This is a genomic window from Microbulbifer halophilus (assembly GCF_026183675.1).
Classification (GTDB): domain Bacteria; phylum Pseudomonadota; class Gammaproteobacteria; order Pseudomonadales; family Cellvibrionaceae; genus Microbulbifer; species Microbulbifer halophilus.
Genome location: NZ_JAPIVK010000029.1, coordinates 1 through 57,671, shown reverse-complemented (window position 1 = coordinate 57,671; position 57,671 = coordinate 1). Strand labels below are relative to the sequence as shown.

At 61.2% G+C, this 57,671-nt stretch carries 40 protein-coding genes and 3 pseudogenes (1 of these 43 running past the window's edge); 30 read left to right on the top strand and 13 right to left on the bottom strand.

Features of this window, described 5'->3' with window-relative positions:
- From OQE62_RS14730 to OQE62_RS14680, 11 genes and pseudogenes are all read left to right on the top strand, one after another.
- Nucleotides 1–360 carry the 3' portion of a DUF2846 domain-containing protein gene (locus tag OQE62_RS14730; RefSeq protein ID WP_265722807.1) on the top strand. 105 nt of this gene lie to the left of the window's left edge, so the window shows 360 of its 465 coding nt (coding positions 106–465); its start codon lies beyond the left edge, outside the window; it ends in the stop codon at nt 358–360.
- A 313-nt stretch (nt 361–673) separates the two neighbouring features.
- On the top strand, nt 674–1,114 hold the full coding sequence (locus tag OQE62_RS14725; RefSeq protein ID WP_265722806.1) for a hypothetical protein: 441 nt from the start codon (nt 674–676) through the stop codon (nt 1,112–1,114).
- A 165-nt stretch (nt 1,115–1,279) separates the two neighbouring features.
- Nucleotides 1,280–1,576, top strand: coding sequence for a hypothetical protein (locus OQE62_RS14720; protein WP_265722805.1), 297 nt, complete (start codon nt 1,280–1,282; stop codon nt 1,574–1,576).
- Nucleotides 1,577–1,870: 294 nt separating this feature from the next.
- Complete coding sequence (locus OQE62_RS14715; RefSeq protein WP_265722804.1) at nt 1,871–2,194, top strand: hypothetical protein; 324 nt, start codon at nt 1,871–1,873, stop codon at nt 2,192–2,194.
- Nucleotides 2,195–2,346: 152 nt separating this feature from the next.
- A pseudogene (locus OQE62_RS19565) lies at nt 2,347–2,823 on the top strand (transposase); the annotation flags it as partial.
- A gap of 235 nt (nt 2,824–3,058) precedes the next feature.
- Nucleotides 3,059–5,368, top strand: a complete 2,310-nt coding sequence (locus OQE62_RS14700) for an HAD family hydrolase (protein WP_265722802.1) — start codon at nt 3,059–3,061, stop codon at nt 5,366–5,368.
- Between the two features lie 19 nt (nt 5,369–5,387).
- Nucleotides 5,388–5,770: pseudogene (locus tag OQE62_RS14695) on the top strand (DDE-type integrase/transposase/recombinase); the annotation flags it as partial.
- Nucleotides 5,771–6,418: 648 nt separating this feature from the next.
- A complete protein-coding gene (locus OQE62_RS14690) occupies nt 6,419–6,778 on the top strand; it encodes a hypothetical protein (protein ID WP_265722801.1) in 360 nt (119 codons plus the stop codon).
- Nucleotides 6,779–7,212: 434 nt separating this feature from the next.
- Nucleotides 7,213–7,407 (top strand): annotated as a pseudogene (locus OQE62_RS19560) (transposase); the annotation flags it as partial.
- Between the two features lie 493 nt (nt 7,408–7,900).
- Nucleotides 7,901–8,602: a DUF899 family protein gene (locus tag OQE62_RS14685; protein WP_265722800.1), complete on the top strand. Its 702-nt coding sequence runs from the start codon at nt 7,901–7,903 to the stop codon at nt 8,600–8,602.
- A 933-nt stretch (nt 8,603–9,535) separates the two neighbouring features.
- Nucleotides 9,536–10,009 (top strand): LabA-like NYN domain-containing protein, encoded by a 474-nt coding sequence (locus OQE62_RS14680; RefSeq protein ID WP_265722799.1) that lies wholly within the window; start codon nt 9,536–9,538, stop codon nt 10,007–10,009.
- Nucleotides 10,010–10,374: 365 nt separating this feature from the next.
- Here OQE62_RS14680 and OQE62_RS14675 read toward each other — a convergent pair whose 3' ends face one another.
- The 3 genes from OQE62_RS14675 to OQE62_RS14665 form a co-directional block, all read right to left on the bottom strand.
- Complete coding sequence (locus OQE62_RS14675; protein ID WP_265722798.1) at nt 10,375–11,163, bottom strand: CLCA_X family protein; 789 nt, start codon at nt 11,161–11,163, stop codon at nt 10,375–10,377.
- 153 nt (nt 11,164–11,316) lie between these two features.
- On the bottom strand, nt 11,317–13,776 hold the full coding sequence (locus OQE62_RS14670; protein ID WP_265722797.1) for an ATP-dependent DNA helicase: 2,460 nt from the start codon (nt 13,774–13,776) through the stop codon (nt 11,317–11,319).
- A 94-nt stretch (nt 13,777–13,870) separates the two neighbouring features.
- Nucleotides 13,871–15,577, bottom strand: coding sequence for a VRR-NUC domain-containing protein (locus OQE62_RS14665; protein WP_265722796.1), 1,707 nt, complete (start codon nt 15,575–15,577; stop codon nt 13,871–13,873).
- 199 nt (nt 15,578–15,776) lie between these two features.
- Here OQE62_RS14665 and OQE62_RS14660 point away from each other — a divergent pair, with 199 nt between their 5' ends.
- Entirely contained in the window at nt 15,777–16,229 is a 453-nt protein-coding gene (locus tag OQE62_RS14660; RefSeq protein ID WP_265722795.1) for a DUF6194 family protein, read from the top strand.
- A 115-nt stretch (nt 16,230–16,344) separates the two neighbouring features.
- Here the strand turns inward: OQE62_RS14660 and OQE62_RS14655 are convergent, their stop codons facing one another.
- Nucleotides 16,345–17,346 (bottom strand): cyclase family protein, encoded by a 1,002-nt coding sequence (locus OQE62_RS14655; RefSeq protein WP_265722794.1) that lies wholly within the window; start codon nt 17,344–17,346, stop codon nt 16,345–16,347.
- Between the two features lie 154 nt (nt 17,347–17,500).
- On the opposite strand from OQE62_RS14655, the gene OQE62_RS14650 reads away from it, so the two are divergent.
- Entirely contained in the window at nt 17,501–18,418 is a 918-nt protein-coding gene (locus tag OQE62_RS14650) for a LysR family transcriptional regulator (protein WP_265722793.1), read from the top strand.
- A gap of 31 nt (nt 18,419–18,449) precedes the next feature.
- On the opposite strand, the gene OQE62_RS14645 is transcribed toward OQE62_RS14650, so the two are convergent.
- The gene (locus OQE62_RS14645) at nt 18,450–21,029 is read right to left on the bottom strand and encodes a glycoside hydrolase family 3 protein (protein WP_265722792.1); all 2,580 of its coding nucleotides are present in this window, start codon (nt 21,027–21,029) and stop codon (nt 18,450–18,452) included.
- A gap of 319 nt (nt 21,030–21,348) precedes the next feature.
- On the opposite strand from OQE62_RS14645, the gene OQE62_RS14640 reads away from it, so the two are divergent.
- The gene (locus OQE62_RS14640) at nt 21,349–22,551 is read left to right on the top strand and encodes a helix-turn-helix domain-containing protein (protein ID WP_265722791.1); all 1,203 of its coding nucleotides are present in this window, start codon (nt 21,349–21,351) and stop codon (nt 22,549–22,551) included.
- Between the two features lie 40 nt (nt 22,552–22,591).
- On the opposite strand, the gene OQE62_RS14635 is transcribed toward OQE62_RS14640, so the two are convergent.
- Both OQE62_RS14635 and OQE62_RS14630 read right to left on the bottom strand, forming a co-directional pair.
- Complete coding sequence (locus OQE62_RS14635) at nt 22,592–24,043, bottom strand: sugar porter family MFS transporter (protein ID WP_265722790.1); 1,452 nt, start codon at nt 24,041–24,043, stop codon at nt 22,592–22,594.
- Between the two features lie 169 nt (nt 24,044–24,212).
- Entirely contained in the window at nt 24,213–25,112 is a 900-nt protein-coding gene (locus OQE62_RS14630) for a DegV family protein (protein ID WP_265722789.1), read from the bottom strand.
- 274 nt (nt 25,113–25,386) lie between these two features.
- On the opposite strand from OQE62_RS14630, the gene OQE62_RS14625 reads away from it, so the two are divergent.
- The 14 genes from OQE62_RS14625 to rpoS all read left to right on the top strand — a co-directional run bounded on the left by OQE62_RS14625 (nt 25,387) and on the right by rpoS (nt 42,863).
- Nucleotides 25,387–26,958, top strand: coding sequence for a cellulase family glycosylhydrolase (locus tag OQE62_RS14625; RefSeq protein WP_265722788.1), 1,572 nt, complete (start codon nt 25,387–25,389; stop codon nt 26,956–26,958).
- A gap of 327 nt (nt 26,959–27,285) precedes the next feature.
- Nucleotides 27,286–30,315, top strand: coding sequence for a TonB-dependent receptor (locus OQE62_RS14620; RefSeq protein ID WP_265722787.1), 3,030 nt, complete (start codon nt 27,286–27,288; stop codon nt 30,313–30,315).
- 353 nt (nt 30,316–30,668) lie between these two features.
- Nucleotides 30,669–31,976, top strand: a complete 1,308-nt coding sequence (gene tilS, locus OQE62_RS14615; protein ID WP_265722786.1) for a tRNA lysidine(34) synthetase TilS — start codon at nt 30,669–30,671, stop codon at nt 31,974–31,976.
- Between the two features lie 135 nt (nt 31,977–32,111).
- The gene (locus tag OQE62_RS14610) at nt 32,112–33,767 is read left to right on the top strand and encodes a CTP synthase (RefSeq protein ID WP_265722785.1); all 1,656 of its coding nucleotides are present in this window, start codon (nt 32,112–32,114) and stop codon (nt 33,765–33,767) included.
- Nucleotides 33,768–33,879: 112 nt separating this feature from the next.
- Nucleotides 33,880–34,725 (top strand): 3-deoxy-8-phosphooctulonate synthase, encoded by an 846-nt coding sequence (kdsA, locus tag OQE62_RS14605; RefSeq protein ID WP_265722784.1) that lies wholly within the window; start codon nt 33,880–33,882, stop codon nt 34,723–34,725.
- A gap of 245 nt (nt 34,726–34,970) precedes the next feature.
- Nucleotides 34,971–36,257: a phosphopyruvate hydratase gene (eno, locus tag OQE62_RS14600; RefSeq protein ID WP_265722783.1), complete on the top strand. Its 1,287-nt coding sequence runs from the start codon at nt 34,971–34,973 to the stop codon at nt 36,255–36,257.
- Between the two features lie 124 nt (nt 36,258–36,381).
- A complete protein-coding gene (locus OQE62_RS14595) occupies nt 36,382–36,672 on the top strand; it encodes a septum formation initiator family protein (protein WP_265722782.1) in 291 nt (96 codons plus the stop codon).
- On the top strand, nt 36,665–37,384 hold the full coding sequence (gene ispD, locus OQE62_RS14590) for a 2-C-methyl-D-erythritol 4-phosphate cytidylyltransferase (protein WP_265722781.1): 720 nt from the start codon (nt 36,665–36,667) through the stop codon (nt 37,382–37,384). The genes OQE62_RS14595 and ispD overlap by 8 nt, the downstream gene beginning before the upstream one ends.
- Nucleotides 37,384–37,884 (top strand): 2-C-methyl-D-erythritol 2,4-cyclodiphosphate synthase, encoded by a 501-nt coding sequence (ispF, locus tag OQE62_RS14585; protein ID WP_265722780.1) that lies wholly within the window; start codon nt 37,384–37,386, stop codon nt 37,882–37,884. Before ispD ends, ispF begins: the two co-directional genes overlap by 1 nt.
- Nucleotides 37,877–38,854, top strand: coding sequence for a tRNA pseudouridine(13) synthase TruD (truD, locus tag OQE62_RS14580; RefSeq protein ID WP_265722779.1), 978 nt, complete (start codon nt 37,877–37,879; stop codon nt 38,852–38,854). The genes ispF and truD overlap by 8 nt, the downstream gene beginning before the upstream one ends.
- A gap of 179 nt (nt 38,855–39,033) precedes the next feature.
- Nucleotides 39,034–39,705, top strand: coding sequence for a protein-L-isoaspartate(D-aspartate) O-methyltransferase (locus tag OQE62_RS14575; RefSeq protein WP_377535465.1), 672 nt, complete (start codon nt 39,034–39,036; stop codon nt 39,703–39,705).
- A gap of 14 nt (nt 39,706–39,719) precedes the next feature.
- On the top strand, nt 39,720–40,652 hold the full coding sequence (locus tag OQE62_RS14570; RefSeq protein ID WP_265722777.1) for a DUF368 domain-containing protein: 933 nt from the start codon (nt 39,720–39,722) through the stop codon (nt 40,650–40,652).
- A 246-nt stretch (nt 40,653–40,898) separates the two neighbouring features.
- Nucleotides 40,899–41,630 carry a peptidoglycan DD-metalloendopeptidase family protein gene (locus OQE62_RS14565; RefSeq protein WP_265722776.1) on the top strand — a complete coding sequence of 244 codons (732 nt, stop codon included), beginning with the start codon at nt 40,899–40,901 and terminating at the stop codon, nt 41,628–41,630.
- A 192-nt stretch (nt 41,631–41,822) separates the two neighbouring features.
- Complete coding sequence (gene rpoS / locus OQE62_RS14560; RefSeq protein ID WP_265722775.1) at nt 41,823–42,863, top strand: RNA polymerase sigma factor RpoS; 1,041 nt, start codon at nt 41,823–41,825, stop codon at nt 42,861–42,863.
- A 127-nt stretch (nt 42,864–42,990) separates the two neighbouring features.
- Here the strand turns inward: rpoS and OQE62_RS14555 are convergent, their stop codons facing one another.
- The 5 genes from OQE62_RS14555 to OQE62_RS14535 all read right to left on the bottom strand — a co-directional run bounded on the left by OQE62_RS14555 (nt 42,991) and on the right by OQE62_RS14535 (nt 51,744).
- Nucleotides 42,991–43,317: a YdbL family protein gene (locus OQE62_RS14555; protein ID WP_265722774.1), complete on the bottom strand. Its 327-nt coding sequence runs from the start codon at nt 43,315–43,317 to the stop codon at nt 42,991–42,993.
- A gap of 11 nt (nt 43,318–43,328) precedes the next feature.
- Nucleotides 43,329–43,523, bottom strand: coding sequence for a YnbE family lipoprotein (locus OQE62_RS14550; RefSeq protein WP_250463782.1), 195 nt, complete (start codon nt 43,521–43,523; stop codon nt 43,329–43,331).
- A gap of 198 nt (nt 43,524–43,721) precedes the next feature.
- Entirely contained in the window at nt 43,722–46,736 is a 3,015-nt protein-coding gene (locus tag OQE62_RS14545; protein WP_265722773.1) for an intermembrane phospholipid transport protein YdbH family protein, read from the bottom strand.
- Nucleotides 46,737–47,088: 352 nt separating this feature from the next.
- Nucleotides 47,089–50,253: an efflux RND transporter permease subunit gene (locus OQE62_RS14540; protein ID WP_265722772.1), complete on the bottom strand. Its 3,165-nt coding sequence runs from the start codon at nt 50,251–50,253 to the stop codon at nt 47,089–47,091.
- Nucleotides 50,254–50,550: 297 nt separating this feature from the next.
- The gene (locus OQE62_RS14535) at nt 50,551–51,744 is read right to left on the bottom strand and encodes an efflux RND transporter periplasmic adaptor subunit (protein WP_265722771.1); all 1,194 of its coding nucleotides are present in this window, start codon (nt 51,742–51,744) and stop codon (nt 50,551–50,553) included.
- A gap of 582 nt (nt 51,745–52,326) precedes the next feature.
- On the opposite strand from OQE62_RS14535, the gene ggt reads away from it, so the two are divergent.
- Together ggt and pepN are read left to right on the top strand one after the other, a co-directional pair.
- Nucleotides 52,327–54,036, top strand: a complete 1,710-nt coding sequence (gene ggt / locus OQE62_RS14530; protein ID WP_265722770.1) for a gamma-glutamyltransferase — start codon at nt 52,327–52,329, stop codon at nt 54,034–54,036.
- 315 nt (nt 54,037–54,351) lie between these two features.
- Entirely contained in the window at nt 54,352–56,982 is a 2,631-nt protein-coding gene (pepN, locus tag OQE62_RS14525) for an aminopeptidase N (protein WP_265722769.1), read from the top strand.
- A 69-nt stretch (nt 56,983–57,051) separates the two neighbouring features.
- On the opposite strand, the gene OQE62_RS14520 is transcribed toward pepN, so the two are convergent.
- Complete coding sequence (locus OQE62_RS14520) at nt 57,052–57,600, bottom strand: histidine phosphatase family protein (protein ID WP_265722768.1); 549 nt, start codon at nt 57,598–57,600, stop codon at nt 57,052–57,054.
- Between the last annotated feature and the right edge of the window lie 71 nt (nt 57,601–57,671).

Here is a 57,671-nt window from a genome sequence, read left to right as displayed (position 1 = left end):
AGTGAAAAAGGGGTTGTTGTTCTATATAGGAAGATGGTGCCGCCTGTAATGTATTCTGTTACTGCAACATTGAACGGTAAAGCATTTTCAAAACTACCCAACAAGTCTTTTGTTTGGGCATACGTTGAGCCTGGAAAACATGAAATAAAGATAAAGTGGCCTTTTATAGCCACAACTCCAGGCGAAACGATCAATCTAAATGTTGAACCTGGGAAGTACTACTTTGTAGAATTTGGGGGTAGCACAAACGTCTCTGGTGTGGGTGTTGCCTACAACACGCATGACCTCAATTTGGATTCACCTGAGTATGGTCTTCAAGACGTCAAAGAATGCTGCAGGCAAATGCCAAGTCAGCTCTAACAAGCCAAGCCAGGGGACACATTTTTCTTCGCTGCGCTCAAAACGCAAAATGTGCCCCTGCTCGGGTCGTTAAACCCACGGGAGGCTCATGACAGAGTCCATATCAATTGCCATCTCGGTGTTGGCCTTGGCTATTTCCGGGACGACAGCTTGGCTGACACTATTCCGGCGTGGCACGGTCCGAATGACGCAGCCTACCGTCATATTTTTCGGGCTAGACGCTCCACGGGCGTCTGCGGAAGAAGGTTTGCCGAAGATTTACCTCCGTACCTTGCTCTTCGCTACATCGAAGCGGGGCCGAGTAATAGAGAGTATGCATGTCACGCTGTCTCGCAACGAGGCAAAGCAGAACTTCAATATTTGGGTTTACGGCGAACAAAAGCTGGTTCGTGGTAGCGGGCTCTATGTCGGGGAAAACGGAGTTTCAGCAAACCATCATTTCCTCGCTCCAGATGACGATTCTGCATCGTTTCGCTTTCGCCAGGGAAAATATCGTTTGGAAGTTTTTGCCCATATTCTCGGCGACAAGAAGCCGAAGCGGCTTCACTTTCAGGATTTAAAAATCACCGCCGACTTAGCGTCGCAACTAGAAGCAAAGGGGGCTGGCTTATACTTCGATTGGGGGCCAGATTCAGAAGAATACATTCCTCATGTTGAAAGTCGGCCGCCGTCACCTGATCTGGCGGAGGTTTCGGCCCTGCTGGGTTTAACCAGTCGCTCAACCGGACGCGCGGACAAGCCGCGCTCCGGTTAGCTTGGCGTTAGAGCATATGAAAAAATACGTTTATCTCCTAATTTTTTAATCCTTTCATTTAAAGTAGGTGCTACTGCGTTGCGGGGAGTATCTATCGGGGATAGCTGTGAATCTGTCTTCGAGCTTGAGAGAGCTCAGGGTTCTAGGCTAAAAATCGACGGAAGATTGAAAATATTCGAAGTTGTGCATGAAGGTTTTCCTGCTTTGGTTTCATACACTTGTAAAGATGGGAAAATTTCAATTCAGACTGTAAATATTTCTTATTCCAAAGACTCGGAAGCAAAGCAAAAGATAAAAGATTTGGAAAGAGAATACACTAATAAGTATGAATCAAGTCCAGATCGTGATGTGGATAATGATTCAGCATGGCTGGTTTGGAGGTCGGATAAAGCGTTGGTTACGGTTTCTGCCCTCTATAGTGGGGAAGGTTCGGAGGTATACATAAACCATGGGGCTCCGTAGCAGCTCTAACCATGCGCTGCACCGGACGGCCAACGCTATGCACCTTTGTGCTGGTCGCTTCGCTCCCATTATCGCACAAAGGTGCATAGCATTGCTCGCCGGTGAGCGCGGCGTTCAGGCTGTAGAAAAACTCGAGTAATCCTGAAGCAGGTAAATTTTCCGTGCGGAGAGTGCCCTGAAATGCTTTTCGCAATGGAGAACTGGCCCAGAATTCACATAGAATCGCGATTTTTGGGTGAAATATGAACAGCAGGAAGAGACCGGAGTTTTTCTACAGCCTCGTTAGGAGTTTTTATGGCACATGTTATTACATCGTCGGTAATAGCTTTTCTCGCTGGCCTTTTAGCTTTCTATTTTGGTGGCAGAGCTGTTCATAGTAAGGCAAGAAAGAGGAACTGCAGGGAATCTCAACTACAAAAATTTTTACGAGAGTCCAAAGAGTCAGGCTTTGCATTAATAGCAGGGTTCTCTTTATGTCTCCCCACTTTATATGCTATTACTGAGGAACCGAAAAGGGTAGCTTTAATCGTCGGTGGCTTGGTTTGGGCAACCATAGTTTCTGCCGCAGCATGGTACTGGTACAAAGAATTTCCTGATGTGTTCCATGAGCAACAGTGACTATCGCCCTAACCAATACAGTCACGGCGACGGCTGCTCCATTGCGGCTTCGCCTCCACTTCGCAGCCGCGCGTGCTGTTGGCGTTCAGGCTGTAGAAAAACTCTTAAAAACCAGTGGTTTTTGGTAGAATTTGGCCATCAAAGGGGGGGATATGCCAAATTTCAGAAAGTACAGCTACAGCCAGGACGCCATGGTCGTCATCAACTTCGATGACCAACTCCAGCCCGACACTTTCGAGTTCACATTCCACCGCCTGGTCGATGGCCATATCGACCTCTCCCCCTTCTGAGACCAATACACCAATGATCAGGGCGGCAGATCCGCATACGATCCAGCCATTCTTCTGAAAATCATCCTGTTTGCCTATGCCAAAGGCATCACCTCCAGCCGTGAGATCTATGGCAGTGTGAAAACAACATCATCTGCAAGGCTCTCTCCTGTGACTCAGTTCCGCATTTCACCAGTATCGCTAACTTCGTAAGCAGCTGTCCGGATGCTATCGAATCTATATTCGAGCAGGTTCTGCTGGTTTGCAATCATGGGTAATGAGCTCTTTGCCATCGACGGCTGCAAGATGCTCTCGGACGTCTCAAAGGCGCATTCCGACACTTTCAAAGAGCTGGAACAGAATGAAAGAAATAGAGACACCCACCAGCTAAAAAATATCCCCTCATACCTCCTTCTTAGCCCTGGTCTCCGTCGGCAGTTGTGCTCCCAGCAGCCGATTGTGGCCGGGATACCCGTGGCGAGGCTCTGACAGCAGGCCCCCGGGTGGCCTTGGGCGTGGCGCGAACGCGTTTCCTGCACTTTCACCGCCGAGCAGGTAGAATCTGATGCCGCCGAAACCTTCGCCAAGGAGCCCCATGATTCGCCTCATCGTCCCCCTGGCCCCGTTATGCGTCTCCCTCGTCCTGGCCGGTTGCGGGCTTTCCCAGGACACCGTGACCTTCCAGCCCGATCCCGGCGACCAGCGCGCTTACCGGCTGTACGCCCGCGCGGAATTCCAGATGCCGAGCGGCACCACTCCCAGGGATGTGGTGGTCGACACCAAGGGCCTGGTTCGTTACCGCATGAGCGACGAAGGCGATCTGCGCCTGACGCCGCGCAATTTGTGCGTCAGCGGGCAACGCAAGAGCGATAGTTACTGCAGTTCCTGGACCGGCGAGCGGGCGCCTGCCCTGCGCGCTGTATTGCGCGGCGGCTTTCGTCTCGGTGACGGCGCCGAAGAGGGGGGCACCGAAGCCCCGGCCTGGGCGCAGCCCCTGGATGGTGACGTCCTGGCTGCCCTGGCCGAGGACGATGACGATCTGGGCCGCCTGCTGCCGCGCCAGTTTCCGGCGCCGGGCCTGACCGTTGGCTTGCCGACAGTGCGCGGCGCCGAGCGCCGCCTGGACCGGGTGGTGGGCCTGCCGCCGATGCGCGCCCGGGTGGTGGCGGTCACCGCCGAGCGGGTGTTCGCCACCCTGCGTGAGGGCCGGGAGGGGGAGCACCTGTCCGGCGTCCTGGTGGTGGAGCGCGACAGCGGCTGGGTGGAGCGCCTGGGCGTGGTCTATGAAAGCCGGGATTCCATGGGCGGCCGCGACGAACCGGTGCGCCAGTTGCTGGCCCTGGTGCCGGCCAGCTGGCCGGCCGGCGAGTTGGAATGGCAATACGGTGAAACCCGCGGCAACGCCCCCTGGGATCGGTTGCCGCCAACGCTGTACCTGGCCAGTGCCACGGTGCCCGGTCAGGTGGACGATCTGGTCGCCCGCGCCGAGACCCGCGGCGCCGCACCGCTCACCGGGGACCAGGTGTTCGCCACGCCGATCGGCGCATTCAAGGCTAAAACCTCCTGGGGCCTGGAGCTGTTCTACGACCACCGGGTATGGCGGGACGATCTCGCCCGGTTTGGCCGGCTCGATTTCCGGAACCCGACGGCCATGGACGCGCAGGGCGAGCCCCTGGATCTGACCTTCGGTGGTAGCCGGCCGGGCACCGCCGCGCAGACCTTCAAGGGTAGCCTGGAAACCGGCGACCGGCTGTTGCCGCTGGGTCTTAACGGCGTCGACGAACGCCTGGAGCGGGTCCGCGTCGTGCGCGCCAAGGGGTTGTACTACCCGCCCGGGCCGGTGGTGGATCTGACGCTGCCGGTGCCGGCGCCGGGGGAGGTCAGTCAGGCGGAGACCGACAACGGCATCCGCACCCGCCTGCGCACCACCGGGGAAAACCGGGCCGAACTGCTGATCAGCGGCCCCGGCCGTTATCTCAGCCAGTTAACGGTCCCGGAGGATGCTAAGGCCGTACCGGCGAAGCCGGATACTCCCTGGCCGGAGTGGCAGCGCCCCGGGGAAACCGATCTGTTCCGCGCCCTGCTCGGCAACGGCGGGGCCCGTTTCTATCCGCTGCGCCTGGCGGATGGGCTCGATGCGTTGCGCGTCCAGGTGATGGCCTTCGCCACCGAGCCGGCTTTTGAAAAGGACCTGCGGTTCGTCACCAAGGAAGAACGCTACAACGCCCTGGATGTGCCCCAGGGCGTGCGCATCCCCGTGGTCGCCGACGATGACTTCGCTCGCAAGAAGGAGGCCCCGCTGATCAAGGGCGACGCGGACCTGGCGCCCCGTGCCATGAACACCGGCGCACCGGTACTGCGCTTGAGCCGTGAGCAAAGCGGCCGCTGCGAATTCTCTACCCGCACGGAAGGGGAAGGGGCGGCCCCCCGCTGGCGGGTGACCGAACACGATCGCCCCACTCTCGCCGGCGCCGACCGGCAACTGCCGGCGCTGCTGGTCTGGCGGCTGCTGTCCGCGGAGGGCGGTCCGGCCAACGAAAATGGCGCGGTGACCTTCAGCCTGCGCTGCCGCGAAGGGGAATGGCAGGACACGGACTACCGGCCCGGTGAACGCCCCTGGCTGGTGGACGTGCAGGCACTCACCGGCGAAGTGCCGGACCCGGCCACACCCATGCCCGTCTTCCTGGGCCGCTACCGGTTTCTCAATCGCGACGGCCTGGCGCTCAGCGTGCTGCCGCCCCGCTACGACCATTACTGGGATCGCCTGCTGAGCACCGCCCGACTGGGCGACTTCCTGGTGGATGGCCGTTACTTGCGCGTCGCCGGTGCCCCGGTCTCGGTCCAGAAGAGACGCCTCGGCCCAGTCACTTTGGATGAAACGTGGCGCCTCTCCGCCCCGCCTTAACGCCTCTGCAGGCAATCTACAGCCCGATGCCGTACTCACGGTGAAGGCACTGGCAATAGCCTGGGAGCAGCGAGGTAAGCCGAATGGCATCATGTTCCACTCGGATCAAGGCAGTTGGTATGGGAGTCGTCTATTCCGGCAGCGACTGTGGCGCTACCGAATGACTCAGAGCATGAGTCGTCGTGGAAACTGCTGGGACAGTGCCCCGATGGTAAGGTTGTTCCGCAGCCTGAAAAGCGAATGGATACCACCTCTCGGCACGACTCCATCGCAGATGCAAACCGTGACATCAGCCACTATCTGATGACTTGCTACAACTGGGAATGCCCCCATCAGCACAACGATGGCGTAGCACCCGCAAAGGCGGAAGAAAGTCTTAACTTACAGTCCGGAAACAGCTGAGCACTACACAAGGATAACAAAGTGAAAATCGCTAAGAGCCTGATTTCCCTCATCTTGATTTTATACAGTACCTATAGGCTTGTCTGGAAAATAGAGCACGTTCCTGTTATCTATAACGAGACAAAACCTTATATGGATCAAGATACACTCATGAGTGTTGCCTTGGCAGCGTTGACTCTCGATGTAATAACCTTGTTATCTGGGTTTCTCCTGGGAATCATCTTACTTTCCGATAGAAATCTGAACAGGTGGTTGATTTACACTCTGTGCCTGTTTGTTGCCTTGTCGGATGTAATAGGTTTCGTTCTTGCGATTTCAGTACTTCTGATATGTCACCGCTTGAAACCGACAGTAGCTAAGCATACTTAACAGATAGTTCTAGTGTGTTCTGGACTGTAGGCTCTGCATCGGACCCTATTTCACTGCGTTCAATGGTCGCTTCTGAACAGAAGTGTAGTGGTCAAGTATTGTTGGCGGCAAATTGCGAGCCTCACCTTACCGGGATTAGGGGAGTTGGACCATACAGGGGACTGTGTTTAAATCGACTCCAACGATCAACCAATATTATGGCTGTGGAAACCTGATTCCTGAGGTGGTTTCTCTATAGCCTCGTTGGGCACAAAATATAGGCGAGTTAGGGAGCCGCAAATGCATAAGGAATCAGATGTGTCTCAGCAGGCGATAGTGGGAACTGCCCTCGGTGCAATTATCGCAATGGTCTTTGGTGGTAGTGCGCCGTCAATCTGGTACTTGCCGATTACCGCGATTCTGGTGGCACTTTTGTTACCCTACTGGCGGGCACGGTCGCGAAACCGCCTTCCGCGTATAACCTATTCCCTCGTGTTTGCATTTTGCTGTCTGCCAGCAATCATTTTTGTTCTGGCTCCAGCCTTGCCGATCATGCTCGATGAGCATCCAAGTTTAACGTGGTGGGGAGTACCTGCGGCGGAGATAGAGCTATTTACCTTTTGGCTCCTGACATCTGGAGGAATATATGTCTCCCGATAAGAGAGCACAGGTCGTATGTAAGTATGTTTTGCTATTTGCGTTCGTGGGCGTATTAAGCGCTTGTGCGACAAGAAGCAATAGGATCGGCGGTCAGCCGTATATTGTGGATGAGATTGAAAAGAGATTCGGGGAACGCGTCGCGATTAAGCCCGATAGGCCGGGTTGTTCAGTATGTATTTCCAGCGCGCAGGAGGGGCACTGGAAGGTGTGTGAAGTTGGTGGTGATTATGTCCGGCTCTGCCGTATAGAGAGCTCGGAATACGTTATTTATCCAACTGCAGGCGTATGCATTTCGGGCCAATAGCGAGGTCCAAGACCTTGATCCAATCGGGTAAGGACGGGTGTTTGTAGTGGCTGTAGTAGTCAAGTGATTTAGGACACTGTCTTTTGAATTTTCCAGTGGGCCTGCTCTGACAAATTGGGCAGTAGTCCGTCGTTGTGCTTATGAGCCAGCCATTCTCCTGTAGATCATCCTGTTTGCTTATGCCAAAGGCATCACTTCCAGCTGCGAAATCCAGTGGCAATGTGAGAACCACATTATCTTCAAAGCCCTCTCCTGTGATACCGTCTCCTGTTTCACCAGTATCGCGAACTCTGTCAGTGGCTATCCCGACGCCGTTGAGTCAGTGTCGGCTAGAAGCAGCATACGCGGAAGGCGGTTCTGGATAGTATCAGGAAGCGCCACCCGCGATACCGGTATCCACGACGATGTCCTGAAAAGCCAGGTTATCGCTACGGCAGATACCGGCTTCTCCAGAGAGGAGAATAACGACTACTTCGCAAAGGATATATCAACGATTACATTTCAGATAGAAAATTCCGGTCCCGGGACAAGGCTTTCTCCAAGTATAAAAAGAAGTACGAGAAGAGGAATCAATAAAACGCCAGGAACCAGAAGAAGATCATTCCCACCCGCGAACCCCAAATAAGCGATTCAATGAGATAATGAGCTAGCGGTATGCCAATTGAGCGGCTGGCCGAAAAGATGACTATGTAGACGGACTGTGCTTAAATCGAGAGGAATAATCGAGTAGGAATATGGCTGGAAGGGCTGTTTTCTCGAGATAGTTTTTCTACAGCCTCGTTAGTCTCGGGAATGTAAAAGAGTTATGGAGAGCGGCTATGACAGAATCGCAATCCCCCCAGGTAGTTACCCGTGATCAATGGGAGCGGGCTCGTGCCGAGCTGCTGGTTCACGAGAAGGCACACACACGCGCTGGCGACGAGCTGGCTGCGGCTCGGCGGCGTCTACCGATAACGCGAATGGAGCCGCTCACGGTTGTGGGTGCGGACGGCCCTGTCCCTCTGCACGATGTGTTCGAAGGCCGGCGCATGTTGATCGTGTATCACTTCATGTGGAAGAGGAAGGGCGCGCCTCACCACCAGCAGTGCGAGGGTTGCACGCACACCCAGGCGGCGATGAACGCCGCCGTCTGTGCCTATCTGGCCGAGCGTGATGTAACCTACGCCGTCTTCAGCAGTGGCCCGTGGGACGAGATCGCTGCCTACCGGGACTTCATGGGGTGGACGACGCCGTGGTACTCCACCGCCGGCTCGGCAGATGTGCTGGCGACCCGAGACGGTGGCGACGTGCGCTGCTACCTGCGGGAAGGCGATCAGGTGTTCCAGACGTATGAAACGTCGTTGCGAGGGATCGAAGCCATGATGCCTACGTTGCAGTTGCTCGATCTCACACTCTACGGTCGGCAGGAGACGTGGGAGGACTCCCCCGATGGCTGGCCGCAGGACGAAGCCGGATCGTGGTGGCGGCGCGACGGCCGCCCGGTTGCTCAGTGGACACGTACCAACGAAGCAGTCGAGTAGAAGCTATTTTCTGTGTTCAAGAGAGTGAGCCTCAATAGCTCTGTGCTGATGAAGCTCGGTTCCTTTATGCGGGAATTGGAGTTTAAATTTTCCTATAAAGAAGGGAGGCGTTTATCTGATGCATTATTTTTTCAAAGCTGTACAGGATGGTCACATTCGAGGGATCTCGCTTTTTCGATCACTCGACGCTGAGACTGGAATCATGCATGTAGGACTCGATCCAGCGCGCAGGAATTCCGGTGGCGGTGCCACGATTGTAGCCGCCGCGCAATCCGGGCGACAACTTTCGAGTGCTGATAGAACAGGATTTGGTCAGTGCCTGACAGGACGTCGCTCATATGCGGAAGACTATTGCGATAGTGATCAGCATGTCCTGCTTAGGGTCACCTTGACACCACATTGGCTTCCCGCTCTTGTTGTGAATTCTGCGACAATGGACGATTTCGCTTCGATCGATGCCGCGAGAAGTGCTAAAGAATGTACCTCGATTGAAATAATACCGCCGGATAATATTGAGTACCTAACCGTGGGTAATTCCTGGGCGAGTATAAAACAATACAGGAAATCTGATGCGAGGCGCGACTGGGATGGCAGCGGATCAGATTCTTCAGATTCCGACTGGTAATGCAGGTTTTAAAGAAGGAGTACACGCGTAGAGTCGGGCTGGAACTACGGTAGAATGAGTTATTAGTCGTCTCAAAGTTGCTCCGACCAAAGATCGCTCCCCGTGGCCGTCATCCCGGTACCGTATCAAGCTCGGCATAACAAAACGATCCGGGATCCAACGAAGGTGCCCCGGCGGCCTGGATTCCGGATCGAGCCCGGGATGACCATTGTATGGAGTGAATACAGGACTCGCCCGTGTTGTTATACGGAAATCGGTAGCGGCGTAGCTTGATCGTTGAGTCGACGATATTGGAAGTTGAGAAAAACATGAAGAAGGTCAGCTTATTTGTAGATGTACAGAATATCTACTACACAACGAAGAGCGTGTACAACGCGAACTTTGATTACAATAAATTCTGGGCGAATGCTACAGAGGGAAGAAGGGTTGTCAACGCTTTTGCGTATGCCATAGACAGGGGGGATGAGAAGCAAAGGCAATTCCAGAATATTCTCAGGGCCATAGGTTTTCAGGTCAGGCTGAAGCCCTATATACAGAGGTCAGACGGTTCTGCCAAGGGTGATTGGGATGTGGGAATAGCAGTTGATGTACTGGATTGTGCCGGTGAATCGGATGTCATCGTTCTGGTATCAGGGGATGGCGACTTTGATGTTCTGGTTGATAAAGTTCGATCAAAATACAATATTCCTGTTGAGGTGTATGGAGTGCGGGATCTTACAGCATCCAGCCTTGTTGAGGCTGCTTCAGTCTACTATCCAATCGGCAAGGAACTGCTTCTTTAGAATAGAGAAGTCAATTATGGGGGTTGCCACAGATGTGATCCGGGATGAGTTATGAAAGCCGGGCGTATCGTGTCCACTATCAAGACATCTGTTGGATTACGCCTGGTGTCAGGCGCATGGTCCGGATACGAAGATGATTGTTCAGGTCAGTTTGGGTGCCGAGGGAGATCGGGTTCTCCGTGCTCTATCTTTCCATTTAGATGAATGATATCGCGGCTGCATTGGGCCGTTTCCGCGAAGCGGAAGTGCCGGTTGGGTAGGAGTCGATTAATGAGCCATGGGGCGTGCGGCGGTTTCATGTTCGGGATCCTTTCGGCAGCCGCCTTAATATCCTGCAGCACGAATAAGCCGGTTGTGTTGGGGAATCATCGTCCCGGGCGGGCAGGATTTGCCCGCAGGGCGCTGCCGAGGCAGGAGAAGTACTCCCTGAATACTGCGTTTATTCTCCGCCGGTGGCTGCCGGTTGGGTAGAGTCCGATGCGGGCCTCTTCGGTGGCTTTGGTCCCGGATACCAGGAAGTTGTTGGTGACGGCGGAATCCTGCACGAAGGCTTCGAAGGCCCGGGCGCATAGCTCCACGGGTTCGCTGTAGTAGAAGCAGCCATTTTCTTTGTCGAATTCGGTGGATATTCGCACCAGGTCACTGGGGTTATCGCTTGCCTCGTCCAGCATAATGGATCTGAAGCAGGCGAACAGGCGGTCGTTGAGCGGGTGGGGTACCGGGGTGGCGTCGCGCAGCCAGGCTTCCGAGGCGTACATGCCCCGGTGAGTATCGCTGAACGCCTTGTCGGCGAGGTAGTGGTCCAGTGCGTGAAACCACTCGTGGGCAATGGAGCCGGGGCCGGCGTTTTTTGCCAGGGAGAAGCTCCTGGCCGAAGGATCGTAGAAGGCCGATATGCCGGGGCGGCCGCCGATACCGTACTGGAAAGACAGGGTCTGCCGCAGGGAGATCAGGCGTTCGGGACCCCGGAGTATCCACATTAAATCGGCGAGGGCGTCGTGGAAAAGACCGGCGGCGCGGTCTCGCTCTTCCTGTGTGACCCAGCGGCCGATGCTGATGGAGCGGAAGCCGAACTGTCTCCTGATATCGACGAACGTGACTGGCTGTTGGGATTGTCGACTGGGGCCGCGGCGGTAGAATTTTCGGGATAACACGGTGACCTGGGCGGTGCGGAGGAGTTAAATTTTCTCTGTGCTGTATGTTAATACAGTTTTCTGCGGGGCGGCAAGGTTCGCGGTCTGATAGGCAGGCTTCGCTTTGTCCATCCTGCGGGGGGAGGCGAAACCGAGTGGTGCGCGCGGTGCACCCTACGGGTCTTGTGCCCAGAAATGGCTGAGTCCGGCCGATAGGGCTTCGCCGCTGTTGCAGGTTTGTGTCTGCCAGTGATCGGGGTAGAGGGCCCGGTAGAAGGGGCCGTCGAAGCGGTAGTCGGCCAGGATCAGGACGCCGCGGTCGGACTCGGTGCGGATCACGCGGCCGGCGGTCTGCAGTACCCGGGTCATGCCCGGGTAGCGATAGGCGAAGTCGAAGCCGTCGCTGCCCGGATTCTCGCTGTCGGTATCGTACGCCCGGCGCAGCAGTTCCTGTTCCTCGCTGATCTGTGGCAGGCCCACGCCGACGACGATGGTGCCCACCAGCCGTTCGCCCACATAGTCCACCCCCTCGCCAAAGACACCGCCCATGATGGCAAAGCCCAGGGTCCGCTGGCCCTCCCGAAAATGCTGTAGAAACGCTGCGCGCTCCTGCTCGCCCGCGCCGGGTTGCTGCTGTATCGGGGCGATCTCGGGAAACCGTTCGGCGAAGCGCTCCGCCACCTGCCGCAGAAAGCGATAGGAGGGAAAAAACACCAGGTAGTTGCCCGGGCGGCTTCGGTACACGCGGGCCACCATGTCCACCAGGGCGTCGGTGGCCCGGTGGCGGGCCCGGTAGCGGGTATCCACGTAGGGGCAGAGGAAGACGCCGAGCTGCTCGGGTGGGAACGGCGAGGGCAGCATCAGGTAGGGCGATTGCGGCTGCAGACCCAGTTGTCTATAGATGTAGCCGGCGGGACGCAGCGTGGCGGAAAAGGCAATGACCGCATGAAAGGACCGGTAGCACTGTTGCAGGTAGTCGGCGGCGTTCAGGCACAGCAATTTCAACTGCTGTTCCTGCCAGCGGCTGGGGTGATTTTCGGTTCGGGTCAGGCAGCGGTGCTCTTCTGCCATCAACTGTTCAATACACAGGTAGCGGTAGAGTACCTTCAACCAGTCGGCGATGGCGTCCGGCGGCGACTGGGAGGATTCCCATAGCTGGTTGACCTGCGTTGCCACTTTGTCGGCCGCGCGGGTGACGGCTTCCGGTCGCTGCTCGGTTCCGGATGCGGGCGTCACCCAGAGTTCGGTATCGCCGTGCGTCGCGTCTGTTTCTCGCCGGCGCTGCACCACCCATTTATCCAGCGCCCGCACCAGGGATTGAATGCGCCGGCGCAGTGTCGGCTGCGCTTTACTGGCGGCCGCGGCGCGGCGGCTGTCGCTGCGGGTGAGACTGGCGCTGTACATCGAGCGCGCCCGATCGCCCAGGTTATGGGCTTCGTCCACCAGCAGCGCGCGTCGCTGGCCCCCATCCTGCAGGGCGGTGAGCCGCACCAGGGGATCGAAGATGTAATTGAAGTCGCACACCACCAGGTCGACCCAGGGCAGCATCTGCAGGGACAGTTCGAAGGGGCACAGTTGCCAGCGATCTGCCACCCGGGCCACTACCGGCGGGGTCAACAGCGGCTCGCCCAGCAGTTGCCGCCGCGCTTCCGGCAGGCGGTCGAAGAAACCGCGGGTGCGCGGGCAGATGCCGTCGGCATCGCGGCTGCACAGGCCCAGGCGGCAGGCACAGGTTTTGTCCCGCGCCTGTATCTCCAGCAGTGACAGTGTCAGCCCTTTGTCCTGCAGGCGCTCGGTGGTTTCCCGCACCACCTGGCGGCCGGAGTTTTTGGCGGTCAGGTAGATCAGCTGGTCCACCTGTTCTTCCCCCAGTGCCTTGATGGCCGGGAACAGGGTGCTGACGGTTTTGCCGATACCGGTGGGGGCCTCCGCCACCAGTTCGCCGCCGTCGCGCAGGCAGCGGTAGGCGGCCACGGCCAGTTGCCGCTGTCCGGGGCGATAATCGGCGAAGGGAAAGTCGAGCGACCGGGCGGATACGCGTAGCCGTTGGCGGTGCCGATGCCAGTGTCGGTGCCACTGGAGGTATTCGCTCACTGCGGCGCGGGCGAAAGCCTCCAGTTCGGAGCGGGTGAATTCGTGGCGTTCCGGGTGGTTCTTTTTCTCTTTCAGGTTGTGCCACAGCATCTGCAGTGCGATGCGGTCGTCACCGATGTTGTCCGGTTCGTCGCGCTGCTGCAGCAGGTAGCAGAAGCCGTAGATTTTCAGTTGGGCCCAATGTAGCTGGCGCGCCGATTCCGGCAGTTGTGCGGGCGGGCGGTAGGTGGTTTTGATTTCGTCCAGTTGCACCGGGCGGTGGAGGTCGGTCTGCGGGTGCAGGATATCCACCCGGCCGCTGAGCAGCACTTCCTGTCCGTCGCAGTGCCAGCGGGCCTGAAGTCTGTATTCGGCCTCGCTGCCGGCCGGGCGCTGTTTTTGCAGTTTCCGGTGCGCGCGGATGCCTTCCCGGGCCGTCGGGCCGCCGGTGGGTTCGCCGATCAGGTCACCGCGGCGGCAGGCGAAGGCCACCAGTTCCCGTACCGGCAGTTGCAGGGGGGCGGTGTCGTGGTCGGTTGTTGTGGTGGTGTCTTCGCTCAAGGTTCTACATGGTCTCCGGTTGTCGGGCGCATCCGGGCCCCGGCTGATGGGCACGTCGCTGCGCTCCTTTGCCCATCCTACGGCTTACCGCGGCTCAGGGGCGCTGCCACTCCACGTGCAGGACCCGGTGGGGGATCCGGTGGCGGGCGAAGAAGGCCAGCCAGCGGCGCTGGTTCTGTTGCAGGCGATCGCCGGGGCCCTTTACTTCCACCAGTTCGTAGCCGCCCGCTGCCGGAAACAGGACCAGGTCCGGGAGGCCGCTGCGGTGGTGGGCGATATCCCCCAGCAGGCGCCGGAATATTGATTGCCAGTGATCGGTGGGAATGCGGGCCAGAGCCAGTTCCAGCAGTGTTTCCGGCAGGGCTTCCCAGGCCACCAGTGGATTGGCGATGCCGCGTTTTTCGCGGTAGTGCCGCCAGACGCGCTGCGCCAGTATGTCGCTGTCGAGTTCGGCCAGGCGCTGTTCGAAGGCGGCGCGGCGCAGCGGGTAAAAATCGGCGGTGCGGAAGTCGCTGGGTGCCGCCTGGAAGGGATTGAAAAAAGCTCCCGGCACCGGGGAAAAAAGGATATCCCAGATGTAGAGCCCCAGCACGCCGTTGAGCAGGCTGTTTTCCACGTAAAAGCACTGGTCGCTTGTGGGAGCGGCAGGCGGGTTGTTGTGTGCCTTTGCCGACCCCTGTTCCAGCCAGGCGGCGGCCAGCAGTTCGACCCGTTCCGGTACCTGTGGCAGCGCCACTGTCTGTGTGGGCGGCCGGTATCTGGTGGGGGCTTCCCAGCCCGGCAGGCGCTGCGCCCGCTTGGCCGTGCGGTAGCCGAAACTTTCGGCAAAGAGCTGTTCCGCCTCGTTGTGGGGCGCCGCCAGGATTTCCCGGCACAGGGCCAGGCCGGTGTCGATATCGCCGCGCCTGACGGCGATCCGCGCCCGGCGTTCCCGGGCCGGCGGTCGCGTGCAGTGCCGGTAAAGCCGGTCGGCGGCCTCCGGTTCTTCCAGCCGCTCGAGTTGCCGGGCCAGTGTCAGGCGCAGGCGGTCCAGGCGGCGGTGGAGGGTGGCGTCGTTTCGGATACCGTCTGGCAGCTGTTCGGCGAGTGCCAGTATTGCATCCGCGCCCTCGTCCAGAGCTTCATCCAGCTGCGCCAGGCAGTCGTAGTAGCACAGGTGCCGGTCGATCTGTTCGCGGCTCTGGAAGGGCAGTTGCCGTTGCTCCAGCGGGTACTGCTCGTAGCGGTACAGCCCCAGGTCCCGCAGCACGTAATCGGTCAGGTCCCGATGCAGGTTGCCGAAAAAACACAGTTTGAAGGTCTCGAAGTGTTCCGCCGCCTGCACCGCCAGCACAGTTTCATCGGTCAGCAGAGTGTCCCGCAGCACCGCTGGATCATCGCTCTGCTCCAGCAGGGCCAGTTCCAGCGCCGGGCGTTTCAGGGTTTTGGGCAGCGGCGCGGGGCTGCGGGCCAGCAATTCCGACTTGCTGAACAGCGGCAGGTACTCGTCCGGCGGCAGTGCCGGATTGCGCCGCAGCAGGCCGGCCTCGACCAGGCGCTCCGCGGCCCGGGGAAGGTCATCGATTTCGGGGTAAACCAGCTTCCTCTGTCGGAACAGTGCACCGGCGGAGGAAGGCACGCCCTTGCGCGACAGCAGCCGCACGTACAGTCGCTGGCTGTCGAGGTCGAGCGCCCGGAAGGAGCTGTAGAACCGCCGCTCGTCGTCCGAGAGCAGCGGCTGGTAGCGCGCCATCACAAATTCCATCAGGGCGTGGAAATTGGTCAGGTAATAATCCGGAGCCAGTTCAACGGGGTCGGCCATGGGTTACTGCTACTTGTTCGCGGTTGATTTGCTGGGCCGGTTGCCCGGGTATTTCGACTGTGAAGGTGTGTCGAGGAGCTGGTAGAGGGTTCCCCGCCGCCTGGACACTGCGTTTTTATACAGTATGCTTGAGGCGTAGACAAATCCCGGGAGCGACTGCGCAGCCACGCGGGCTGCAGGCAACAACAAGGAGCGACAAGTGCAGAAAGAGGAAATAGCGGACTACATCGTCGACCGGTATCAAGGGCTGGTGGCTGTGAACGCGTGGGGAGAGCAGTCATTCTTCTACAATCCGGAAGGAAAGCTCCCCTGGGGAGTGTATTTCGCAACACTCAAGGACAAGGATGGCGATAACGACAGGGCCTCGGGATTGGGTCGCACAGGCGTATTTCGCTTCAATTTCGGTATCAGCAAGCCATCCTACGAAAAAGCCCTGGGGGAAAGGCCGTCGAGACCTGTTGCTGGGGGCGTTGTGGATACCGGCCACGACTTCACGCGCTTGAACACGCTACTGCCCCACCCGGTATATGGCTGGATGTCGTGGGTCGGTATTCTCAATCCCGATCGGGAGGTATTCCGCGATTTGCAGCCCTTGCTGAATGAATCCTATGAACTGGTTGTCGGGAAATATCGCAAGCGGGTCAAGTCGTGACAGGTGGCTGATCCGCGGTTTCCGGGAGTCCAAACTGGACGTACTGTCCAACGAAATTACCCGGGGCAAGAAGCGGCGGCGCTGAATGGCAGATTTGGGCCCGGAAATCGTAGACTTAGTCCACCGGAATCGCGATGGGGCGCATCGGGCCGGCATCGGCACCGCGCAGTTTGAGCGACCCCCCGATAAAGGCGAACTCGTAAACCTTGTCCCGCGCCAGCGCCTCCATATTGACAACCTCCAGGATCGGCACTCCCTGTTGCGCCAGCAGGTAGGTATGTACCGGGATATAATTGCCTTCCACCTCTGATGGAAAAGCCTCGGGCGCGATATTGTCGGCACCGATAATCATGGCCTCGGCGTCTTCCGCCAGGAATTTCGCGGCACCCAGAGTGAGGCCCGGGTAGTTTTCCTGGTAGACAGCCGCATTGTCGTAGTTCTGCATACGCCCGGTGCGTACCAGTACCACGTCACCCTCCTCGAGGGTCATTTGCTGTTGCTTGAGCGCCTCCTTCAGGTCGCTTTCGGTAATGCGGTAATTGTCCGGCAATTGCGGCAGGTTCTTTGCGGTGGCGATATCGATCATTACGCCGCGGGCCACAATGGGCGGAATGGATTCCGCACCGGCGGCTGTCCAGCCTCGGTCCCCCTGGTACTGGTCAGCGCTGAAGCCGTTCCAGATTTTGCCGTTGAGACCGAAATGGTTGAGCGCATCTATGTGGGTACCACTGTGGGTGTACATGGATATGGCGCTGCCGCTGTAGCTGATGTGTTCGTTCATCGCCTCACCCATATCCATCGGGTCGGCAATCTGGTTGCCCCTGGGGGTATGGGTCATCCAGATCCGGTAGGGGGGATCGCCGGCGATATGTACGCCGGGCATGCCGATGTAGTATTCCACCGACAGGTCGTAGACCTTTCCGCTGCTGATCCTCGAGAGAATGCGAAACTGGGATTCCCTCGTCATCAGGTTGAGGCGCCCCCGTTCGTCCTCCGGACCCCAGGGGCTTTTCCCGACTTCGGTGCCGGTGTCCGCCGCCAGGAGAGGAGCAAACAGTGCACCGGCCAGAAGTAGGGCAGTGATTTTGAGTTGGCGGTAGTTGGAAATTTTTGACATGGTGACCTCGCTTCGTTTGACGGGATGAACCGGTTTGGTTATCGATTGAGGATCACTCTATCAGTTTATAAAAACGCAATAATCGTGGTAATTTTCAATTGACTATTAACAGTTCTTCAATAATCGATTTCCAGTCAGGGGCCGGAGCAGTATCATGGATAAGCTGGTTGCGTTGACGGTGTTTCGCCGTGTCGTCGAGTTGAATGGTTTCGCCGCCGCGGCGGAAACCCTGGGGTATTCCGCCGCGGCTGTCAGCAAGTATGTGCGTGCGCTGGAAGCTGAGCTGGGTGCGAGTTTGCTGAACCGGACCACGCGCCGGCTTTCTCTTACTGAGGCGGGCAAGGCCTACTACCAGAGCACCGTCGAAGTGCTGGAGAAACTGAATTCGATGGACGAGCAGGCCAGAGACCAGAGCCAGACGCCGCGCGGCCGGCTGAGGGTCAATGCGCCCATGTCTGTAGGAATAGAGCTGCTGGCACCGATAGTCAGCAGATTCCTGGAGGGTTACCCCGATATCCATATCGAACTGGCGCTGGATGATGCCCGGGTGGATATGGTGGATAAGGGGTTCGACCTGAGTATCAGCGGCGCCAGCAGTTTGAAGGACTCCAGTCTGATCGGCCGCAGGCTGAGTGATTTGCCGCGGGTGCTGTGCGCCAGTCCCCGCTATCTGGTCGGACAGCCGCCGCTACACCCGGAACAACTGGGCCAGCATCGGTGCCTGGTGTATTCGCTGGCGGAAGAGGCGACCCGCTGGCGTTTTACCAGCGGTGGGCGTTCTGAAACGGTGGATGTGACCGGTCGATTCGAAATCAACAACTCCATGGCCCTGTGTCGGGCGGCCGTCGCGGGGGAGGGAATAGCGCTGCTGCCCAGGTTTATTGCTGGCAACTACCTGAACTCGGGCGATCTGTTGCCGCTTCTGGAGGACTGGGAGCCGGAGCCCCGCTCGCTGTACCTCACCTATCCGCGGCACCGCGAAGGGACTCGGGCGCTGCGCTTACTAATCGATTTCCTACTGGACAGTTTCCGTTCTCTGAGCCCGACGGCTGCGGATTCTCCCCTGCCCTGATTGTTTTGCGTCAAAGACGGGGGTAGCGCCGTTAGCCCCGGCAGCGGATTTCTGCAGACTCCGCCGCGCCCGGCACATACTTGATATTCGCCACCGCCAGCGATAGCGGCCCCTCACTGGTCAGCGACAGGCCGTTGGAGATGCGCGAGAAGTCCGCGCCTTCCTCGGCGAAGCACTGCAGGTCGATGGACAGTTGCGACCAGTCGCCGGTCGGCAGCGACTGCAGCGGCTGCTGCAGCGGCAGTTCGCCGGCGCAGCCGTCCGCGCAGGCAATCCGGGCGGACACGGGTTGCTCGGGCAGCCGGTCCACGCGGATATCCAGGGTCAGCGCAGCCTCTTCCGCGATATAGCGGCTCAGGTCCTGGGGTTTCTGCGCGCTGAGTTGCACGCTGCCGCCACGCAGCCCCTTCCAGTCGATCTGGCGCGCGTCTTCCTGGGATTCCATATCGATGGAGGCCACGGTGATGTTGTTGTCGTCGCCGCTGCTGGCGCGGTTGCCGGTGACGGCGACGGGGTCGCGGCCGTTTTCGGCAATCATCAGCTGCCAGGGTGCGCGAGGGCGGGAGACCATCAGCCAGGCGTCTTCCAGCGCGCCGTCGGCGTAGGTCTCGCCGTCGTCGGGCAGGTTGTTGCTGATCTGGGTGCTGTCGCCGTAGTGCAGGCCGTAGCCATAGGTGAACAGCGGCTTGTAGTCTTCATCGCGGTGGTTGATGACCGTCTGGTGTACCAGGCGCGGCCAGGAGAAAGACAGGCGACCGGTGAAGTCGTACTGCTTTTTGCCGTCGGCGTCGGTGAGTATCACATCGGCGACGCCGGCGCCCTCGGAGCCCGGCAGCCAGGCGGCGACGAAGGCGTCGGATGCGTTCATTTCCTTGTTGACCCACAGCGGGCGGCCGGAGATGAAGATGCTGACCACCGGAATATCCTGTTCCTGCAGTTTCTGCAGCAGCTCCAGGTCCGTCTTGGTGCCCAGCTGGTACTCAAGGCTGGCCAGGTCGCCGTGCCATTCCGCGTAGGGATTCTCGCCGAAGACCACCACGGCCACGTCGGCCTCGCCGCCGTCGGCGAAGGTTGCCCCGGAGAAATCGCCGTTCTCGCTGAGTGCGGCTTCGCCGCCGGCGGTGGAGACAGCGCTTTTGATGCCGTCGTAAATGGAGGTGGCGCCGGGGAAGTCGGCATCGGTGTTGCCGGTGCCCTGCCAGGAGATGGTCCAGCCACCGCTCTGTTTGGCGATGTTGTCCGCCGCGTCGCCGGCCACCAGAATCTTCTGCTCCGGGTCCAGCGGCAGCAGTCCGCCGTTGTTTTTCAGCAGCACCAGGGATTTGCGCACCGCCTCGCGGGCAATGGCGCGGTGCTCGGCGCTGCCCATGATATCGGTGCGGCCAGCCAGCGGCTGGTTGCGCTCGAACAGGCCCGCGCGCAGTTTGACGCGCAGTATGCGGGTCACGGCGTCGTCCAGCCGCTCGGGAGAGATTTCGCCGCTCTTCGCCTGGGCCAGGGTGTTCTTGTACAGGGGTTTCCAGTCGGAGGGCGCCATGAACATGTCCAGACCGGCGTTGATGGACTGTGCGCAGCTCTCGACGGTGCAGCCCTCCACGAAGCGGTGGCCGTTCCAGTCGCCGACGACGAAGCCGTCGAAGCCGAGGCGCTCCTTGAGGATATCGGTGAGCAGGTACTCGTGGCCGTGCAGGCGCTTGCCGTTCCAGCTGTTGAAGGAGGCCATCACTGTCTGTACGCCGGCCTCCAGAGCACTGATATAGCCGGCGGCGTGGATCTCGGCCAGTTCCTTTTCGCTGGCCTTGGTGTCGCCGCGGTCGATGCCGCGTTCGGTGCCGCCGTCGCCGATAAAGTGTTTGGTGGCGGAGACCAGGTGTCGGCCGTCGAGGAAGGTGTCGCTGTCCTTTTCGCCCTGGATGCCCTCGACCATCTGTTCGGCGTACTGCCGGACGATGCGCGGGTCTTCCGAGTAGCTTTCGAAGGTGCGGCCCCAGCGGTCGTCGCGCACCACGGCGACGGTGGGGGCGAAGGTCCAGTTGACGCCGGTGACGGCCACCTCGCGCGCGGTGGCCTTGCCGATACGACGGATCAGCTCCGGGTCACGGGTGGCGCCGAGGCCGATATTGTGGGGAAACAGGGTCGCGCCGATCACGTTGTTGTGGCCGTGTACGGCGTCGCTGCCCCAGATCACCGGGATGGCCACGCCGCCGTCGGAGGTGTCCATGGAGGCCTCGTAGTAGGCGTCGGCCAGGGCCAGCCAGTCTTCCGGGGTGGCGAACTTGTCGTTGTCGGGGTAGGTACCGCCGCCGTTGAGGATGGAGCCCAGGTGGTATTTCTTGACATCTTCCGGGGTGACGTACTTGATCTCCGCCTGGATCAACTGTCCCACTTTTTCCTCGATGGTCATTCGGGACAGCAGATCGGCAATGCGCGCTTCCTGTTCCGGATCCCGGCGCAGGGCGGCCTGGAGCTCGGGCCAGGCGTCCGGATTGGCGGTTTCAGCGGCCGGTTGGGATTGCTGCTGTTCGGGGGACGGTGCATTGTCGCCGCCGCAGGCTGTCAGGGCGGCGCACAGTGCCAGGGTACGGGCCGCGCGGTAGTGTCTGTAGAACATGGCTACTCCAGGTGACTGATCGGAATCCGGGGCGTTTTGACCGCGCCCTCGTTTTTCTCGTTTCTCATTTCGCCTCTCTCCGTTCACCGGGCCGGGGGGAAGAGAAGCATAACAACGTACAGCCTATTCTGGTGGCCGCGGGGAGATGATTCGTCCTGATTCGCCCCGTTTCACAATGTTGTACGTTCGACTTTCGCCCGCGCGGGAAGTCTGACCGTTCTCACAAGGTGGAACTGTGTAAATATTGCGCGCTTGCGCCCCGCCGGCACCCGGATTAGTCTTTGCCGCACAACAATAAATCCCAGAGAAGACGAGAAGAATGGATATTCTGCTGTTCAATTTCCACGATGTAGTGCTGATGATGACGGCCTACCAGTGCACCCTGTTCGGGCTGTTGCTGCTGGTAATCCGGCGGGAGGGATATATCAGCAATGCACTGCTGGCGCTGTTCCTGTTTACCCAGGCGGCCATTCCGATGGATATCCTGATCAGTTTCGGGGCCGGCTTCCGCCAGTGGGCCATCCAGACCTCGCCCAATCTCTTCTATGTATTCGGCTTCGCCTACTGGCTGGAGGGGCCGCTGTTGCTCTGGTATGTGCGCTCGCTGATCTACCGCGACTATCGCCTGAAACGCTTCGACCTGGTTTACCTGGTGCCCTTCGTCGCCTATGCGCTGTTTGAATATGTTTCCTACTTCCGCTTCGATACCGAGACCAAAGTTGCCATGTTGCAGGGTTATACGCCCTACGACGAGACGCTGCTGAACCTGGTGATCGGCTTCGGGCGCGAGGTGTTGCGGCTGGTTTTCGGGGTACTCGCGCTGCTGGAAATCCGCAACTGCCGGCGGCAGATCCGCGACACCTACTCCAATATCGAGAAAATCGATTTCAAGTGGCTGCTGATACTGGTCTGGGGCTTCCTGGCGCTGCGCGGCTGGGCGGTGCTGGTCAACGTGGCCCTGACACTGTCTGCGCACCTGGAGGTCATGGTGGATTTCCGCATCATGGGGCTGGCCAGTAACTACACGGTATTCATCCTGATCAGCGCGATGATTTTCTTCAGCCTCAGTTACTCCTCAATGTTCGAGGGGCTGGACAGCCGAGAGTCGAAAGGCACCGCGGGGGAGGCCGAGGCGAGCGGCGAGAAGCCGGCGGTGGACCGCGGGCTGGTGGAGAAAATCACCCGTTACATGGGGGATGAGAAGCCCTACCTGGCCCCCACGCTGACACTGGAGCAGTTGTCCACTCAATTGGAAGTGCCCAAGAGGACTCTGTCGAATGTCATCAACCGCCACTTCGAACGCAACTTCTTCGAATTCATCAACCACTACCGCATCGAGGAGGCCAAGCGGCGCCTGGCCGACCCGGATCAGGCGGACCAGACGGTGATGGATATCATGCTGGATTCGGGCTTCAACACCAAGGCCACCTTCAATTCCTTTTTCAAGAAACTGGTGGGCATGACCCCCACCGAATTTCGCCACCGCAGCCTGCCGGAGAAGCCGGCTTCGGCGGCGGTGTAGGAGCCTGCTTGCAGGCGAAAAGTAGAGTAGGGTCCCGACCTCATCCCTTCATCTGCTCCAGCTCCAACCCCTTGGTCTCGTGCACCAGGTAGATGACGAAGGCGATGGAGAGGATCGCGAACAGGGTGTAGATGCCGTAGGCCCCGGCGAGGCCGATACCTGCCAGCATGATCGGGAAGGTCATGGTGATGCCGAAATTGGCACCCCACTGGGCCAGGCCGGATACCGCCAGGCCGGAGCCGCGGATCTGGTTCGGGAACATCTCGCCCAGCATGGTCCACATTGCCGGCCCCCAGGAGCCGTTGAAGAAAAATACGTAGGCGTTGGCGGCCACCAGTGCCAGCAGGCCCATGTTCTGCGATAGCTGCAGATTGCCGTCGGCGTCCATGGAGGCGCTGGTAAACGCGTAGGCCACGAGCCCCAGGGTGATGGCCATGCCGATGGAACCCACCAACAGCAGCGGTTTGCGGCCGATTTTGTCGATCAGTGCAATGGTCACCAGGCAGGCGCCGATACTCACGGCCCCGGAAATGATATTGATCAGCAGGGCGTCCGCCTCGGAGAAGCCCACCGCCTGCCAGAGTACGGCGCCGTAGTAGAAGACCACGTTGATGCCCACCAGTTGCTGGAAGGTGGCCAGCCCGATGCCCACCCAGACGATCTTGCGCACGCGGCCCAGCTTGTCCAGCAGGTCGCGCATGCGCGGACTGTGGTCATCGGCGACGGATTTGCGGATATCCGCGAGCTTGCCGCGCACGGCGTCGGCGCCGTAGAGCCTGCCCAGCACTTCCCCGGCCTTGTCGTCCTGCCTGGAAAGCACCAGGAAGCGCGGGCTCTCGGGAATCAGCAGCAGCGCCACGAAGAAAAGCGTGGCCGGGGCGATTTCCACCCAGAACATCCAGCGCCAGGCGCTGTGGCCCATCCACCAGTCGTTGACCGCGGAACCGGCCACCTGTGCCAGCCAGTAGTTGCTGACGAATGCGCAGAACAGCCCGGAAATGATCGCGATCTGGTTGATGGTGATCAGGCGCCCGCGCATTGCCGCCGGTGCCACTTCGCTGATATAGGCCGGCGACATGACACTGGCCGCACCCACGGCCAGGCCGCCGAGGATGCGGTAGAACACAAACTCCGCCGAGCCGGTGGCGACACCGGAGCCCCAGGCGCTGACGATAAAGAAGAGTGCGGAGAGCAGCAGCAACTTCTTGCGGCCCCAGCGATCCGCCAGGCGGCCGGCAAAGAAGGCGCCGACGGCGCAGCCCAGCAGCATCGAGGCCACATTGAAGCCGGTGCCGGCGGTATCGGAATTGAACGCCTGCTGCAGGCCGGTCACGGTGCCGTTGATCACACCGCTGTCGAACCCGAACAGGAAGCCGCCGATGGTGGCGACACCACAGATCAGGATGATAAAGGCCAGCGGAGGGGCGTCGGGGTGGCTCCCGGCCAGGGCGCCCGGGCCGGGGGTATCGGGAGTGGTCTCAGTCGCTTGCATGGATGACTTCCTGCGTCGTTCTTGTTTGTGCAGGCCGGGCCCTTCGCCCGGCGCAAAGCTGCCGGATTCGGCGGGAGGATAATGCGCGGGGCGGGGCCGGCGGATCGTCCTACTTTAAGAAAAATCGCAAAGTTGGACGGCGTCCGAATGTGCCACCTTTTCGCCGTACCTATTTCTTGGCGGGCAGCGCCAGGGTAATGGTGCCCGGTCCCAGGTTGGTTCCCCCGGACAGGCTCATCACCGACTGGTAAATCTTTACCCCGTACTGCCGCGCCACTGCTTCCAGGCCGGCAAATCCCCTGGCCCGGTTCAGTTCCTGCAGCGACCCGGCGACGCTCACCACCATCATGGGCACGCGCAGCCTGTCTTCGCGGATAGAATCCGCGGCCATCGCGAACAGGGTCTCGGTGCAGGTATCGAAACCGCGCAGGGTGTCGTGCACATCGCTGCCGTCCCGGTGCATATGCAGGATCGGGTGCAGGTCCAGGCGGCGGGCGAGGGTGGCCTTCAGCCAACTGATATGGTTCTCGTTCTTGCTGCGTGCGCGCTCGCGGAGGTAGTAGACATCCCGGATCGCGGCGTAGCCCTCGATACAGTGGGTAAACGCTTCGGCCCTGGCCGCCACCTCCGCCGCGGGAAGGCCCTTTGCGATCAGGGCCCGGCTGTAGATGGCCAGCAGGCCCTGGCCGGAGAAGACCGTATGGGAATCCACCGTATGGATTTCGCATCCCCCGGCATCGCTTCCCAGGTTGCGCACTGCCTCGCGGGTGTTGTCGATGGTGGGACTGTTGTTGCCGTTGATGGTCTGCACCACCAGCTCCCGGCGATCCTTCGCCAACTGTTCGCGCAGCACCCGCTCTATTTCGCCGGCGGATGCAGGGCCGGTGCTGATGTGGTGGGAGCGATCCACCAGGGAGGTGGCGTAAAAGTGACTCATCTGCGCGCGGTTGCGCTGATCGGCGAAGGTGTCCTTGCCCACGGTGATGGAGTGGGGCAGGACGGAAACGGCGTATTTGCGCAGGAATTCGTCCGGCAGATCGCAACCGGAATCGACGACTAGGTGAACCATAGCGGTCTATTTTTATACAGGGTTACAGAAGTGTGACCAATTTATCACCGGCCGGGCCGCTGCGACAGTCAAAAGGGTGACCGTGTATTCATCGGAATGCCGACTCCATCACGGAACCGGGCGGGATCTTCAACCTGACGCGGGAGACTCTTCTATATGATATTTATAATATAAATAGTATGGAGGGTTTTTGGGCACCCGCTAGCGGGTGTTGTGTTCAGCGGATGAAATCTCGCGGTAAAACAATAAAGCACACGATGAAGGGAGATTAGGGATGTTTCGGTTATTCAGTAAGTACATGCTGATGGGGTTGTTGTGTCTGTTGGTTCCTTCCGCCTTTGCGGCACAGGCCACCATGACTGTCAGTAACGATTGGGGCGGGGGCTTCCAGGGGGAAGTGACGGTGGCCAACGGCGGCAGTGCGGCTGTTTCCGGCTGGTCTGTCGAGTTCGATATGGCGGTGGAGATCGACAACCTGTGGAATGGCGTCGTGGTATCCCACATCGGGGATCACTATGTCATTGAGGATGCTGACTACAACGCGGAAATTCCGCCGGGGGGCGAGGTGAGCTTCGGCTTTACCGCCACGCCGGGCAATATGTCGCCGGTACCGGTGGCTGTGAACGGAGGCGATGGCGCGTCTTCGAGTTCCAGCTCTTCCAGTTCCTCCAGCTCGAGCAGCAGTTCAAGCTCGTCCTCCAGTTCCTCGGGCAGCAGTTCCGGCGGCCGTTTCCCTAATTACAATGTCAACCCGCTCCCGGCGGATAGGACCGGGATGAGCAGTAACGCAGTGGAGATCGCCAACGGTATCAACCTCGGCTTCAATATCGGCAATAGCCTGGAAGCGAGCGGCGGCGAAACCGCCTGGGGCAATCCGGTGATCAGCGAGGATTTTGTCCAGCTGCTCAAGCAGAGCGGTTTCAACGCGGTACGGCTGCCGGTTTCCTGGGATCAGTACGCCGACCAGGCCACCGCGGAGATCGACCTGAGCTGGCTGGCCAGGGTAAGGGAGGTCGTTCAATACTGCGTGGACAACGACCTCTACGTAATCGTCAATATCCACTGGGACGGTGGCTGGCTCGAGGAGAATGTGACCCCGGAGATGCAGTCGGAAAACAACGACAGGCAGAAGGCCTACTGGCAGCAGATTGCCAGCTATCTGCGCGACTTCGACGAGCGTGTGCTGTTTGCCAGCGCCAATGAGCCCAATGTGGACAGTGCCGAACAGATGGACGTCTTGATGTCCTACCACCAGACTTTCGTCGATGCCGTGCGGGAGACCGGTGGCAAGAACGCCTACCGGGTACTTGTCGTCCAGGGCCCCAATACGGATATCGACCGAACCAACGAGTTGATGACCGCAATTCCGGTGGATACGGTCGCGGACCGCATGATGGCGGAGATTCACTACTATACGCCGTGGCAGTTTGCCGGTATGACGGAAGATGCCGGCTGGGGCAATCAGTTCTTCTACTGGGGCGCGGGCAACCACTCCACCACGGATACGGACCACAACGCCACCTGGGGCGAGGAAGACGATATGGCGGCGCTCTTCTCGCTGATGGAAACACAGTTCGTCGACGAGGATATCCCGGTGATACTGGGCGAGTTCAGTGCCATACGCCGTACCGGGCAGCTTTCCGGTGAAGACCTTCAGTTGCACCTGCAGTCGCGGGCCGATTTCCACCGGATTGCCGTGGAGCAGGCAAAGGCCCATGGCCTGGTTCCCTTTTACTGGGATAACGGCGGCACCGGAAACTTTGCCTCCGGTATTTTCGACAGGGATGCGAATTCGGTCGCCGACCAGCAGACGCTGGATGCCCTGATAGAGGGGGCATCGGACTGAAAGAGGGCATTAAACTGGAAAAGCGGCGGCACTTCGGTGCCGCCGTTTTTTTAATGTAGGTTGAAAGAAGCCTCTGGGCCGATGACCCCGCTGGGTGGCCCGGGCCGGTTCGATCGCTCTGCTCGCCCGGTCATCTGTGACAGCTATTATCGATTAGTCATTTCCGACTAATGGTCCTTCCCCCGGATTGATGCACTCGATGCAAAAGCAGGCGCCAATAAATGTAACCGGTTTCCGTAACCGGTTACATTTATATGAATAATATGATTCAGTGTTGGTGAAAAAAAACGATAAACGACCTGTACTGGCGAAACTGAGAGAAGACCGATGAATAATAAACCACAAAAATGCCTGCTACCCGTCTGGGTGGCAGCATTGTCTCTGGGTGCCACAGCGGTAACGGGTGTCGCCCAGGATTCCGGAGAAGAAAAAGCGGCAATCGAATCCGGCGAGATACTGGAGGAAATTGAGGTAACGGGGATTCGCGGATCGCAGAAAAAGTCCGTGGATGTAAAACGCAACGCCGAGGTGATCGTCGATTCCATCGTTGCCGAAGATATCGGCAAACTGCCCGACGTCACCATCGCCGACTCCCTGCAGCGTGTCACCGGGGTGCAGATAGAGCGCACCGCCGGCGAGGGCACCAGCCTCAATGTGCGCGGCATGCCGCAGGTGCTGACCACACTGAACGGCGAGCAGTTTCTGAGCCCCTGGACCATCACCGATGTGGGCGCCAACTATTCCGATATTCCCGCCTCCATGATCGCCGGTGTGGATGTCTACAAGTCCCAGGGCGCAGCGCTGCCTGCCGGAGGCATATCCGGCGTGGTTGATCTCAAGACCCGCAACCCGCGCGGCCTGGAAGAGGGTTGGACCGCCGCCGCCAACGCCGAGGGATCCCGGGGCTCCATCACCGAGGACGACAACTACAACTTCAATACCTTTGTCGGCTACAACGGCGACCGCTTCGGTTTCACCCTGGGTGGTTTCAAATCCAACAGCAACTCTGCCAACTACCAGATCCAGGAGGATATGCGCCTCGGTTTCGTGAACCAGGGGGGCGACCCGCTGGATCTCAACGGCAACGGTGATCTGAACGATCGCTACCTGGTGCCGGGAGGTTACGGTGTAAAAGCCTATGTCATGGAGCGCGAGCGGGAGGGGTTTGCCGGCTCCTTCCAGTTCGATGTTTCCCAGAGCCTGTCGCTTTCCGCCGATGTCTTCTACACCAAAATGAATCAGTTCGACCGGGGTGTGGAAAGCCAGTTCAACGGTATGAACAACGACAACTATGACGTGCTGCGCCCGGGCACCATCACCCGGCGGGAAGCGGTGGTGCCGGCCCGGGGCGACACGCCCGAGCGGGTGATCAACTCGCTCCAGGTGGCGGTAGTGGAGGCACCGGATTTCCAGGCCACCACGCGCAGCCAGCAGAACCATACCGACGCCCTCAATACCAATATCGAGCTGAAGTTCGACAATGGCGGGCCCTTTACCGGTTCCGTGCGCTATGTGCGCGGTAAAGCGGACAAGACCTATGAAAACGCCATCTTCCAGCAGGGCACGCCCGAGTGGTACTGGGTGGACGAGGACGGCGATGGCATGGACGATCCGGTGGAACCTTTCTGGGTCACCGTGGATTACCGCGAGGACTATCCCACTTTCCAGTTCGATGACGATCTCTCCAGCATCGACCGCCTGAACCTGTTCCAGGGTTTTGGTGACGGTACCGAACAGGAGGCATCCCTGGACGTCTTCCGTGCCGATGGCAATTACGAGTTCGATATTGCCAGCTTTACCTCGGTGGATTTCGGTGTGCGCCACGGTCGCCGCGATGTGGAAAGCGAGCGCTTCATCTATATGACGCCCACCGGCTACTACTCTACCTGGAACGACCCCAGCGTGCCCGAGGAGCTCTGGTACCAGCCGTTGCCCGGAGACTATGCCTGGCAGCAGTACCCGGACTGGAACGATTTTGCCGGCAATGAGCAGTTGGGCATTGCGCCTTTCGACGAGCTGCGCGACATGCTGATTTCCTACAATGACTTCGGCCCCTTCAAGGGCTGGGGCGATGGCGTGGCGGCGCTGGACCCGAGGCGACTGGACGACGTAAACGGCTTTATGAATTTTCTCTACCCGGGTGCGAAACGTTTTGTCGATCCTTCGCAAGCCTACTCGGTAGTGGAAGATGAGACATCCGGTTATTTCCAGCTGAATTTTGCCAATGACCGGGGCCTGTTTGGTGTCCCCTTCGAAGGCAATTTCGGTGTGCGCGTGGCCGAGACGCGGCGCGAGGTGGTCAATGCCCTATACGACCAGCAGGCAGTGCCGGAGCAGGGCAACTATTACGGTGGCGGTTACCCGGCCACATACGGCGAGCCGCAGGGCTGGCAGATCATGTACAAAACCCTGGGAACCGAGACCACCAAAGCTTCCTTCACCGATGTATTGCCGTCGGGCAATATCAACTTCTTCCCGCGGGAAGACGTCATCGTCCGCCTCGGCTACGCCGAAACCATGTCCCGCAACGACCTGGTCAATGTGGGCGAGGGCGAATCCCTCTGGTACCAGGAATACCGCGTCTACACGCCGGACGGGGACCAGGAGGACGAGAACGGCGAGAAATACAAAATGGTGACCAGCCCGGGCGGCGGCAACGACCAGGGCAATCCCCACGTGGATCCGTGGCGGGCCAACAACTACAACCTCTCCACCGAGTGGTATTTCGGCGAGGGCGGTATTCTCGGCGCCGGCCTTTTCCTGATCGAAGTGGAAAGTGCCACCCAGACCCTGCAGGAGGCGCGCGCCTACCCGGATTCCGATGGGGTCGTACGCCGCACCGCCAATATCTGGACCACGAAAAACGTACCGGCTTCCAACCTCAAGGGTTTCGAGCTGGGCTACAAGCAGGCGCTGACCTTCCTGCCGGGTTTCCTCTCCGACACCGGCATCGAGGCCAACTACACCTTCTCCGATAACGACTCGGGTGCCGTGGACCTGGAGGGCAAGAGTTTTCCGCTCAACTCCAACTCCCGGCACCAGGCCAACCTGATCCTGTGGTACCAGGGCGAGCGGCTGAGCACCCGCGTCGCCTACAACTGGCGCAGCGATATCTTCCAGGGCCGGGCCGGCCTGAATACCAACGAGGCGCCCATCAGCCTGGGCAACTGGGTGGAGCCGGCCGGTTACCTGGATGCGTCCATCAACTACGACCTGCTCGACAACCTGACGGTCTACCTGCAGGGCACCAACCTCACCGAGACCAACTATCGCAACTACGCGCAATTCGAGAGCCAGCTCCGCTCCATCAACGTGCAGGAGCGCCGCCTGGCGCTGGGGGTTCGTATGCGGCTGTAGGAGCCTGTTTGATATCCCCCGGAGGTCGAGTTCTGTGCAGGGCCGGCTGGGGTATCGTTTTCCGGGACACGCCGTGTATCCATCCCTGGAGGCTTGTCTGCGAGGTCCCTCTCGCAGACAGTCCCGGAAAACGATACCCCATCCGGCCTTTCCGGGATTTGTGCAAGATTCCAAACAGGCTCCAAGAGATTTCTTGAACTTTTTGCCGTCCTGGCCCGAAGCTCCCCGCCCCGGCAGCCGAAACGAGACCCCGAAACTTGAATTCTGCGGCCGCCTGCCCGGCGCCCTCTTTGGGCGGCCCGGTGTGCGGCAGGTATACTGCCGCCTCGAGTGGCTGCTGTGTTGGAATGGGTGTGAGCGGATTGCTGACCGAGATCGTCGAAGGCGTACTGGCGCGTTACCCCTGTGCGGGCGAGCGCTGGATCGCCTATTCCGGCGGCCTGGATTCCACCGCGCTACTGCATCTGCTCGCCGATGCCGGCCTCCCCCTGCGCGCCGTTCATATCCACCACGGCCTGGCGGCCGAGGCGGACGCCTGGCAGGCGCACTGCCAGCGGACCGCCAGCGCCCTGGACATTCCCCTGACAGCGGTGCGCGTGTCCGTCGACCCCCGCGACGGCGGCCTGGAACAGGCCGCGCGCCGCGCCCGCTACGGGGCCTTCCAAGAGATACTGCAGCCCGGCGACCAGTTGCTGCTGGCCCAGCACGGCGACGACCAGGTGGAGACTTTCCTGCTGCGACTGCTACGCGGTGCCGGTGCCCCGGGCCTCGCCGCCATGGCCGAGAGCCGGCCGCTGGGGGCGGGCAGCCTGTTGCGGCCGCTGCTCGGTGTCGGCCGCGGGGAACTGGAAGACTACGCCCGCGAGCGCGGGCTTCACTGGATCGAGGACCCGAGCAACGACGACCAGCGCCTGGAGCGCAACTACCTGCGCGCGCGGGTACTGCCACCGTTGCGCAAACGCTGGCCGGTGCGCGAGCGGGTGGTGCGGGCCGCCGATAACCTGGGCGAGGCCGCGTCGCTGCTGCGCGATCTGGGCGAGGCGGACCTGTCGGCCTGTGATCGGCGCCGCGAACGCTTCGGTGAGAGTGTCGACCTGGACAAACTGCAGCGGTTGTCCCGGCGGCGCCGCAAAAACCTGCTGCGCAACTGGCTGGCCGGGCTCGGCGGCGGGGCTCCCGAGGCCCCGCATCTGGAGGAGGCACTGGACCAGCTTGCCGGCGCGGCCTCGGACAGCGTGCCGGCAGTGCGGATCGGCAGCCGGGTGCTGCGCCGTTTTCGCAATCGCGCCCACCTGACACCACAATTGCCTGCGGAGCCGGCGGGCGGAGGCTGGACCTGGCGCGGCGACACGCCGCTGGATCTCGGCGGCGGCTGGACACTGGCGCCCGGCCCGGACTGGCCGGCCGGGGACTACCGGGTCCGCTTTCGCCGCGGTGGCGAGCGGGCCGGGCCGGTGCAGCGCGGACATTCCCAGTCCCTGAAAAAACTGCTGCAGGAATGGGCACTGGAGCCTTGGTTGCGGGACCGTGTGCCGCTGGTATTCCGCGCCGGCGAGCCGGATCGGCCGCTGGCGGTGGGCGACCTGTTTGTCTGCGAGAAAGACTTTCCGGGCACCCTGGAATGGTGTCACCCGGAGCCGGGCAGTGCGATTCGAGATTGAGCAAAAAAGGGCTTTCTGGTAGTCTGGCGTCCCATCTCAAGGCACCGGGAAGGGCAGGAACGATCTCCGGCAAGACTCGCCCGGGCCAGCCCCGCACCCCGATTCCATCGGGCATTCAACTGACCAAGGTTTTGCATGACGCGCTATATTTTTGTCACTGGTGGCGTGGTTTCCTCGTTGGGGAAAGGTATCGCCTCCGCCTCCCTGGCCGCCATTCTCGAGGCCCGCGGCCTCAAGGTCACCATCCTCAAACTGGACCCCTACATCAACGTGGACCCGGGCACCATGAGCCCCTTCCAGCACGGCGAGGTCTATGTGACCGAAGATGGCGCCGAGACGGATCTGGACCTGGGGCACTACGAGCGCTTTATCCGCACGCGCATGTCCAAGCGCAACAACTTCACCACCGGCCGCGTCTACGAAACCGTGCTGCGCAAAGAGCGCCGCGGCGACTACCTGGGCGGCACCGTGCAGGTGATTCCGCATATCACCGATGAAATCAAGCGCCGCGTCCTGGAAGGCGGCCGCGAAATGGATGTGGCCATCGTCGAGATCGGCGGCACCGTGGGCGATATCGAATCCCAGCCGTTCCTGGAGTCCGTGCGCCAGCTGCGCGTGGAGCTGGGCCTGAACCGCGCCCTGCTGATTCACCTCAGTTATGTCCCCTTCATCGCCACCGCCGGCGAAACCAAGACCAAGCCGACCCAGCACTCGGTCAAGGAGCTGCGTTCCATCGGCCTGCAGCCGGATATCCTGCTGTGCCGCTCCGAGCGCGAGATCGACGAGGACTCCCGCCGCAAGATTGCGCTCTTTACCAACGTCGAAGAGCGCGCGGTGGTGCCACTGCCGGATGCCAAGACCATTTACGGCGTGCCGCGCCTGCTGCACGGCTACGGCCTGGACGATATCGTGGTGGACAAACTGCAGCTGGAATGTGCCGCGCCGGATCTGTCCGAGTGGGACCAGGTCGTGGACGGCAAGCTGAACCCGCAGCACCAGGTGAAGATTGCCATGGTGGGCAAGTACATGGAGCTGCTGGACGCCTACAAATCCCTGAACGAATCCCTGATCCACGCCGGTATCAAGCACCGCTGCAAGGTGGATATCGATTTCATCAACGCCGAAGACGTGGAGGCCGAGAACGGCCTGGAACTGATTGAGGGTGCCGATGCCATACTGGTGCCCGGCGGTTTTGGCGAGCGCGGCCTGGAAGGCAAACTGGAATCCGTGCGCTATGCGCGCGAGAACAATATTCCCTACCTGGGCATCTGCCTGGGCCTGCAGTCGGTCGTGATCGAGTTTGCGCGCAATGTGCTGGGACTGAAGGAAGCCAATAGCACCGAGTTCGATGTCAAGACGCAACACCCGGTGATTGCCCTGATCACCGAATGGGTCGACAGCGAGGGCCAGGTCGAGAAGCGCGACGAACAGTCCGACCTGGGCGGCACCATGCGTCTCGGTGGCCAGGAATGCCGCCTGGCCAAAGACAGCAAGGCGCGGGAAATCTACGGCTCCGACGTGATCGTCGAGCGCCACCGCCACCGCTTTGAGGTGAACAACAACTACGTCGACAGCCTGCAGAAGGCCGGCCTGAAGGTCGGCGGCTGGTCCGCGGACGACACGCTGGTGGAAATGGTGGAGTTACCGGAACACCCCTGGTTCCTGGCCTGCCAGTTCCACCCGGAGTTCACCTCCACACCGCGCGATGGCCACCCCCTGTTCGAAAGCTTCGTCGCCGCGGCGATGGAGCAGCATGAAAAGCAGAACCCGGGATCCGGGCCCCGGGGCTAGCCCGGGAACGCGGAGCTATTTATCTGGAGCGCTGAAGGCTCCAGCTCCGCTTGCGGGCCGCAGGCCCGCCGTAGGAGCCTGTTGACAGGCGAATAAAAAAGGTGGGAAAACATTGAAGAATATTGAAGTCGGAAACGTCCAGGTCGCCAACGACAAACCGTTCACGCTGTTCGGCGGCATGAACGTACTGGAATCCCGCGACCTGGCCATGCAGGTAGCCGAGCACTATGTAAAGGTCACCGAGAAGCTCGGTATTCCCTATGTTTTCAAGGCGTCGTTCGACAAGGCAAACCGCTCCTCCATCCACTCCTACCGCGGCCCCGGTATGGAGGAGGGCCTGAGAATTTTTGAAGAGATCAAGAACACTTTCGATGTACCGTTGATCACCGACGTGCACGAACCGCACCAGGCCGCACCGGTGGCGGAAGTGGTGGATGTGATCCAGCTGCCCGCCTTCCTCGCCCGCCAGACCGACCTGGTGACGGCAATGGCGGGCACCGGTGCAGTGATCAATGTGAAAAAGCCGCAATTCATGAGCCCGCCACAAGTGAAAAACGTGGTGGAGAAGTTCGCCGAGGGCGGCAACGAGAAAGTCATCCTCTGCGAGCGCGGCGCCTGCTTTGGTTACGACAACCTGGTGGTCGATATGCTCGGCTTCCGCACCATGATCGACTCCACCGGCGGCGCACCGCTGATTTTCGACGTGACCCATGCGCTGCAAATGCGCGACCCGGGCGGCGCCGCTTCCGGCGGCCGCCGCGCCCAGGTCACCGAACTGGGCCGCGCCGGCCTGTCCATCGGCATCGCCGGCCTCTTTCTGGAGGCCCACCCGAATCCGGACAAGGCGCTGTGCGACGGCCCCAGCGCATTGCCACTGGAAAAACTGGAGCCCTTCCTGGCGCAGATGAAAGCCGTGGACGAGCTGGTAAAAAGCCTGGAGCCGCTGGATACGAAGTAAAATCGGGAGTTTGAAAAGAATTCAGGAGTCCGATGCAAAGGCCCTGATGCCGGGGGCAGTTTGCGGGACTGTCTGCGAGAGGGACCTCGCAGACAAGCCTACAGGGACGTATACACGGCGTGTCCCGCAAACTGCCCCCCGCCACTGCCCCCTCTTACGGGAGTGGCAAGAGAGGGAGGGGCAATGACAAACAAACGAACACCAATCAGCCATTCATCACTCAAAAAACATGGAGCCCTTGTTAAATGAGCAAAATCGTCGCCGTAAAAGCCTACGAAGTACTGGATTCCCGCGGAAACCCCACGGTAGAAGCCGATGTGATCCTGGAAGACGGATCTGTCGGTTCCGCCTGCGCCCCGTCCGGCGCCTCCACCGGTTCCCGCGAAGCGCTGGAACTGCGCGACGGCGACAAGAGCCGCTACCTGGGCAAGGGTGTACTGAAGGCCGTTGAAAACATCAATACCACCATTGCCGATCTGCTGAAAGGCATGGACGCAACCGACCAGCGCGCGCTGGACAAGGCGATGATCGATGCCGACGGCACCGAGAACAAATCCAAGCTGGGTGCCAATGCCATCCTGGCGGTGTCCCTGGCCGCGGCCAAGGCGGCGGCAGCTTCCAAGAAGGTGCCGCTGTATCGGCACATCGCCGAGGTGAACGGTACGGCCGGCGAGTACAGCATGCCGGTGCCCATGATGAATATCCTCAATGGCGGAGAGCACGCCGACAACAATGTGGATATCCAGGAATTCATGATCCAGCCTGTGAAGGCCGGGAGCTTTACCGAAGCCCTGCGCCAGGGTGCCGAGATTTTCCACTCCCTGAAAAAAGTACTGTCGGCCCAGGGCCTGAACACCGCCGTCGGTGACGAGGGCGGCTTCGCTCCCGACCTGCCGTCCAACGAAGGCGCACTGAAAGTGATCGCCGAGGCGGTGGAAAAAGCCGGCTACAAACTGGGCGAAGACGTGACCCTGGCCCTGGACTGCGCCTCCTCCGAATTCTACAAGGATGGCAAATACGATCTGTCCGGCGAAGGCAAGCAGTTCGACAGCGCAGGCTTCGCCGACTACCTCGCAGACCTGTCCGCCAACTACCCGATCCTGTCCATCGAAGACGGCATGGACGAGAGCGACTGGGACGGCTGGAAAGTGTTGACCGACAAGATCGGCGACAAGGTACAGCTGGTGGGCGACGACCTGTTTGTGACCAACACCAGGATCCTGAAGGAAGGCATTGACAAGGGTGTGGGCAACTCGATCCTGATCAAGTTCAACCAGATCGGCTCCCTGACCGAGACCCTGGATGCGATCAAGATGGCCAAGGACGCCGGCTACACCGCGGTTATTTCCCACCGCTCCGGCGAGACCGAAGATACCACCATCGCCGACCTGGCCGTCGCCACTGCCGCGGGCCAGATCAAGACCGGCTCCCTGAGCCGCTCCGACCGCGTGGCCAAGTACAACCGCCTGCTGCGTATCGAAGCCGAGCTGGATGGCTCCGCCCCGTATCGCGGCCGCGCCGAATTCAAATAAGACCCGGCACGGCAATATGTAGGGGCGAACCTTGTGTTCGCCCTGGTCGACGGCCCGCCCCGGGGCGGGCGAGCACAAGGTTCGCCCCTACCGGTGCAGATCGTTGGATGCGTGTGATTTTCCTATGAAATGGCTGCTGGCAATTCTCACCGTCATGCTACTCGTCACCCAGTATCGCCTCTGGGTAGGTGAGGACAGCCTGGCGGAAGTCACCCGCCTGAAGCGCGAGTTGACCCAGCAACAGGAAAAGAACAGTGCCTTGGAGCGCGCCAATCGCCAGTTGCTGCGCGAAGTGCGCAGCCTCAAGGAGGGCACCGACGGCGTCGAGGCCAAGGCCCGCTACGATCTGGGCCTGATCAAAGAGGACGAGACGCTGTTTATCTTTCTCGACCCGGAGGAGTCCAAGAGTGATTAGTGGCTACTGGGTGCTGGTGCCCGCAGCCGGTATCGGCAAACGCATGGGCGCCGACAGGCCCAAACAGTATCTGCCCCTGCTGGGGCGCCCGCTGTTGTCGCTGACACTGCGCAATATCCTCACCTGGCCCGGTGTCGCGGGCGTGGTGGTGGCCCTGTCCGACGACGATACCTATTTCGAGCACCTGCCCGAAGCCGGGCACCCGCAGGTGCATCGGGTTACCGGCGGCGCCGAGCGGGCGGACTCGGTGTTGGCCGCGCTCAACTTTCTCGCCACACGCGAAGCCGGCGATACCCCGGTGCTGGTACACGACGCCGCGCGCCCCTGCGTGGCACTGGAGGATATCGAGGCGCTGTTGGACGACGATGTCTCCCCATCGGCGCTGCTGGCCCTTCCGGCCAGCGATACCGTCAAGCAGAGCCGTGTCGAGGGCGGCCGATCGGTGGTCGACAGCACCCTGAGCCGCGATTCTGTCTGGCTGGCACAGACACCACAGCGCGCGCCGCTCGCTCTGCTTCACTCCTGCCTGCGCCGCGGGCTGGAACGGGGCGAACCGGTCACCGACGAAGCCAGCGCGCTGGAACTGTCCGGCCATCGGCCGCAACTGGTACCCGGGCGCCGGGACAACCTCAAGATCACCCATCCCACCGATATTCTGCTGGCGGAAACCATTCTGCGTTTGCGCTATGCCGCCACAGAGGACAAGCGCTAGTGAGTTTTCGCATCGGCCAGGGCTTTGACGTACACGCCTTCCGCACCGGCGGGGGCGACTGCGGCGATCATGTGATCCTGGGCGGCGTCCGCATTGCCCACCAGCGGGGACTGAAAGCCCACTCCGATGGCGACGTGCTGCTGCACGCACTGGCGGATGCGCTATTGGGCGCGCTGGCCCTGGGGGATATCGGTCACCATTTTCCCGACACGGACGCGGAGTACGCCGGCGCCGACAGCCGCGCACTGTTGCGACATGTGGTCGGGCTGGTTGCCGGGCGCGGCTATCGGCTGGTCAACGCCGACTGCACCCTGATCGCCCAGGCGCCGAAGATGGCGCCGCATATCGACGCCATGCGGGTGAATATCGCCGCCGACTGCGGTGTGGAGATCGATGCGGCGAGCGTCAAGGCCACCACCAGCGAGCGCCTCGGTTTTACCGGCCGCGGCGAGGGCATTGCCGCCCAGGCCACGGTGTTGCTCGAGCGTGTCGATGACTGATTTCCCAACCAACTGGAGCCGGGCGCTCGACTGGCCGCGGGCGCTGGGTGGCGCCGCCCTGGAGGGTGACTTCCGCAGCCTGCCGGAGGACTTTGTCGTCGATGAGCTCGCCGGCCCGCCGATTGACGATACCGGCGAGCATGTCTACCTGCAGATCTGCAAGCGCGGCGCCAATACCGGCTGGGTGGCGCAGCAACTGGCGCGGCTGGCGGGTGTGCGCCCACAGGATGTCGGTTACTACGGCCTCAAGGACCGCCACGCGGTCACCAGCCAGTGGTTCAGTGTCTGGCTGGGGCAGAAACGGTCGCCGGACTGGTCCGGTATCGACAGCGACGAAATTGCGCTGCTGCAACACCATCGGGGCCCGCGCAAACTGCGTCGCGGCGAGCACGGCGGCAACCGCTTCGCCATCCGCCTGCGCAAACTCCGCGGCGATCGCGAGGCGGCGGAGCAGGTGCTGGCGCGGATCGCCGGCGGAGTGCCCAATTACTTCGGTGAACAGCGCTTCGGCCGCGAGGGCGGCAATCTGGAGCTGGCGCGCCGGCTGGCGGAGGAGGGCGGTCGCTGCCGCCGGAGCGAGAAGTCGTTCGCCATGTCCGCCGCCCGCAGCTGGCTGTACAACCGGGTGCTGGCGGAGCGGGTAAAGCTGCAGAACTGGCAGCAGCCGCTGGCCGGAGAGCCGGAAGCCGAGCCCACGGGCCCCCTGTGGGGGCGCGGCCGCAATCCAGCCGGGGAAGTCGTGGGGGAGCTGGAGCAGCGGCTGGTGGCCCCCTGGCAAGCCTGGTGCGACTGGCTGGAGCACTGCGGCCTGAAGCAGGAGCGGCGGCCGCTGGTGCTGCAGCCGGAGGCCTTCGAATACCAGTGGTCGGAAGATGAGCTGCTGTTGCGTTTTGCACTGCCGCCGGGGACTTTTGCCACTGCGGTGCTGCGGGAGGTGGCAGTACTGGCCAATGCGTCCGGTGCCACATAGAATCTGTTTCTGATTTGGGGTCTTGGCCTGCCTTTCCTTTTGGGGCGGGAGAAGAGGGCCCCCGATCGGCCGCCCTCTCCCTAACCCTCTCCCGGGGAGGGGGGACTGCTCAGTGCCGAAATGAACCCGGCGGGCGGGTGTGCCGTGCGCACCGCTGAAGTTTGGAACAATAAAAGAATATGGACCGCTTGAAACGTGAAGGTTTGGGGATGACCTCCCAGCGCACCCGCAACCGCCTGATCCAGAGGCTGCGGGAAGAGGGAATAACAAACGAAACCGTCCTGGATGTAATGGCATCCACGCCGCGCCACCTGTTCCTGGACGAAGCCCTGGCGGTCCGCGCCTACGAGGATACCTCCCTGCCCATCGGCTACGGACAGACCATCTCCCAGCCCTATATCGTCGCGCGCATGACCGAACTGCTGCTCAGCCGCGCGAAATCCCTGCACCGGGTGCTGGAAGTAGGCACCGGTTCCGGCTACCAGACGGCGATACTGGCGCGCCTGGTGGACAATCTCTATTCGGTTGAGCGCATAGGCCCGCTGCTGGACAAGGCGCGCCGGCGCATGCGGGAATTGGGTCTGTACAACGTGGAACTCAGGCTCAGCAGCGGCGGTTTCGGCTGGCCGGACAAGGGCCCCTACGACGCCATCCTGGCCGCAGCTGCGCCGGCCTCGGTGCCTGCCGAACTGAAGGAGCAGCTGGCGCCCAACGGTGTGCTGGTACTGCCGATCGGTTCCGACCGCCAGCACCTGACCATCGTCAGCCGCCGCGATGACAGCGAGCAGTTCGATGTGGAGCGGCTCGAGGCAGTGCGTTTTGTGCCGCTGCTCGGCGGCGTGGTTCGATGAAGGAGAAAAAGGTATTGCGAAGTCGCTACTGGGCGGTGGTTGCCCGCGGCATGGCCATGGGCGCCGCGGATGTGGTGCCCGGGGTTTCCGGCGGCACCATCGCGTTTATTACCGGCATCTACCGGGAGTTGCTGGATTCCCTCAGTAGCATCGGCCCGCAGACCCTGACGCTCCTGTACCGCAGGGGCATCGCCGCCGCCTGGCAGAGTATCAACGGCGGTTTCCTGCTGGCCCTGTTCAGCGGCATACTGCTCAGTATTTTCAGCCTGGCCACATTGATCAGTTACCTGCTGGCCAGCTACCCGATCGTGGTCTGGAGCTTCTTTTTCGGGCTGATTCTCGCCTCCACAGTGCCGATTCTGCGACAGATTCCGCGGCGATCACCGTCGGTGTTTGTCTGTCTCGCCCTGGGGGGTCTGTTGGCAGTTGCGGTGAGCGAAATGCGGCCCGCGCAGATACCGGCCACACCGCTGACCCTGTTTCTCTCCGGCGCACTGGCGATCAGCGCCATGATACTGCCGGGGATTTCCGGCGCTTTCATCCTGCTGATGATCGGTGTCTATCCGCGCGTGCTGGCCGCCGTGCACGAGTTGCAATTGTTCAACCTGTTCTGTTTTGCCAGTGGTGCCGCGGCGGGGTTGATGCTGTTCAGCCGCCTGCTGTCCTGGCTGATGCACCGATACGTTTCCCGTACCCTGGCATTCCTCGCCGGTGTGCTGCTGGGCAGCCTCAAGATCGTGTGGCCGTGGAAGTTGCCCGCCGGTGAAGTTGCCGCTGGCGGAGACAAAGTGGCACCGTTGATGTCGAATACCTTGCCCACCACCTATGCGAGCGCGACCGGTGAACAGACCTATCTCGTCCCGGCACTGGCGGCAGCGGTGGCCGCCTCCGCGCTGGTGTTGGTGGTGGATTACCTGGGTGAAAAATACCGTTCTGTGCACCCTTGATGGGCGGCGCCTGAAAGCGCACCGGGTACAGATCGGAATGGCAGTTGTTTCCAGAGGCTTTTGGCCCGGTTTCGGGATATTTTTTTAGACACTTTTTCCATAAATCCGGCCGTCTGATGTAAAAAGAGAATAATGAATTGTCGTCTTTTGCAACAATCTGAGTCTCTATTCTGGCGGCCAAATTCGCATAGCCTTCGCCGGTCGCTTTGCTGTGTGTTAAAGATAATTAGCGCGCTGGGGGTTGCTATGCTGATTGCAGGTTGCACCGCGCACCGTGCCCCCACCAGCTCTCTGGAACAACCGCCGAGCCAGCGGATCGGTCACCATACCGTCAGCCGCGGCGAAACCCTCTACTCCATCGCCTGGCGCTACGGCAAGGATTACCGGGAAGTTGCGGCCGTCAACAGGATAGCCCCGCCCTATCGGATATACCCGGGCCAGAAGTTGAAGTTGACGGGCAGCGCCCCGGTGGCGGCAGCTCCCAAGACGGTCAAAAAGACCCGTCCAACGCCTCCCGACAAGACTGCCCCAGCGAAAAAAAAGCGGGTCCGTAATAAAAAATCATTAACATCGAAGAAGCCGCAGAAACCGGATTCGCGTATTTCATCTAACGGAATTCGGTGGCAATGGCCGGCAAAGGGCAAGCTCATCAGCGGCTTCCGCTCCGGGGATCCGCTGCGCAAGGGTGTTGATATCGCCGGGGAAAAGGGGGACGCTGTACTCGCAGCAGCCAATGGCACCGTGATCTACGCGGGGAGTGCGCTGAGAGGCTACGGGAAACTGTTGATCGTCAAGCACAGCGAGGAATTCCTCAGTGCTTATGCTCACAACCACAAACTGCTGGTGCGTGAGGGCAGCGAAGTCGAAGCGGGGCAACGGATAGCGGAACTGGGTTCGAGTGGTACCAGCCGCAACATGCTCCACTTTGAAATTCGCCGCAGCGGGCAACCGGTCAATCCCGAAACCTATTTGCCATGATCCGTGTAGGGCGTCCGGCGGTTCTGCAGATAAAAATGGACTTTTAATTTGTACCACTTGAGGTAGTCACCGGAATCGTGACGGCCGCAAGGTCAAACGATGCCGGAGGCTGTCGCACTGACGGCGGTCCCCCAGGGGCTGGAGTCGAGCAGCAGTGCGGCTGACATTGGCAAAGTACAAGGAGTTGGGGAAATGGAAGCACATCGGCAAGATCGGGCAGTCGCCGGCCAGGCAGAACTTCCTCCAGAGTTGAATAATGAACAGCAACCGCAAGTAGAGAAAACAAAGGACACTTCCAAGAGCCGCTCCCGGGGCGTCGCGGCAAAAAAAAGCTCCGAACCCACCCCCCTGAAGGCGCGCGAGCGCAAGTCGGAAACCGACAGTCATTTGCAGAAAAATCTCGACGCCACCCAGCTGTACCTGAACGAGATCGGCTTTTCCCCGCTGTTGACCGCAGAGGAAGAGGTGTATTACGCGCGCAAGGCACTGCGCGGTGATGCGGCGGCGCGAAAACGCATGATCGAAAGCAACCTGCGGCTTGTGGTGAAAATTGCCCGCCGGTACGTGAGTCGCGGTCTGGCGTTACTGGATCTGATCGAGGAGGGCAATCTCGGCCTGATCCGCGCGGTGGAAAAATTTGATCCGGAGCGCGGTTTCCGCTTTTCCACATACGCTACCTGGTGGATCCGGCAGACCATTGAGCGGGCCATCATGAACCAGACCCGCACAATCCGTTTGCCGATTCACGTCGTCAAGGAGTTGAATGTCTATTTGCGTGCATCCCGTGAATTGGCACAGAAGCTCGATCACGAGCCCTCGGCGGAAGAGATAGCCTCCCTGCTGGACAAACCGGTGGAAGATGTGGAGCGCATGCTGGGCCTGAACGAGCGCGTCACCTCGGTGGATACGCCGATCGGTCCGTCTTCGGAAAAGACCGTGGTAGACACCATTCCGGACCAGCACGAATCCGATCCGGCGGAACTGCTGCAGGACACCGACCTGTTTGACAGTATCAACCGCTGGCTGGGTGAACTGCCGGACAAACAGTGCGAAGTGGTATCGCGCCGTTTCGGCCTGCGGGGCTATGAGGCCAGCACCCTGGAAGAAGTCGGGCGCGAAATCGGGCTGACCCGGGAGCGTGTCCGCCAGATTCAGGTGGATGCCCTCAAGCGCCTGCGAGAGGTGATGGAAAAACAGGGCCTTGACAGCCACTCGCTGTTTGCAAACCTGTAGAGTCGAAATAAAAACCCGGCGTGCGCCTAATGCCGGTCAGTTGCCTTAACTGACTGGCATTACGGCGTGCGCCGGTTTTTTTGTGGTTGGTTGTGAGTGATCAGTGGTTGGGATCGCCACTAACCACTCATTTTTGCGCCCACCGTCCCCGGTTGTCCTGGTAGTACTCCCCGGATGACAGTCGCGCCTCCAGTTTCTGCGCCGCGCGGGCGGCCACCTGGGCTACGGCGATATCGTTGCGCTTGGCGATGCGGGCATACTCGGCCTTGCGTTTGGCGTTGACTTCGGCTACCAGCTGCTCCAGCTGTGGCGAACTCTGGCCCACTACGGCGATATAGCCGCTGTTGGCTTCGCCCACCAGTCCCTGGCTGCGGGCCTGGTCCAGGGAGATGGCCATGGCCGGCAGGGCGATGGCGAGGCCCAGGCAGAGCAGGGCAGTCTTTACTGTCTTCACGGTGCGCCTCCTTAGAAAATACCTTCTTTGTCTTCGAACAGGTTGTCGAGCTCCTTGTCGACCTTCACGCGAATCTCGTGCTCTATCTTGACGTTGAGATTGACAGTGATCGGTTCGCTGGGCGCCTGTACCGCCACGGTAGGCGTACACCCCGCCGCGGTCACGGCGGCGGCCAGTAGCAGCGGAAGCAGTCGGGTGGTTGTCATCGGACCTTCCTCAATCATTACACCACACTAGCCCGCGTTGCGGGACCACGGGTCGAATATCGCAAGCCTTCATGGAGGCTGCCCTGCATTCTATGGGTACTAGCTTAACTCAAACTGAATGTTCAAATCGCAAATATCGAAAATTAAATACCAGGGTTCGCAGTGTCCCGGTGCTTATAGCCGATCTTTGATATTCAATCATTGATTGTCGACGGCTTCCTCCAGCGACCCGGTCAGGTCCCGGCTGGCCTGCAGCGAGCGCAGCATGTCGGGGATATTGTTTTCCAGATTCAGGTTGATTACCAGGTCCCGGTCTTGCGCCACCGAGTCGCTGCGACCCACCAGTTTCAGCTGCATCTGCATGTCGCCGCTGGGAGGGTATTCCAGGGTGCCGCTCAGCTCGCGGTAGTTGTAGTCTTCCAGCGCTCCGGCGATCAGCTTCAGTTGCGGGTTGCCGGACAGCATATCGGGAGAGAAGGCGCCGTAGTAGCGCAGTCTGCCACCCGGGGGACGCGCCTCGACGCGGCCCTGCTCCACGGTGACGCCGTCCTCGCCGGTCAGCAGCGGAATGTGCAGGTCGAGAATGCCGCTGGCGGCAAAATTCCCGACTTCCGTTTCGCTGGCGAGCTGTTCCAGGGAAATGCCGTCCAGGCGGATCTCGCTGCGCCGTTCTTTGCCGTCGAGGTTCCAGGTCAGTCCAGCTGACTGCAGCTTTCCGCTGAGGAGCTCTGCGCTCAGGTCGGAGAGGGCGAGGTCGCCCTGTGGGGTCAGGGAAAGGGCGAAACGGATGTCGTCGATCGCCAGGCCCACGTCGACGGAACCGATCCGAAGCGGCTGGGGACTTTCGGTGATCCAGGTATCGCCCCGATACAGGGCGGTAACCTGTCCCGACAGGTCGACGGCGAACATATCGCCGTAGACAGCGGCGATCCGATCCAGGGTCATCGATATGCTGTCGCCGCCCTGCCCGTCGCCCAGTGGCCAGGAAACCCGGCCGCGGGCCGCGATACTGCCGGCAACCAGATCCACCGGCAGGCCGCCGATCGAGTCGCTGAGCGGCGCGTCGCGGCTGAATCCGGTGGAGGGCAGCTCGAAGCTGGCGGCGCCGCGCCCGCTTTCGAGCTGGTGGCGCCAGTCGGCGTTGGCGCGGAGGGTGCCCGCCCGCAGGTGGCCACTGCCCTGCAGGGTGTCGCCGGCCAGTTCGAGCTGGCCGCGGATCGACGGGTCGAGGGCGTATTGTTCCTGTACCAGGACACGGATATCCCGGGAACGGTACTTCGCCTCTGCCCGCGGTTGCCCGTTTTCCGCGGTAAAGGAGATTGCTTCCAGCTCGATGGTACCGGAGGTTTCCAGCTTCGGGGCCCGGGCGTCGCCGACCGCTATCGCGAGAGAGGCGGCATGGCAGTGCGGCTGTCCCGCCGCCAGCAAACACTGCAATTTCGGGGATCGCAGGTGCAGGTCCTGCAGTTTCCAATCCTGCCGCTGCAGGGTAGCGGCGGCGATTTCCGTATCCAGGAGTATCGCCCCGAGTTGCTGCTTCCGGGCGTCGATTTCCAGCCGGGAATGGAGGGAGACCTTTTCGCCGGTCAGCTCTTGTGCGGGCAGCGCCAGTTTGTCGGTCTCGCTGTCCAGTTCCAGTGCGCAGGTGCGGTCACTGTCGATCCGACATGTCATGTTCGAGACGCGGGCGGAAACCGGCGCGTCGCCGTTGCCGGGCTGTGCCGTCAGCTCCAGCGCCGGTGCCGCCAGTGCAATGGCGCCGGGCCACTGCGCGGCCGTGACTGTCAGCGCTTCGGCCAGTTCCAGCGCGGCTGTGGCTTTTTGCCAACCGAGTTGATCCGGGATCGTTGCCCCGGCGTCTCTCCCCGATACCTCGATACCGAGCCGGGTCTGCGGCAGCAGGATGAATTCGATATCTTTTACCGTGGGTGCACTGCCCACGGTAAACTGCTGCAGGGGCTCCAGCTTTGCGGTGCCGCGGAAACTGCCGCGGCCCTCCGGCGACGACAGTTCCACCGCCCGCGACTGCCAGCGCCCGGCTTCCAGCAGGGGTGTCAGGGCCTCGAACTCAATTTCACCGGTCAGGGAAATAACCGGCTGGCCCCCGGAAACCTCGGTATCGATATCCGCGCTCAACAGCGGCGCGTCGCCGGCAACGGGGGTGACGACCAATCGGCCGCTACCGGCAATATCCCGCGGTCGGAAGGGGAGTAGCGAGGCAAAGGCGATGGTGGTGGCTTCGGGGGTGTCGAACGCAACGCGCACTGGTGCGCCCAGCAGGGCTTCGGGCAGGGTGACTGTGGCGGCGTCTGCAGACAGGTCGAGAGCGGTATTCCGGTACTCGCCCGGGCGCAGCAACCGATCCGGCAACCGTGTATTCAGTTCTGCATTGACGGCTCCCGTCGCCGCGGCCACTGTTTCCCGCACCTGCTGCGGCAGTGGCAGTTTGCGCAATTGTTCCAGGTTCAGCTGAAGTTGCAGTTGTGTGTCCCAGCCTGTGGTATCGAGTCGGTTTGCCCTGCCGGAAAGAATTGCGGCCTGTTCTTTCCCTGCCTGCAGCTCCGCCCGAATATCGAGTTGCCGATCCGGGGTGTGCAGCCGGAAACGGAGCTGCTGTTGTTCGCTGGTCAGGCGCAGGTCGATACGGTCTTTGCGATGATCGCGGGTCGATGTCAGCCGGCCCCGTTCGATGGGGCCGCCCAGCCAGCGCAGGTCGCTGATTTCGATGCGCTCGGGCAGGTATCGCTGCAGCAATTGCAGCAGTTCGCTGAGACGCAGTTCGCCGCTATCCGGTTCGCGCGGTGCCTGCGTCTCTTCCGCTGGCTGCGGGGGATCGCCGGCGGTGGTTTCCGCGGTTGCCGGTGCCGCCGGCGGGACCGGGGCGTCGATCTGTGGGGCGGGAAGATAGCCGAGTTCGGCGATGGCGAGCCGGCTGTGGTTTTCCCCGGCGCCGAACAGCAGGTCGAGGGGCTGCTGCAGTTGTATATCGCGCAGGGCGATCTTGGAGCCGCTTTCCAGGGTCAGGGTGATCTGCTCCAGGCTCATGGAGCTCAGCCCGACTTCGAGCCCCCGGATGGATTCCACCCGGCTTCCCTCCAGCAGCGGATTGACCAGGTTCGGTGCAATACGATCCCGATTCTGCCACGCCCACCAGCCGGCCACCACCGGGATCAATACGACGGCAATCAGTATTCTGAGTCGGGATCTGCGCACCGGGTTCCTCTCGCTTGCGGGCGTTGAGCGGTTTCAGTGTAACCATCTACGCGCAATTATGAGAGGGGGAGGAGAAAAGTGCCCGGGAGGATTTCCCGGAGCGTCGGGACGGGGGAGGTGTTGGGTAAAAATCGCGATGTCGAAGTGAAGGCCCTGATGCCGGGTATCCCCTTGCGGGACTGTCTGCGAGAGGGGCCGAAGGCGCCGTGAATACTTGGAGCGGCCGGGCCACCTCGCAGACAAGCCTACAGGGATGTATTTAGGGGGGGGCGCCTAGCCCGTGTCCCGCAAGGGGATACCCGGTATCAGGGCCGCCCCGGAGCTACCTGGAGCCCCGGGAGCAGTCCCCGGTTTATGCCTCGGCCAGTGCTGCTTCCGCCCGGCGGGCCTGCCTGGTTTTCCCGGCCAGCTTACGCAGCGCCACATAGAACACCGGCGTCAGGAAAAGCCCGAACAGGGTCACACCCACCATGCCGAAGACGAGGGCGATCCCCAGTGCCTGGCGGACTTCGGCGCCGGCGCCACTGCCCAGTACCAGCGGCACTACCGCGGCGGTAAAGGTGATGGAGGTCATCACGATCGGGCGCAGCCGCAGGCGGCAGGCTTCCAGCGCCGCTTCAACCGGTGTCATGCCTTCGTGTTCCTCCAATTCGCGGGCGAATTCCACGATCAGGATGGCGTTTTTACAGGCCAGTGCAATCAACACCACCAGCCCCACCTGGACGAAGATATTGTTGTCGCCACCGGTAAACCAGACGCCCAGCAGCGCCGACAGCATGCACATGGGCACGATCAGGATCACCGCCAGGGGCAGGGTCCAGCTCTCGTAGAGTGCTGCGAGCACCAGGAACACCAGCAGGATGGCCAGCGGGAACACCAGCAGTGCCGCGTCGCCCTGGGTGGCCTGCTGGTAGCTCAGGTCGGTCCACTCGATGGTCATGCCGTTGGGCAGTACTTCATCGGCGATACGGTTGAGAGCCTCCATCGCCTGGGCGGAGGACAGCACCCGCGGGTCCGCCTCGCCGGCCAGGTCCGCGGCCGGGTAGCCGTTGTAGCGCAGCACCGGGTCCGGGCCGTAGTCCCGCGTGATATCCACCACGGAACCGATGGGTACCATCTCGCCGTTCATATTGCGGGTGCGCAGCCGGTTGATATCGTCGACGTCCTCGCGGAAGGGGGCGTCCGCCTGGGCGATCACCTGCCAGGTGCGACCGAAGCGGTTGAAGTCGTTGACGTAACTGGAACCCAAGTAGGTCTGCAGCGTGTCGAACAACCCGGTGAGGGGCACCCCCTGGGCCTTGGCCTTGAGGCGGTCCACCTCCGCATTCAACTGCGGCACATTGGCCTGGTAGCTGGTGATCGGGAAGCTCATCCCCGGCGTCTGTGCCACGGCGCCCTGAAAGGCGTTGACCGCGTTTTGCAGTTCGCCGTAGCCCAGGTCGGCGCGGTCCTCGATAAACATCTGGTAGCCGGAACCGTTACCCAGGCCCTGGATCGGCGGCGGCATGAAGGAGAAGGTAAAGCCCTCCTTGAGGCCCGCGATCTTGCTGTTGATCTCCGCATTGATCTCGCTGGCGCTGCGTTCGCGCTCGTCGAAGGGATCCAGCGGCAGGAACACCACACCGGTATTGGAGGTATTGGTGAACTGCAGCGCGTTCAGGCCCGGGAAGGCCACCGAGTGGGCTACGCCTTCGGTGTCCATGGCGATATCGATGACTTTCTGCAGCAGACGGTCGGTGCGCTCCAGTGAGGCGCCCTCGGGCAGTTTTACACCGGCGATCAGGTACATCTTGTCCTGTACCGGAATAAAGCCCGGCGGTACCGCCTTGAACAGCAGTCCGGTGCAGGTCAGCAGCACGGCATAGACTGCAAACACGGCGCCGCGCCGGCGCAGCGAGTGGGAGACGCCGCCGCGGTACTTTTTCGAGCTGGCGCCGAAGAAGCGGTTGAAGGGGCGGAATATCCAGCCGAACAGCCTGTCGATGATCCGCGTCAACCTGTCCTTGGGGGCGTCGTGGGGCTTGAGCAGCATGGCTGCCAGTGCCGGCGACAGGGTCAGCGAGTTGACGGTGGAAATCACCGTGGAAATGGCGATGGTCACCGCAAACTGCTGGTAGAACTGGCCGGTGACACCGGACAGGAAGGCCATGGGCACGAACACCGCACAGAGCACCAGGCCGATGGCGATAATGGGCCCGGAGACTTCCTTCATCGCCTGGTGTGCGGCCGCCAGTGGTGCCAGCCCCTCCTCGATATTCCGTTCCACGTTTTCCACCACCACGATGGCGTCGTCCACCACGATACCGATGGCCAGAACCAGCCCGAACAGGGTCAGGGTATTGATCGAATAGCCGAGCAGGTGAAGCGCCGCAAAAGTGCCGATCACCGACACCGGTACCGCCAGCAGCGGGATGATGGACGCGCGCCAGGTCTGCAGGAACAGGGTCACTACCAGTACCACCAGCAGCACGGCTTCCAGCAGCGTCTTGATCACCGCCTTGATGGAGTCGCTGACGAAGATGGTGGTGTCGTAGACGGTTTCGTATTCCACCCCCTCGGGGAAGCGGGTGGCGATCTCGTCCATGGTGGCGACGACGTTCTCGCGGATTTCAAGCGCGTTGGCGCCGGGTGCCTGGAAGATGCCGATGGCCACGGCGTCCTTGCTGTCGAGCTGGGCCCGCAGGGTGTAATCGCCGGCGCCCAGTTCCAACCGCGCCACGTCGGACAGCCGCACCAGTTCGCCGTCGGTACCGCTCTCCAGCACGATGTTGCCGAATTCCTCCACCGTGCGCAGGCGCCCCTGGGCGTTGATCAGGGTGAGGAAATCACTGTCGGCGATGGGCTCTGCGCCCAGCTGCCCGGCGGACACCTGGATATTCTGTTCGCGCATGGCGCCCACCACGTCGCTGGCGGTGAGGCCGCGGGCGGCGATCTTGTCCGGGTTCAGCCAGGCGCGCATGGCGTAGTCGCCGCCACCGAATATCTGTGCGTCGCCGACCCCGCGGATGCGCGCCAGTGCATCGCGTACGTGCAGGCGGGCGAAGTTGCGCAGGTAGAGGGTGTCGTAGCGGCCGTCCGGCGAGGTCAGGTGCACCACCATCAGGAAGGTGGGGGACTGCTTCTGGGTGGTGACGCCCTGGCGGCGCACATCCTCCGGCAGCCGCGCCAGCGCCTGACTGACACGGTTCTGCACCCGTACCGTGGCCTCCTCGGCGTCGATATCCGGCCGAAATGTCACCGTCATCTGCAGTACGCCGTCGGAGCCGGCTACGGACTTGAGGTACATCATGCCCTCGACACCGTTGATGGCCTCCTCCAGTGGCGTGGCCACGGTTTCGGCGATGACCTTGGGGTTGGCACCCGGGTAGACGGTGCGCACCACCACCGATGGTGGTACCACCTCCGGGTATTCGCTGACGGGCAGATTCGGGATCGAGATCAGCCCTACGGCGAAAATAATGATCGACAGCACCGCCGCGAAGATGGGCCTGTCGACGAAAAATCGGGAGAAATTCATTTGCTAGTCCTGAAAGGTAACTAATTGCCACCTCTCTATTGTCAGTAAGAGAGAGTGGTGGCCCTGCTACCGGTGGCTGTTTGCGGGACACGGCTAGGCGCCCCCGCCGTGTATACATCCCTGTAGGCTTATCGGCGAGGTGTCCCGGCCGCTCCAGGTATTCACGGCGCCTTCGGCCCCTCTCGCCGACAGTCCCGCAAACAGCCACCGGCATCAGGGCCTTCGCGTCTGACTCCGGTGTTTTTTTCCGAACTTACGTAGGGTGCGCCGTGCGCACCGTCCTCGGGGTACTTTGTGTCAGGGTTGCACTGACGCCAGCGCCGTTTTCGCAACGGTTCCACCATCCCGCATGGCAACCTGCTGCGGCTCAACCGGCATACCGTCGGCAAAGATTTTCTGCACGCCGCTGACCACAACCCGGTCGCCGTTTTTCAGGCCGTCGCGAATAACCAGCAGTTCGCCCTGGGTGCGTCCCGGGGTAATCTGGCGGCGCGCCGCAGTGTTGTTGGCGTCCACCACGAATACATAGCGGCGGTCCTGGTCGGTCAGCACCGCCTTGCGATTGACCAGCAGGGCGTGTTCCATTTTTGCCACCGGCAGCTGTACGCGCACGAACTGGCCCGGCCTGAAGGCGCCTTCCGGGTTTGCCAGTTCCGCGCGGAACTGCAGTGTGCCGGTGCCCGGATCCAGGCGGTTGTCGATAAAGTCGAGATTGCCGCGATAGGGAAAGCCGGAATCGCCGGCCAGTCCGATACGCACCGGAGTGGGAGTCCCGGCGGCGAGCAGTTGCCGGCTGTCGAGCGCAGAATCTTCGTCTGCGTCGAAGTAGACGTGCATCGGGCTGACGGAAACCACGGTGGTCAATAGTGTCTGGTCGGCGCTGGCCAGGTTTCCCTGTGTCACCAGTGCGCGGCCGGTGCGGCCACTCACCGGGGCTGTCACGCGGGTGTAGCGCAGCTCCAGTTCCGCCGACTCCAGCGCGGCCTCGGCGGCGCTGACGTCGGCCCTGGCGCCCGCCAGTGTCGCCTCGCGCCGGTCGTACTCCTCGCGGGAGATGGCCCGTTTGTCCAGCAGCGGTTTGGCGCGGCCGGCTTCGGTTTTTGCCAGTGCCAGCTGGCTCTGGGCGCGGGCCAGGTCCGCCCGGGCGGCGCGGACCCGCGCCCGGTAGGGGCGCGGGTCTATCTGGAACAGCAGGTCGCCGGCTTCCACCAGCTCCCCCTCTTCAAAGGCGACTTTGTCGATATAGCCACTGACGCGCGGGCGCAGATCTACTGTTTCCGGCGCCACCACCCGGCCGGTAAAGGATTCCCACAGGGTGACCGGCTCCGCCACCACCTGCGCCACGTTGACGGCCGGCGGTGGTGTCTGCTGTTCCTGTGCGCCGCCGCCCTGCGAATCGCAGCCAACTGCCACTATCGTCGCCATCATTGCGAAGGCGAGGTTTCGCAACCGGCCTGCCGAGCGTGTGTTGAATTTATTCAGACTGTCCATGCGCGTTACTCCCGCTGTCACTTTCTCTGTGGCTCCCGGATGGGAGCCATACCGCCAATGCCCCGTGTACCAGCCAGGTCTCCGGGGCGCTTACTGGAAAAAGGTTATCGAAAACCTTGGGGACTGCCAGTGTTTCCCCGATGGGGACTGCACAGGCTCGGAGGATTCTAGTTCCTCAAGTTAACTTGAGGTCAACAGTTAGTGGGTCGTGCGTAAAGTTGTGTGACAAAGGAGCACAGCCAAAACGTCCAGATCAAGGCGAGAAAGCGCTGGAATAGTGGTTCTATTTCGAGCTTTCTCAACGCAGAGCCGGGCGTTCTGGCGCAGCGAACTGTTGCAGAACTTTGCCCACGGCCCACTAGTGTCGAAGATTGGTCGCAACCCTGTTGTATCCGTGAACACACTATACGGAGGGGGCGGTATCGGGCGGTAGAAAATTACTGCGGGAAGGTTGTCCGATTCTGTAAAGGAGGGTGGCCCCGGGGGCAAGCTTGCGCCGGGCGGTGAAATATGGAGACTGGCTCTCTGTAACCGGAATAATACAAACCTGTAACAGAAAATAAATACCGAGAGGCAAAATCCGTGAAACGCCTGTTTTGTAAAAGCTCACTGGCGGCATTCCTGTCGACACTGCTGACTGCGGTGTCCGCCGATGCCTACGATCGTGTCAACGGCGAGGGGTTTGCCAGCCGCTCCCAGGTGCTGGCCACCCGGGGCATGGCGGCCACCAGCCAGCCGTTGGCAACCCAGGTTGCGCTGGATATTCTCAAGCGCGGCGGCAGCGCGGTGGACGCCGCCATCGCCGCCAACGCCGCGCAGGGGTTGATGGAGCCCACCGGCAACGGTATCGGTGGCGACCTGTTCGCCATCGTCTGGAGCGCCGGCGAGGAAGAGCTTTACGGCCTGAACGCTAGCGGTCGCTCGCCCAAGTCCCTGCCGTTTGAATACTTTGCCGACAATAACCTGGATAGGATTCCTTCCCACGGCCCGCTGCCGGTATCGGTGCCCGGTGCGGTGGACGGCTGGTTCGAGTTGCACGACAGGTTCGGCCGGCTGCCGATGGAAGAGGTGCTGGAGCCGGCGATCGACTACGCGCAAAGCGGCTTCCCGGTGACACAACTGGTTGCCTATTACTGGAATCGCTCGGTGCCGCTGCTGGAGAAGTATCCGGGTTTCCGCGAGACCTATATGCCCGGCGGCGAGGCGCCGAAGGAGGGCGATATTTTCCGCAACCCACGGCTGGCGAAGACCCTCACCAAAATTGCCGAGGGCGGTCGCGACGCCTTCTACAAGGGGGATATCGCCCGGGAAATTGCGGCCTATATGGAAGAGAACGGCGGCTTCCTGTCCTATGAAGACCTGGCGTCCCACGAATCCGAATGGGTGGAACCGGTGTCCACCAATTATCGCGGCTACGATGTCTGGGAGCTGCCGCCGAACGGGCAGGGGATCGCCGCGCTGCAGATTCTGAATATCCTGGAAGGCTATGACCTGGCGAAAATGGGCCGCACCAGCCCGGAGTATATTCACCACTTTGTCGAGGCGAAGAAGCTGGCCTTCGAGGACCGCGCCAAATACTACGCCGATCCGGCCTTCAACGAACTGCCGGTGCAGGAACTGATCTCGAAGGAGTACGCCGCCGAACGCCGCCAACTGATCGACCCGGACAAGGCGGCCAGTCGCTATGACGCGGGCAATGTGGCGCTGCGACACGGCGACACCATCTACCTGACGGTGGCGGACAGGGACGGCAATATGGTGTCCCTGATCCAGAGCAACTACCGCGGCATGGGTTCCGGCATGACGCCGGGCGAACTCGGTTTCATCCTGCAGGATCGCGGCGAGATGTTCAGCCTCAAGGAAGGCCACTTCAACCAGTACCAGCCGGGCAAGCGCCCCTTCCATACCATCATCCCGGCGTTTGTCACCAAAGACGGCGAGCCCTGGATGAGCTTCGGCGTCATGGGCGGCGCCACCCAGCCGCAGATGCACGCGCAGATCCTGATCAATATGCTGGACTTCGGCCTGAACGTGCAGGAGGCGGGAGATGCGCCGCGGATTCTGCACAGCGGCTCCAGCCAGCCCACCGACGAGATGATGCGCGACGGCGGCTATATCAGCCTGGAGGACGGCTTCCCGATGGAGACCCGCCGCAGGCTGGTGCAGATGGGGCACGAACTCCGTTTCGTGAGCGGGCCCTACGGCGGCTACCAGGGCATCATGCGGGATGACCAGGGGGTCTACCACGGCGCTTCCGAGAGCCGCAAGGATGGTCACGCGGCGGGGTATTGATTGGGTATGGTGAGTAATGCCGCGACCCTGGCATAGGGGGGCCTTAGTTGGCACCGGGACGGCGCTGCTGCCGGGGCACCCTTGCGAGACACGCCGTAAATCCATCCCTGGAGGCTTGTCTGCGAGGTCCCTCTCGCAGACAGTCTCGCAAGGGTGCCCCGGCAGCAGCGCCTTCGCATTTACATCGAGACTCCGTTGAACGAGCCCGGGCGTTTTCTCGACCTTGGCAGTGACACTGAAATCTATATAGTGGGCCTTTTCCCCCGCCGGGAATCCGGCGGGGCGGTTGTAACCAAAGGAATGCCCAGTAGACCCATGAAAGACGCCCAGCCCCGCACCGTTTATCGTAAAGACTACCACGCCCCGGAATACCTGGTGGACAGCACCCGCCTGCATTTCGAGCTGCAGCCGAAATCCACCCTGGTCAAGTCCTGTTTGCAGATCCGGCGTAACCCGGATGCCGGCGGGGGGCTGCCGCCGCTGGTGCTGGACGGTATCGAGCTGGAACTGCTGTCGGTTTCCATCGACGGCGCGCTGGTGCCCGCCAGCCGCTACCGCGAGCTGCCCGAGGGGCTGTCGATCGATGTGGAGAAACCCGAGTTCCTGCTGGAGATCCACAACCGCATCAGCCCGGAGGACAACACCTCGCTCGAAGGGCTCTACCTGTCCAACGGCATGTACTGCACCCAGTGCGAGGCCGAGGGCTTCCGCAAGATCACCTACTACCCGGACCGCCCGGATGTGATGTCGAAGTTCACCACCACCATCGTCGCGCCGCGGCAGTACCCGGTGTTGCTGGCCAACGGCAACGAGATAGAGAGGAGCCACACCGAGGACGGGCGCCAGGTAGTCACATGGGAGGATCCCTTCGCCAAGCCGGCCTACCTGTTTGCGCTGGTGGCGGGTGAATTGCAGCATATCGAGGATAGCTTCACCACCGCCAGCGGCCGTGAAGTGAAGCTGCAGATCTTCACCGAGGCGAAAAATATCGGCAAGTGCGACCACGCCATGCGCTCGCTGAAGAAAGCCATGCGCTGGGACGAGGAAGTCTACGGCCGCGAGTACGACCTGGATATCTTCATGGTCGTGGCCGTCGATCACTTCAATATGGGCGCGATGGAAAACAAGGGCCTGAATATCTTCAACTCCGCCTGCGTGCTGGCGAGCCCCAAGACCGCCACCGACCGCAGTTTCCAGACCATCGAATCCATCGTCGGCCACGAGTATTTCCACAACTGGTCCGGCAACCGGGTCACCTGCCGCGACTGGTTCCAGTTGAGCCTGAAAGAGGGCTTTACCGTTTTCCGCGACGCCGAGTTCTCCGCCGATATGAACTCCCGCGCGGTGAAGCGCATCGAGGACGTCTCCATGCTGCGCACCGCGCAGTTTGCCGAGGACGCCGGCCCCATGGCCCACCCGGTGCGGCCGGACTCCTATATGGAAATCTCCAACTTCTACACCCTGACCATCTACGAAAAGGGCGCGGAAGTGGTGCGCATGATTCACACCCTGCTCGGTGCCGAAGGCTTCCGCAAAGGCAGCGACCTCTATTTCGAGCGCCACGACGGCCAGGCGGTGACCTGTGAGGATTTCGTCAGGGCCATGGAGGACGCCAACGGCGTCGACCTGACCCGCTTCCGCCGCTGGTACAGCCAGGCGGGCACGCCGGTGCTGGATGTGAGTGACGAGTTCGACGCGCGCAGCGGCACCTATTCGCTGACGATCAGGCAGTCCTGCCCGCCCACCCCGGGCCAGGAGGAAAAGCTGCCGCTGCATATTCCCGTTGCCATGGGCCTGCTCGACAGCGACGGCAATGACCTGCCACTGGACGACGACGACAACACGCAGAAAGTGCTCGAAGTGACCGAAGCCGAGCAGACTTTCCGCTTCGAAGGCCTGAAAGAGAAACCGCTGCCTTCCCTGCTGCGCGGTTTCTCCGCGCCGGTCAAGGTTCACTACGACTACAGCACCGAACAGTTGCTGTTCCTGATGCGCAGCGACAGCGACGAGTTCAACCGCTGGGACGCCGGCCAGCGCCTGGCCTTCGCCGCGCTGGAGCAGTTGCAGCAGGATTTCCGCGCGGGGCGCACACTCGAACTGCAGCCGGAGCTGGTGGATGCCTATCGCAGTGTGTTGGCAAACCGCGAACTGGATCAGGCGCTAGTGGCGGAAATGCTGGCGCTGCCCAGCGCCCAGACACTGGCGGAACACGCGCAGAAGATCGACGCCGAGGCCATTGTCGCCGCGCGGGATTTTGCCCGGCGCGAGCTGGCGCTGGCCCTGAAAGACGAGTTGCGGGACTGCTATCGCCGGCTGCAGAGCGATAAACCCTACGACCCCAACGCCGCGGATATCGCCGAGCGCAGCCTGAAAAATACCTGCCTCGCCTACCTGTCCGTGACGGAAGAGCCGGAGCTGCTGACACTGGCCGAAGAGCAATTCTCCGAGGCGGCCAACATGACCGACAGCGCCGCCGCGCTGGCGGCACTCACCAACCACGCCCCGGACGATATTGCCACCTCGGCGCTGGAGAATTTCTACCGGCGCTGGGAAGGGGATACCCAGGTGGTGGAACTCTGGTTTGGCGTGCAGAGCGGCAGCGCCAGGCGTGGCACTTTGGATGCCGTACGCGAGCTGATGCAGCACCCGGCGTTTGAATTGAAAAACCCGAACAAGGTGCGGTCGGTCATCGGCGTTTTCGCCAATCGCAACTTCGCCCAGTTCCATCGCACCGACGGCAGCGGCTTTGCGTTCCTGGCGGAACAGGTGGTCGCGCTGGACAAGCTCAACCCGCAGGTGGCCGCGCGGCTGGTGACACCGCTGACCCGCTGGAAAAAGTACACCGAAGAGCTGGGTGAGAAAATGCGGGCCGCGCTGCAGTCTGTGATGGATTCCGGCAAGATTTCGCGGGATCTGTACGAGGTGGTCAGCAAGAGCCTGGCGTAGTCTGGGTGCGCCGAGCTCCAGCTCGGCATGCGGGCCGCAGGCCCGCCGGGCGAACACAAAGATTCGCCCCTACACAATGCGGCTGCGGCGCTCGGCGCCCAGCCGGCGAATCTCCAGTTTTCCGCCGTCCAGGGACAGTTCGGTCACCGAAGTGTAATCCGGCCTGAACTGGCGAACCCGCCTGTCGCCGCGAATATGCGCCACCACCGAATTGAGCACCATAAAGTGGCAGAAGACCGCGGTGTCCTGTTGCAGTTGCGCGAGGTAATCGATGGTATTGCGGCGCCAGCCGGACTGCAGCGCATCTTTTTTGTCCCATTCGCTTTCCAGTAAGCCGCGCAGCCAGTCGCCGCGCCTGTGCAATGGCACATCCGGGGGAGAGGGAATCTCGATCACCGCCTCCTCGATGGAGACCGGTGCCTGCCAGCGATCCGCCAGCGGTTGGGCGGTCTGCTGGGCGCGGGCCTTGGGGCTGCTGACCAGGGAAAAACGTTCGCTTCGCGCGTAGCGCTCGGCCAGCTCCCGCGCCTGCCGCTGGCCCAGTTCCGTCAGTCCCGGGTCGGCATCCCGCGGCGACTTTGCTGCCTCGCCGTGGCGCACCAGTAATATTTTTGTCACTTCAGTCTCCGGCTCCCCGAGATTATTGTAGATACCATCTGTCCCTACATCCCTCAAGGGGCTATCTGGCC

Excerpts from the sequence above, each read along its gene's own strand:
- OQE62_RS14725 (WP_265722806.1), top strand. The coding sequence starts at position 674 with ATGCATGTCACGCTGTCTCGCAACGAGGCAAAGCAGAACTTCAATATT.
- OQE62_RS14715 (WP_265722804.1), top strand. The coding sequence starts at position 1,871 with ATGGCACATGTTATTACATCGTCGGTAATAGCTTTTCTCGCTGGCCTT.
- OQE62_RS14700 (WP_265722802.1), top strand. The coding sequence starts at position 3,059 with ATGATTCGCCTCATCGTCCCCCTGGCCCCGTTATGCGTCTCCCTCGTC.
- OQE62_RS14690 (WP_265722801.1), top strand. The coding sequence starts at position 6,419 with ATGCATAAGGAATCAGATGTGTCTCAGCAGGCGATAGTGGGAACTGCC.
- OQE62_RS14685 (WP_265722800.1), top strand. The coding sequence starts at position 7,901 with ATGACAGAATCGCAATCCCCCCAGGTAGTTACCCGTGATCAATGGGAG.
- OQE62_RS14680 (WP_265722799.1), top strand. The coding sequence starts at position 9,536 with ATGAAGAAGGTCAGCTTATTTGTAGATGTACAGAATATCTACTACACA.
- OQE62_RS14665 (WP_265722796.1), bottom strand. The coding sequence starts at position 15,577 with ATGGCCGACCCCGTTGAACTGGCTCCGGATTATTACCTGACCAATTTC.
- OQE62_RS14655 (WP_265722794.1), bottom strand. The coding sequence starts at position 17,346 with ATGTCAAAAATTTCCAACTACCGCCAACTCAAAATCACTGCCCTACTT.
- OQE62_RS14650 (WP_265722793.1), top strand. The coding sequence starts at position 17,501 with ATGGATAAGCTGGTTGCGTTGACGGTGTTTCGCCGTGTCGTCGAGTTG.
- OQE62_RS14645 (WP_265722792.1), bottom strand. The coding sequence starts at position 21,029 with ATGTTCTACAGACACTACCGCGCGGCCCGTACCCTGGCACTGTGCGCC.
- OQE62_RS14640 (WP_265722791.1), top strand. The coding sequence starts at position 21,349 with ATGGATATTCTGCTGTTCAATTTCCACGATGTAGTGCTGATGATGACG.
- OQE62_RS14635 (WP_265722790.1), bottom strand. The coding sequence starts at position 24,043 with ATGCAAGCGACTGAGACCACTCCCGATACCCCCGGCCCGGGCGCCCTG.
- OQE62_RS14630 (WP_265722789.1), bottom strand. The coding sequence starts at position 25,112 with ATGGTTCACCTAGTCGTCGATTCCGGTTGCGATCTGCCGGACGAATTC.
- OQE62_RS14625 (WP_265722788.1), top strand. The coding sequence starts at position 25,387 with ATGTTTCGGTTATTCAGTAAGTACATGCTGATGGGGTTGTTGTGTCTG.
- OQE62_RS14620 (WP_265722787.1), top strand. The coding sequence starts at position 27,286 with ATGAATAATAAACCACAAAAATGCCTGCTACCCGTCTGGGTGGCAGCA.
- OQE62_RS14610 (WP_265722785.1), top strand. The coding sequence starts at position 32,112 with ATGACGCGCTATATTTTTGTCACTGGTGGCGTGGTTTCCTCGTTGGGG.
- eno (WP_265722783.1), top strand. The coding sequence starts at position 34,971 with ATGAGCAAAATCGTCGCCGTAAAAGCCTACGAAGTACTGGATTCCCGC.
- OQE62_RS14595 (WP_265722782.1), top strand. The coding sequence starts at position 36,382 with ATGAAATGGCTGCTGGCAATTCTCACCGTCATGCTACTCGTCACCCAG.
- truD (WP_265722779.1), top strand. The coding sequence starts at position 37,877 with ATGACTGATTTCCCAACCAACTGGAGCCGGGCGCTCGACTGGCCGCGG.
- OQE62_RS14575 (WP_377535465.1), top strand. The coding sequence starts at position 39,034 with ATGGACCGCTTGAAACGTGAAGGTTTGGGGATGACCTCCCAGCGCACC.
- OQE62_RS14565 (WP_265722776.1), top strand. The coding sequence starts at position 40,899 with ATGCTGATTGCAGGTTGCACCGCGCACCGTGCCCCCACCAGCTCTCTG.
- rpoS (WP_265722775.1), top strand. The coding sequence starts at position 41,823 with ATGGAAGCACATCGGCAAGATCGGGCAGTCGCCGGCCAGGCAGAACTT.
- OQE62_RS14550 (WP_250463782.1), bottom strand. The coding sequence starts at position 43,523 with ATGACAACCACCCGACTGCTTCCGCTGCTACTGGCCGCCGCCGTGACC.
- OQE62_RS14540 (WP_265722772.1), bottom strand. The coding sequence starts at position 50,253 with ATGAATTTCTCCCGATTTTTCGTCGACAGGCCCATCTTCGCGGCGGTG.
- OQE62_RS14535 (WP_265722771.1), bottom strand. The coding sequence starts at position 51,744 with ATGGACAGTCTGAATAAATTCAACACACGCTCGGCAGGCCGGTTGCGA.
- pepN (WP_265722769.1), top strand. The coding sequence starts at position 54,352 with ATGAAAGACGCCCAGCCCCGCACCGTTTATCGTAAAGACTACCACGCC.